Here is a 57,671-nt window from a genome sequence, read left to right as displayed (position 1 = left end):
TCCTGCAGCACATGAACACCGCCGAAATGCCCCTGTACGCCGCCTACCGCGACAGCAGCTATATTATTCATTATAACGGCGCCACCTGGGACCGCCTGCCACAACTGCCTTACCAACCGCAAACAGGTACGCTTACCACTCAAACCATGGGAACGGGCGCTACCATGCACCTGCGCAGTTTTCCCGGCGGACTGGCCAGCCAGGAGTTTTTCTCCAAAACGATCGGCTTCCCGGTGCTGCTGCCCCCGGCAGACTTTATCCTGTTCAATGCCTGGCGTATCTCTATCGATCAGGTACGCCTGGAATGGTCTACCCGCAAGGAAGTCAACAATGCCGTGTTTGAGATCGAACGCCGCTTTGATGGTGAAACAGACTTTACCACCATTGCCAGGGTACCCACCAGGGCGCCCGGCGGATACAGCAATTACCGCATCGATTACCCCTACCTGGATAATAACGACGCCGATGTCTGGACCTACTACCGTATAAAAGCCGTTTCACGCACCGGACAGGTTAGCTACACAGAGATCAGGGCCGTGCCGCCGCTGATCAAGATAGATGTCTATCCTAACCCGAACATGGGCCAGTTCCATGTACGTATCCGCGGCATCCGTACGCCGCTGGTGATGCAGCTGATGAACACCTGGGGACAGGTACTGCGCGAGTACGACGTACAAAATGATGCAGATGTAGAGATCCGCGAAGTGCCCGCCGCCATGTACTTCCTGGTATTGTATCATAAAGCAACCCAACAGGTAGCATACCGTTGTAAGGTGGAAGTGCTGGGACAACAATAATTTAAAAGTCTGAGGGTTTGACAGTTTAAAACGTTCGCGAACGTATAAATTTTCAAACCCTCAGGCTTTTAAACCCTCAAACTTTCAAACTTTCAAACATGTCCTGTTTTTTCATCTTTTTACTACATTTGTGTAAACATTAACGGTTTGAAGAAGATCATCATCACGATAGACGGTTATTCCTCCTGCGGAAAAAGCACACTGGCCAGGCAATTGGCCAGGGAGCTGGACTACATCTACATAGACAGCGGAGCAATGTACCGGGCCATCACCTTCTACTTCATTCAAAACCGTGTGGACTGGTCGGATACCGCAGCGGTAAAAGCTGCGCTGGAAAATATTCACCTGGAATTTGAGTATAACCCCGAAACGTCCCAGTCAGACATTTACCTCAACGGAGAAAATATCGAACATCTCATCCGCGAGATGCTCGTAGCAGAGAAAGTGAGCGAGGTAGCCGCCATCCGTGAAGTGCGTGAGTTTGCAGTAGCGCAGCAACAGAAAATGGGAGAGAAGAAAGGCATCGTGATGGACGGACGAGACATCGGTACCACGGTATTCCCCCATGCCGAACTGAAGATCTTCATGACCGCAGATACCGCTGTTCGCGTAGAACGCCGCTTCAGAGAACTCTATGCAAAGAACAAACACATTACCCTGCAGGAAGTAAAAGAAAATCTTGAACTGCGGGATTATATCGACTCCAACCGCGAGATCAGCCCCCTTCGCAGGGCAGATGATGCTATTATACTGGATAACAGTGAGTTAAGCATGGATGACCAGCTCAGGTTAGCCCTGCAATGGGTAGAGGATGTCATGATCGTACAACCCTCATAACCATTTCTTTCATAAATATTATTTCGGTTTTAGAGAAACGTTTTATACATTTGTTTTGATTCCGTGACCTACGGAAGCCTCAGATAGTTTACCACATCCTTTCGAATTTCCTTTATACATTTTTTTCCACCTTATCCGTATGTAAAAGCCATGCTTTGGTCTTATTGGTATTCAATAAGTGATAAAGATTTTGTGCAGACAGTAGAACATAGGCATAACGGGTATTTGTATATAGTCAGTACTTGATCATAATGTGTTGCTTTGGGAAAAATTTTACCCTGGCTGTATCCAAGAAGGACCTCTAAGCTATTAACCGTATATAGAGCATTTGTATATAAAATAAACGCCGGACAGGTTGCCAGGACGGCTGTTATAAACTTAATGTGGAATAGGATTGGGAAACCGGTCTTATTTCATGTTTTCAGTAGGTGTATTCGGTTAATAGGAAGAAGGGGCGAATTCTTTCGCCCTTTCGCTTTTTTTATGAATACCATCTTACAGGTCAGCAACCCGTAAGCATGATTAATTATTCATTCTTAATTATTAATTATTTAAATTGTGTTAGTTCTATTACCCTACTGATCCATGTTCAGCAAAGGTGTATGTATCTTATTTAGTTTAGCCGTTTGGGCAAGTGTAAACGTACTGGGGCAGGACTCATTGCTGGTACAACGTACGCTCGATTCTGCCAGAACATTGCCAAATGACACCAATAAAGTAAAATGGTTCATTGAAAGGGGGAGGGCAATGGCGCGTTTTTACGATGAGAGAAAAGAGGAGAATACCTTCCTGCAGGAAGCTATCAACCTTGGGCTGCGCCTGAAATATGCGCGGGGCCTTACGCATGCCTATAACGAAGTAGGCACCTCCAAGCGGAACAAATCTCAATATATACTTGCGGCGGATCTCCACGAGAAAGCGATAAAATATGCAGAGGAAACAAAAGATAACCGCCTGATCAGTAATGCCCTGAACAACGCCGGTGTAGATAACCGCCGGATGGACCAGCTGCAGAAAGCCTTCGAGCTCCATTTCAGGGCCCTCCACGCAGCAGAAAAGGCCAATGATGTTCGCAATATCTGTGTAGCAATCAATAGTATTGGTAATATCGAACTCTCCACCGGGAAATACACAGAGGCCCTCGGCCACTTTACCAAAGCCCTGTCGCTCGAAGAAAAGAATAAGAATGACCTCGGGGTGGCCATTAACCTGGCCAATATCGGCTACGCCTACCAGGGCCTAGGTAAAACAGACCTGGCCATCGAGTTCTACAAGCGCTCGCTGGAAGTGAACCGGAAGCTGAAGAACACCACGGGCATGGTGATATGCTACAACTCCCTGGGCGCCGCCTTCCAGGAAAAAAAGGACTATACACATGCCATGGATGCCCTGCAAAGAGCCCTGGCCATCAATGATAAAGTGGATGACAAGGTGCACTCCGCGGAAAGCTACCTGAATATTGGTAAATTGCTGAGTAAGGAACGCAAACACGAGGAAGCCCGCGCCTATTTTCAGAAGTCGATCGACCTGAGCCTTTTCTGGCGGTTCAAATCTATGTTGTATGAAGGCTATAAAGCCCTGGCTGCAGACTATAAAGCCAGCGGGGATTTTGAAAAGTCCCTGGCAGCATTGAATAAATCGCTGCTGTACAAGGATAGCATACTGGATGAGAACTCCGCCCTGGCCCTGGCCCAGACAAGGGCTATATATGAAGTAGACCGTAAAGACAACCAGATCAAATTACTGGAACATGATAAACAGATAAGCGAGCTGCGTACCAAACGTAACATTGTGTATACGCTTTCCACCGCAGGCTTTTTATTCATGCTGGCCATCGGCGGATTTTTCTATATCCGTCACCGTAACCTGGAGGCCAACAAACACACCCTGCAGCTGGAACTGCGTTCCCTGCGTGCGCAGATGAACCCGCATTTTATCTTTAACTCATTAAGTTCCATCCACCGCTTCATATGGAGCAACAACCAGGAGGAGGCCTCAGACTACCTAACCAAGTTCTCCCGGCTAATGCGTATGATCCTGGATAATACCCAGCATACCTTTATATCGCTGAACAAGGAAGTGGAATCACTACGCCTGTACCTCGACCTGGAACGGCTGCGCTGCAACGGGGTCTTTGACTACAACATCACCGTGGCAGATGAGATCAATGATGAAGAAGTGATGATCCCCCCAATGATCATCCAGCCCTACGTGGAAAATGCCATCTGGCATGGTCTGGTGCATAAATCAGGTAAAGGCCTGCTCTCCATCGATATGATGCTGAATGGCCGTACACTTGTATGCATAGTTACAGATAATGGTATCGGCCGTAAAAGGGCCATGGAAATAAAGGCTAAGAAAGGAGTGACCCACCGTTCAATGGGCATGCAGGTTACAGAAGGCCGTATAGATCTGATCAGGAAGATCAATAACAGCAGGGACACTAACGTAATAATTACAGATCTGGAAGACGGGGAAGGCAGGCCGGCTGGCACACAGGTAAAGCTTACCCTTCCCGTAGAGCTGATTTTTTAGTTTGAAAGTTTAAAAGTTTAATCGTTTAAAACGTTCGCGAACGTCTCAAACGCTCAAACACGTAAACTTTCAAACTTATTATACACAGACTTACAACTAAAACACTTGAACGCATGAGCGAAATCAAAGCTATCATTGTGGACGATGAGCAACACTGTATAGATGCCCTGCAAACCATGTTACAGAAGAAATGCCCGGAAGTAACAGTCATAGCAGGCGTTAACAGCGTAAGAGAGGCCAAAGCCCTTATCGACGAGGCACAGCCCGACCTGGTATTCCTGGACGTGGAAATGCCTTACCAGAATGGTTTTGAACTGCTGAAACTATTTGACAGGATATCCTTTGACGTGATATTCACTACAGCCTTTGAACAATATGCCTTAAAGGCCATTAAATTCAACGCACTAGACTACCTGCTGAAACCTTTCAGTATCCAGGAGCTGCAGGAGGCCGTACAGAAATGCCGTGATAGAAAAGCCGCCGGCCGCCCGAAAGAGAATAACATCTCGCCCCTCGATGTGTTCCTGGCCAATATGAAAACACTCCACCAAACCCACCGCAAAATAGCCCTGCCTACAATCAACGGTCTTGTGTTCATGCCTGTACAGAATATTGTACGCTGTGAGTCTACAGGCAACTATACCAAGATATTCTTTACAGATAAAAAGCACCTGCTGGTGTCCCGTCCCCTGAAGGAGTTTGAGGAGATGCTCTCCGATATGGATTTCTTCCGGGTGCACAACTCACACCTCATCAACCTGCAGCAGATGCAGTCCTATATACAGGGTGAGGGCGGCTTTGCGCTCATGACAGATGGCACGCAGGTAGAAGTATCAAGAAGAAGAAAAGCGGAGTTCCTTAAAAGGGCCATGCAATTCTAGTTATCCGGATTTATCCGTTTTTACGCCACTTATTTGAAAATCTCCGCCGGATAATAAATGTGAGTTGTGTAAGGTTTTTAGATCAGGTATTTTTGTTTCAGTAAGTCACACGATCACAATATAAAATTTATATAAACTCTTTTTTTCTCTGCATTACTAGCATTGAGTAGCCCCAAAGAAAAAAGGCACCTTACAGGTGTCTTTTTTAATTAGTATAATTTGCAACCGATGTCAATTTAAGGGCTTTCCCTTTCACCATCAATTTGTCCACGCTGCCGCCAGTTCATCCGCCTTATGCTCCAGCCCATAGAACCCAAGCAGTTTACGGATCACGCCTTCCACCAACGCATCCGGGCAGGAAGCCCCGCTGGTCAGCATAATGGTCACCGGCGTTTGATCCGGCAGGAAACGAAAGCTGTGCAGCTCCTGTTTGTGATGGAAATCCCAGTGCATGATCTCATTGGCAGAAACGATCTTTTCTTCGGATGAGATAAAGTAAGTAGGCAGTTTCTCTTCGCACAGCTCCACCAGGTGAGAGGTGTTGGAACTGTTATACCCGCCCACAACGATGGCCAGGTCGGCGTCTTCCTGTAAAAGGCCGTTCACCGCACTCTGGTTGTCATTGGTGGCATAGCATAAGGTATCACGGGTATCGGCAAAACGTTCTGCCGCATTGTCTTCCGTAGCAGCATATTTGCTGATGATCACGCTGCGGATGTAGTCGGCTATGGCCTGGGTTTCGGTGGCCAGCATGGTGGTCTGGTTCACTACACCCACCCTTTGCAGGTCGGTTTCCACGTTAAAACCGGGAGAGTACTGTCCTTTGAACAGCTCCGCGAATTCTGCGGCAGGCCGCTCACCGCTGATGAACGCTCCCAGGATCTTTGCCTGCTCCATGTCTTTTACCACCACAGTAGGCGTGTTATGCCGGCTATGAGAAAAAGTGGCCCGGGTTTCTTCATGCCCCGGTTTACCATGTACAATAACGGTATAGTCTTTCTGGCCTATCTGTTCGGCCTTATTCCATACCCGCTCCACAAAAGGACAGGTGGTATTGTATTGTAGAGGGGAAATGCCCAGTTCATTCAGCCGGGCTTCTATCTCCAGGGTAGTGCCAAAGGCAGGTATGATCACAATATCATCCGGCTGCAGGTCCTCCCAGGGCACCAGCTGTCTGCCGGCTGTATCCATAATGAATTGTACGCCTTTCTCCAGCAGGTCATTATTCACGTGCGGATTATGGATCATCTCACTGAGCAAAAAGATGCGCCTGCCGGGGTTCTCTTCAACGGTCCTGAAAGCGATCTCAATGGCGTTCTCCACACCGTAGCAAAACCCGAAGTGCCGGGCCAGTAATATCTTTAACGCCCCAAAATCAAGCGCGGTGGGCTTAAAATTCTTCTTCATCCTGTCCTGCTGCTTGCGCTTGTTTTTAATGGCGGTAATGAGTGGGCTGCGGTATATAATGGGAACGTTAAATGTCTTCATGCTGCAAATTTAGTCATTACTTGCAAGTTGTTGTTTGTTACTTGTCAGTTGCCTGTTAGTTGCCGGTCACCGGAAAATCCCCCCTGACCCTATCCGCACCCAGGCTAAAAGCTAACAGCCAGCAGCTAACAGCTACTCCTTACTGTGCTTATCCAGCCAGGCCCGTTCTTCCGGGCTCAGGCTGCCGATGCCTTTTTCGTTGATCTTGTCCAGCAGCTGGTCCAGTTTAAGCTGACGGTTTTCATCCTGGGCTTTCTTCACCACTTTCAGGGGTGATTTTTTAGGTTTGAACGCGCGCTTCTGACGAGGTTTGGCGGTATTTGCACCAGACAGGGCGTCAAACACCCACATCAGGGGTTGGCAAAGGTCTGTACCGTTCTTCAGGAGACGGATGTATATGAATCCCAGTGCGGCTCCGCCTATATGGGCAATGATACCGCCTATGTTTCCCTGGGGGATGGAAATCAGGTCAAGCACTATAATGGCCATCGCAAGCCATTTCAGCCGGACGCTGCCCAGCAGCAACAGCCCTATTTCGTAGTTGGGCATCAGGGTGGCGCTGCCCACCAGCAGGCACATAACGGCGGCAGAAGCGCCCAGCAAAGGCAGATTCACCGCAGCGGGGAACAGCAGGTTAAAGCTCAGCATATACAGTACGCCGCCCATCAGGCCGCCCAGCAGATAGAGCGGCAGGATCCGCTTATTGCCCAGGAAATCCCGGAAAAGATTGCCAAACCAATACAGGTTCAGCATATTGAAGAATATGTGAAAAATGTTAATGTGTGCAAACATGTAGGTGAATAATCCCCAGGGTTTTCTCAGCAATACCTCCAGGTTGCTGTGTAACACCAATTGGTCTGAGACAAACGTAAAAGCTACAGCTCCCGCCCTGCTGAAATAAGCGATCAGGCGTAAAAGGCCTAAGACCACAAAAATGGCTATATTCCAGAAAAGCAGGTGGTTAACTGTGTTTCCTTGTCTCAGCCAGTACCGAATATCCGATTGAAAAGAGGTTCCGTTCATAACTGAAAATTACTATTTAACGGGCAAATGAGTTGGCCAAAAATTTTCACTAAATTAAGGGTTCCGCCCCTTTTTTTACGTATCTTTGCCGTCCCGTTAAAGGGTAGTGGCCCGTCCCGGTCTTAATCGGTAGGCTAACGCCCTGGGAAATTAAATTAAATGGAGGAACCAAATTTTGGCAGAAAACAACATTACTAACGAACAAAACGCTGAACAACAGGCTCCGCAGGCAGCACCTGCCGCGGCAGAAACAGCGACACCAAATGCTCCTGTTGCCGTTACCGCTCACGATGACTTCGATTGGAGCGTAGACAAACGTAACGTATCTTCTTACAGCAAAGAAGAAAAAGTAAAGTACGACCAGACGTACGAGAGCACCTTTAAGGTGATCGAGGAGAATGGCCTGATCAACGGTACAGTGGTTGGTTTAACCAAAACCGATGCCGTGATCAACATCGGCTTCAAATCCGACGGTCTGATCTCCCTCAACGAATTCCGCGACCTGCCCGGCGTTAAAGTGGGCGACGAAGTGGAAGTACTCGTTGTAGAAAAAGAAGACCGCGACGGTAACCTGCACCTGAGCCGCAAACAGGCGCGCCAGCAACGTGCATGGGAAAAGATCGTGGAAGTTTACAAAACAGGCGAAGTGGTTACTGGTATCGTTACCAGCAAAACCAAAGGCGGCCTGATCGTAGATGTTTACGGTATGGAAACATTCCTGCCCGGTTCCCAGATCGATGTGAAACCGGTAACAGACTACGACCAGTTTGTAGGCAAAACCATGGAGTTCAAGGTGGTGAAAGTGAACGAAGCCATCCGCAACGCCGTAGTTTCCCACAAAGCACTCATCGAAAGCGATATCGAACAACAGAGAGTGGATATCATCTCCAAACTGGAAAAAGGCCAGGTATTGGAAGGTACCATCAAGAACATCACCGACTTTGGCGCGTTTATCGACCTGGGCGGCCTCGATGGTCTGTTATACATCACCGATATCAGCTGGGGACGTATATCTCACCCGAGCGAAATACTCCAGATGGATCAGAAGATCAATGTGGTGGTACTCGACTTCGACGACGAGAAAAAACGTATCAGCCTCGGTTACAAACAACTGACCCCGCATCCGTGGGATACTTTACCCGCTCACATCACCGAAGGTGCTAAAGTGAAAGGTAAAGTGGTGAACATCGAAGATTACGGCGCGTTCCTCGAAATCCTGCCCGGCGTAGAAGGCCTGGTACACGTTTCCGAGATCTCCTGGGCTTCTACTCCTATCAATGCAAAAGAATTCTTCAAATTAGGCGAAGAATACGAAGCAGTAGTAGTTACCCTGAGCAAAGATGAGCGTAAGATGAGCCTGTCCATCAAACAACTCACCGAAGATCCCTGGGCTACTATCGAAACCAAATTCCCGCTCGACAGCCGTCACAAAGGTATCGTGAAGAACATCACTCCTTATGGCGTATTCGTAGAGCTGGAAACAGGTATCGGCGGTATGATCCACATCTCCGACCTGAGCTGGATCAAACGCTTTAACCACCCCAGTGAGTACACTAAAGTAGGTAACGAAATAGAAGTAGTTATCCTGGGTATCGATAAAGACAACCGCAAGCTGAGCCTTGGTCACAAACAGATCGAGGAAGATCCCTGGAACACTTTCGAAACTATATTCCCCATCGGTTCGCTGCATGAAGGAACTGTAGTGAAGAAAGATGAGAAAGGCGCTACCGTTCAGCTGCAATATGGCCTGGAAGCTTACGCTCCTGCACGCCACCTCAGAACTGAAGATGAGAAACCCATCAACGTGGAAGATGTGAAAGAATTCATGATCATCGAATTCGACCGCAGCGAAAAACGTATCCTGGTATCTCATACAAGGGTTTGGGAACAGGCTAAAGCAGAAGAAAAAGAAGCCGTTGCCAAAGAAAAGAGAGCAGATGCTGACAAAACCCGTAAGGCAGTGAAGAACATCCAGAGCAAAGTAGAAAAAGCTACTCTGGGCGACCTTGGCGCACTGGCCGAACTGAGGGAAAAGCTGAAGCAATCTGAAGGCGGCGAGAAGAAAGAAGGCGACCAGCAGTAATCTGAAGCTTCAAACGCTCATATAAAATCCCTTCCCGTTTACGGGAAGGGATTTTTTTTTGCCCCATGTTGCCACCTGATCACCCGCCCTATGACAGCAGAGGTTAGTTTTTTGCAGGCTTATTATTACATTCAGCCCCCACAGGACCGTTGACATCAACATACCTTAAGCAACAACAGCATGATACTGAAACACTATTTCCACGTAAGTATCCTCTTACTATTACTATGCTCGCAATTGGGCTTTGCCCAGCCCGTTACCCTGCAGGACCTCCGCTGCGAAGCAAAGCAGTCGCCCGTTGGTATAGACCGCGCACATCCCGTCTTTAGCTGGAAACTGGCTTCCACCGCAAAGAACGTGGTGCAGACAAGTTACCGCATCCTCGTAGCCAGCTCCCCGCAGCTGCTGAACTCCACTCCCGATCTCTGGAACTCCGGGAAGATCGCCTCAGCCAACAGCGTTTTTATTCCTTATAGGGGCAAACCCCTGAAAAGCGCTGCCACGGTCTACTGGAAGGTGGAAGTCGAAACCAACAAAGGCCCGGTAGCCCCCCTGGGCGATCACTTTATCACCGGTATCCTCCATCAGCAGGAATGGTCATCGGCCCAATGGATAGGCTATGAAGCCCTGCCGGATACGATGGTTGTGTACCCCGGTGTGCACGGCAGCGGCAATAAGCTGGGGGATAAAGCGCTGAAGCGTTCCCTGTCGCCCTACCTGCGCAAATCTTTCCCGATAGAGAAAAGGGTGCAACAGGCCCTGGTATTTGTCAGCGGCCTGGGGCACTATGAACTGTACCTCAATGGTAAAAAGGTGGGCAATGATTTCCTGGCGCCCGGCTGGACCACCTACTCCAAAACCTGCTTGTACAATACATTTGATATCACCGAACAGCTGCAGCAGCAGGAGAATGTCATTGGCGCCATCGTTGGCAATGGCTTTCTCAATATCAACCGCGAGCGTTACCGTAAACTCGTGATCGCACAAGGTTACCCCATGCTGCGGCTTAAACTGCTCATCCGGTATACCGACGGTTCTTCCGGTGAGATCGTGACAGACAACTCCTGGAAAACAGCGCCCTCACCGGTTGTTTTCAACAGCATATATGGCGGGGAAGATTATAACGCCAACCTGGAACAAAGCGGGTGGTGCCAGGCAGGCTTTAATGATGCAGCCTGGCGTCCGGCACTGCAGGTACAAAGCCCCGGCGGTGAAATGCATGCCCAGATGGCTTATCCGCTACAGGTAATGGATTCCTTCGCGGTGAAAACAGCGGCTATTTCCAAAACAGGAAAATATGTGGCAGACTTCGGTCAGAATGCTTCCGGCATCATCCGCCTGAAGGTAAAAGGCCTCAAAGGCGCAACGGTACGCATCACGCCCGCCGAATTGCTGGACGACAACGGAGAGCCCTACCAGAAGGCCAGCGGCTCCCCTTATTATTTTTCGTATACACTTAAAGGTGATGGGGTGGAAGAATGGACGCCCCGCTTTACTTATTATGGCTTCCGCTATGCCATGGTAGAAGGCGCCGTGCCGGTGAACGATTTCAAGCCCGGCGACTCAGCCCGGTTACAGGACATTACCTTCCTGCATACCCGCAACAGCGCACCTGCCGCCGGTAGTTTTGAATGTTCAGATACACTGTTCAACAGGATACATAGCCTGATCAATTGGGCTATCCGCAGCAATATGGCAAGCGTATCCACCGATTGTCCCCACCGTGAAAAGCTCGGCTGGCTGGAGCAAACCTACCTGCTGCGCGCCTGTGTAGGTTATAACTACGATATCCTGCACCTCTACAATAAAACAGTGGATGATATGATCGCCGCACAGACTCCCGATGGCCTGGTGCCGGATATTGCCCCGGAATACGTAGTGTTCGACGGCGGCTTCCGCGACTCGCCTGAGTGGGGCAGCGCCAGTATACAGATACCCTGGTTTCTCTACACCTGGTATGGCGACAAACAGGTATTGAACAGGGCTTATAATATGATGCAGCGCTACCTGACATACCTCCGCCAGCGCTCAAATGGTCATATACTGGATTATGGCCTGGGCGACTGGTTCGATATGGGGCCCGGCCGTCCAGGCTATGCACAGCTTACTCCGCTCTCACTAACGGCTACGGCTATCTATTTCCAGGACGCTGACGTGATGGCAAAAATAGCGCATGCCTTAGGCAAAACCGCTGACGAACGGCACTATACGCTGCTGGCCGACAGTATAAAACTGGCTTTTAATAACAGGTTCTTCAACCCCGCCACCGGCGTGTATGCCACCGGCAGCCAAACAGCCTACGCCATGCCCCTGTACACGGGCCTTGCAGATAAACAATACCGGGATAAAGTGATCAGCAATCTCGCAGATTCCATCCGCAGCGGTAACTTCAAACTTACTGCCGGGGATATCGGCTATCATTACCTGGTGAATGTGCTGAGCAATAACGGACAATCGCAATTGTTATATGATATGAACAACCGCGATGATGTGCCGGGTTACGCTTTCCAGCTGAAGCACGGCGCTACGGCGCTGACAGAATCCTGGCCGGCGCTTCGTTTTGTGTCTAACAACCACATGATGCTGGGGCACCTGATGGAATGGTTATATAACGGCCTCGCAGGCATCCGCCAGGCGGATAATGATATCGGCTTTTCTACATTGGAGATTGCGCCGCAACCTGTAGACGGCATAGATTGGGTAAAGGCAGGTTTTGAAACCCCGCATGGCAGGGTGGAGGTGCACTGGCGTAAAAAAGGTAAGCAGTTCACACTGGATCTGAGGCTGCCTGCCAACACAAAGGCCAGGGTAGTGCTGCCGGGCAGCAACAAGGTCATAAATGCAGGCTCCGGTGAGCACCATTTTACCGCATCGCGCTGATGGGAACAGGTGCAGATCGCCGGCATAAAATCCGGGCCATAACCGTAGTGAAGGTGTGTGAGTGTTACAGCAGCAGTTTCAGCCGCTCGTCATTGAACGCTCTCAGCGAGTCCAGTTGAAGGTCTGCCAGCGCATAGCGTTTATCGCTGCGTTTATGCGCTTCCGGTACTACCACCACTTTCATGCGGGCAGCCTTGGCGGCGACCATACCGGTAACAGAATCTTCAAAGGCCAGGCAATGCAGCGGATCGGCATTCAGCGCTTTGGCGCAGGCCAGGTATACCGCGGGGTGGGGTTTACCGTGTGATTCAAATTCGGCGGAGCAGACAGCGTGAAAATAAGGACTGATATCCAGGTGATCCAGGGCAGATTTGATCAAACGCATAGGAGAGGAGGAGGCCAGTCCGATCTTCCAGTCCTTTCCACGGAAATATTCCAGTATATAATGCAAACCGTCCATGGCGTTGCCCTGGGCCAGTATTTTGGCGGTTACCGCGTCAATGATCTCTGTGGTGACCTGCTCCTTGCTTTTACCGTTCCACTTGAAATAGTTATGCCAGTAGTCCACCACTTCTACCGTACGCAGCCCCGTGGTCAGGGAGCTGAGCTCCGAACTGAGCTCCACGCCTACTGTAGCGAATACCTCCCGCATAGCGATCCCCCAAAGTGGTTCAGAATCAATCAATAGGCCATCCATGTCAAAAATCACCGTGTTCATCATAGTACTTGTCTGTTTGCGCCGCAAAGTTACGCTTAAAAGTCGGTAGTCGCTAGCCGCCCGTTGTTAGGAGTATGCTAATATTCAGATCGGTGTGATCATCAGCGCTTATAAAATCCAACAATTATAACGGCATCTCCGCAAAAAGCAGGTTGATCCCCCTTCCAATCTGGCCTACTTTTGCGATATTACAATTGCAATACAATGGAAACACAGGAAAAAATGAACTATGAGCGGATAGCCACGGCTATCGGATACCTGTCTGAGCATTTCTTGGAACAGCCAGACCTGGACGAGGTAGCGGCGCAGGTGCACCTGAGCCCTTTCCATTTTCAGCGCCTGTTCAGCGCCTGGGCAGGTGTCAGCCCCAAGAAGTTCCTGCAGTATTTAACTACCTCCTACCTGAAAAACAGGCTGGCTGAAAGTGCCAACCTGATAGAAGCAGCAGAATGGGCGGGCTTATCCAGCCAGTCCCGCGTGTACGATCTGTTCGTGAACATAGAGGCCGTCACCCCCCACGAGTTCCGCAATGCAGGCGCGGGGCTTACCATACAGTACGGCTACCATGATACGCCTTTCGGCAAATGTTTTATTGCCGTTACCTCCCGTGGCGTCTGCGGACTCAGCTTCGTAGAAGCAGGGGAGGAGCAGGCCGCGCTGGAGCATTTCAGACAACGCTGGGCGTTTGCAACCATCGTACCCGGACAGGAAGCTACGGCTGCCTATATTCAGCAGATCTTTCCCGAAGGATCTTTACCCGCCGGTAAGCTGCACCTCCTGGTGCAGGGCACTAATTTCCAGGTAAAGGTATGGCAGGCCCTCCTGCAGATCCCGCCCGGAGCCGTGTCCACCTATCGGCAGATAGCCCGCAGCATTGGACACCCCAACGCCTCGCGCGCCGTAGGTACCGCCATCGGTAACAACCCGGTAGCCTGGCTGATACCCTGCCACCGCGTGATCCGCCAGGAAGGCATCCCCGGTGAGTACCACTGGGGCGCCGTCCGCAAAAAAGCCATCATCGGCTGGGAAATGGCCAAACAGGAGCTGAAGGAAACCGCTTAAGCACCGTCCGTCGTCATTGCGAGGCGCCCCGGGCCCCCGGGGTAACCGCGACGAAGCAATCCTCTATATCCCCCATAACTCCCAGTTATCACTCATAATTAATAGTTATCGCTCCCCTCCCTCATTTCCCCCAAAAAAGTTTTGAAATCCTGTCTTCCCACGCTATCTTTGTAATAGTCCACTAATACTATAGGAATATAGGATGTTAAGGAGGCGAGCTGTATATCATGTACGACCAACATTATTGAATCTCAATAATATATACAAGCCCTCCACATCAGGGGGGCTTTTGATTTTTAACAAAATTTACCACCACCGTAAATAGATCAGCATGCAAAGCTTCAGAACAGAACTGGAAAATCCCGTTGTTGAAAAAGACATCATAGAACTGGAAAAAAAGATCCGTTTGTTCCGTGAGGGCCAGATACCGGAAGAAAAATTCCGTAGCCTGCGCCTGGCCAGGGGTATTTACGGACAACGCCAACCCGGCGTACAGATGGTCCGCATCAAGCTGCCCTATGGTAAAATGACGCTGCAGCAATGGCATCGCATCACCGAAGTGTCTGACGAATATGCTACCGGCAACCTCCACCTTACCACCCGCCAGGATATCCAGATCCACTACGTGAGCCTGGAAAGAACGCCCGAACTGTGGACCAAGCTGGATATGGATGATATCACCATACGAGAAGCCTGTGGCAATACCGTTCGCAATATCACCGCTTCTGATAAGGCAGGCATTGATCCCGATGAGCCCTTTGATGTAGTGCCCTATGCAGACGCTGCTTTCCGCTATTTCCTGCGTAACCCTATCTGCCAGGATATGGGCCGTAAGTTCAAGATTGCTTTCTCTTCCAGCGATAAAGACACTGCCTGGGCATTTATGCACGACGTTGGCGTAATACCCAAAGTACGCGAGGTGGATGGTAAAACCGTAAGGGGCTTTAAAGTAATGGTAGGCGGCGGTCTTGGCGCCCAGCCTTACCTGGCGCACACTGCCTTTGAGTTCCTGGAAGAAGATCAGCTGATACCTTACATAGAGAATGTGCTCCGCGTATTTGATCGCTACGGCGAAAGGGCCAGCCGTCATAAAGCACGCCTCAAATTCCTGATCCAGAAAATAGGTTTCGAAGCGTTTGAAAAACTGGTAAAGGAAGAACACAAAGCGCTGAAGTCTAAAACATTTGTGGTAGATACCACCGTTCAGCCGGTAGAGCTGCCCGATCCCAACCCCGTGCTGCCTGCTTACACAATAAAGGATGCAAAAAAATATGAAGCCTGGAAAACCACCAATGTATTCCGCCAGAAACAACAGGAATACTTTGCGGCTTACGTACGCGTTCCCCTGGGCGACATCAGCAGCGTAATCTCCCGTCAGCTAATCGCAGCGCTGAAACCTGTTATTGCCAACGATGTGCGCGTAACCGCCAACCAGGGACTGCTGCTGAAATACATTCAGCCGGCTCACCTGCCTTATGTGTACAGTGTACTGGAAACAGCCGGCTTTGCAGAACCTGGTTTTGACAGCATCGCAGATATCACCGCCTGCCCGGGTACAGATACCTGTAACCTGGGGATCAGCAGCAGCACCGGTATCGCTGCAAAACTGGAGGAAGTGATCGCAGAAGAATTTCCTGACCTGGTATATAATAAAGACATCAAAATAAAGATCAGTGGCTGTATGAACTCCTGCGGTCAGCATGGTATCGCGGCCATCGGCTTCCATGGCAGCTCCATGAAGAGCGCCGGTAAAACATTGCCTGCCCTGCAGGTATTACTGGGCGGTGGTATTGTTGGTAACGGTGTTGGCCGTGTAGCCGACAAAGTGATCAAAGTGCCCAGCAAACGTGGTCCTGATGTCCTGCGTACCCTGCTGCACGACTACGAAACCAACGCACTGGAAAATGAACTGTTCAACGATTATTACGACCGCCAGGGTGAACGTTATTTCTATGATCTGCTGAAACCACTCACAGATCTGGCTACCCTGCGCGATGAAGATTTCATAGACTGGGGCAAGGATGAGAACTATGCTACCGCCATTGGCGTGGGCGAGTGCGCTGGCGTTGTGATAGACCTGGTAGCCACCCTGCTCTTTGAAGCAGAAGAAAAACTGGCCTGGGCTGCGGAAGCGCTGAACGCCAGCATGTATGCAGACGGTATCTATCATGTGTACTCTTCTTTTGTACAAGGCGCAAAAGCACTGCTGCTGAGCGAAGGCGTTAGCTGTAACACCCAGCACGGTATTATCAATGATTTCGACAAGCATTTTGTAGCAACCGGCAAACTGCCGGTAGCAGGCGGTTTCAAAGCCCTGGTATTACAGATCAATGAGCACGAGCCTACTGAAAGCTTTGCCAAACAATATTTCCAGCAGGCAGAAACATTCTATAAACAGGCACAGGAATACAGGCAGTCCATCGCTGCTGCAGCGCAGGTAAATGGGTGATCGTCCACTTAAAAAATTGAACTAATTATGCAGAATATAGTCCCGAAATTAACCCTGGTGGGAGCAGGTCCCGGTGATCCGGAGCTGATAACAGTGAAGGGCCTGAAAGCCATCCGGCAGGCCAGGGTAATATTGTACGATGCCCTTGCCAATAACGAACTGCTGGATCATGCGCCCGCAGATTGCCTGAAACGTTTTGTGGGTAAACGCTGCGGTATGCATGTATACAGCCAGGACGAGATCAACCGCATGATCGTGAAATATGCCCTTACCTACGGCAGCGTGGTAAGGCTGAAGGGTGGCGACTCTTTTGTTTTTGGCCGCGGCCAGGAAGAGGTTACCTTTGCCCAGCAGTTCGGGATAGAGACCGAGGTAGTACCCGGTATCTCCAGCGCAGTGGCAGTACCCGGCATCAATAACATCCCCGTTACTGCACGTAACGTAAGCGAAGGTTTCTGGGTGATCACCGGTCACACACAAACCGGCGCCCTGTCACGCGATCTTGAATTTGCCATCCAGGCCAACACAACGGTGGTGATCCTCATGGGTATGAGCAAGCTGGCTGAAATAGCAGGTATCTACACCGCCATGGGCAAGGGAGATATACCGGCCGCCATTATCCAGAACGGTTCCCTGCCTACCCAGAAATTAGGCATCGGCACCGCCGGAGACCTGGTGCAGATCGCAGAAAGGGAAGAGCTGCGCAACCCCGCCATCATCGTGGTAGGAGAGGTGGTACGCTTCCACGAAGCGTTCAAGGCCATGCAGGAAAAGCTGGCAGACGAGCTTAAATTAGCGGTATAATGGAAGAAAATCATTTATTCCCCGTATTCTTCAAGCTGAACCGTTTACACGTACTGGTAGTAGGCGGCGGCAATGTCGGTCACGAAAAAGTGAACGCTATGCTGCAGAACTGCCCGGACGCCAACATCACCGTAGTGGCCACCTGGTTCCTGGAAGCGCTGGAAGCACTGGCCCAAAAACATCATAGCATCACCCTGGTACAGAAGGAATTCTCCTGCGGCGACCTGCTGGGTAAAGACCTGGTGATAGCCGCCACCAACCTCCCTGAGCTGAACCGTAGCGTGTGGGAACACGCCAAATGCAGTAAAGTGCTGATCAATGTGGCAGATACCCCGGAACTGTGCGACTTCTACCTGGGTTCCATCGTACAGAAGGGAAACCTCAAGATTGCCATCTCCACCAACGGCAAATCACCCACCATTGCCAAGCGCCTCAAACAGGTGCTGCAGGAAAGCATCCCCGATACGCTGGACGAAGTACTGCACAAGCTGCAGGCCATCCGCGACAAACTCAAAGGCGATTTCTCCGAAAAAGTGAAACAGTTAAATGAGATTACCGAGGTACTGGTACAGGAAAAGAACAAAACCTAAGCCTTCCATTCCTTAAAATTACATTATAAATAATTCTATATAATTAAATCCGGAGCAATCCGGATTTTTCATTTTGAGGCGTTTTTTTATTAAAATGCTTACTGTTAATGGTTTATCCAAAAATACTCTTATTCTTATGTTGTATTACTATTAAAAATATATAAATAAATATCGGTTCAGTAGATGAAATATTCAGTTTGTCTTCGTAATTTTATATCAGAAACGAAGAAATGAGCTAAATAACGACACTGTTTACTGAAGAATACCATTATTATCAACCAAAGTCACCATCTTTATCGACAAAGCCGCTTTTCAGGGTTACAACGCCAATGAATAATGCCAAAGTCAAAACCAGCCAGCGGAGCAGAACCATCCTTTAAATAACCCGGCAACGGTTATCGGTTCTGCTCCACTTAAGTGAAGATCTTATATTTTACAGATATATAAAGAAACCAGCGGTCATAGGCGGGGGAGCATTGAATATCCGGGCAGCGAAGGCCATGAAAAGAAACTTGCCTTGATATTTACCTGCCGCCTTATGCCGCGCCAACCTGCAAAACGGCGTTTATACCCCGCCGTGAGCCCATCAATAAGGATTCCCGCTTCCCTATAGTTTACCTTCTACCGGGCCCGAAAGGGGCGCCGGTAAAGGTGTTTTATCGTATCTTTGTTATGAATTATGGATGAATCTACCTTAAGTACAAATTACATCGAAAGGACCGTTACCTATGTCAAACAGGAGTTAATTAACGCTGAAGGTGGGCACGATTGGTGGCATATTCATCGCGTATGGCAACTGGCCAGGCACATCGGCGCCAAAGAGCAGGTGGATATGCTGGTAGTAGAACTGGGAGCCCTGTTACATGATATTGCTGACTCCAAGTTCCATAACGGAGACGAAAGTATCGGCCCGCAAAAGGCTGGTAACTTTCTGCAAAGTATAGGAACCCCCGAACCCGTAACCCGGCACGTTGTAAATATCATTCAGCACATTTCCTTTAAAGGAGGTAACCACCGGCAGGAGTTTTTTTCGCCCGAGCTGGCTGTTGTCCAGGATGCCGACCGCCTGGATGCCCTCGGCGCTATCGGTATTGCCCGTACCTTCAACTACGGCGGCTTTAAGAACCGCCCCCTGTACGATCCCACCATCCAGCCCAACCTGCAAATGACCAAAGAGCAGTACAAGCACAGCCTGGGCCCCACCATCAACCATTTTTACGAAAAACTGCTGCTGCTGAAAGACCGCATGAATACCACCACCGGGAAGATCATGGCGGAAGAACGCCACCAGTTCATGGAACAGTTCCTGCGCCAGTTCTATGCAGAATGGGACGGTAAGGCCTAAGCCCTTGGTAAAAAGCGTATAAGTTATTTTCCGGCTGTCTCGAAGAACAGCGCTTTTAGTTCTCCGGCGTCCTCCGGTTTCATTTTACCGCTCAGGATCAGGCGAAGCTGCCTTCTTCTCAGGGCGCCGTCATATAATTTCCTCTCTTCTTCCGTATCGGGGATGATCGCCGGCACCGGGCGGGAGTTTCCATTGGGATCTAAGGCCACAAAGGTCATAAAGGCCTCGTTCGATTTATAACGGTACTGCTGCACCGGGTCTTCTCCCCACACCCGCATATGTACCTCCATGGAGGTGGTAAAGGCGCGGCTCACCCTGGCCTCTATATGTACCACGTTGCCCAGCTTGATCGGGGTTTCAAATGAGATATTATCCACAGACGCCGTTACCACAGGGGCGCTGCAGTGCTTCATACAGGCAAGCGCGGCGGCTATGTCCATCCAGTACATCAGCCGGCCCCCCATTAAATTGCCAAAAGTATTGGTGTCGTTGGGCAGCACCAGCTCCGTCATCCGGATCACCGAGTCTTGCGCATGTTTAGGCGTCAGTGTCATTGTTTTTTTTAAATTTTTTGTCCATTGCCGGTAGTCCACGCTCCATAGCTATGTCCCGCACAGGTTGGTATACCCTCTTACCGGTAAACGGCCATGGACTATGGACTATCGGCTATGGACTAGTCCGATTTTCCGCCGCGAAGATACTTATTTTCCAGAGGGGAATTCACACGATTCCGGATAATAAATCAAAGGAATAAAACCCCGTTTGCGGGTTGGTAAAAATTTTGTGTTAACTTTGCATGACCTTCGGAAGTAATTCTACATGATGACAGGAACAGGTTACACCAAACATCCGGCGCTTCCCTTTTAGGTCATGTATCTTTTCAGAACTTAGTTTTTATGGCAAAATATATCTTCGTTACGGGAGGTGTTACTTCCTCATTGGGTAAAGGAATTATAGCCGCCTCGCTGGCTAAACTATTGCAGGCACGCGGCTTGAGAGTGACAATTCAGAAATTTGATCCATATATTAACGTGGATCCCGGTACATTGAACCCTTATGAGCACGGGGAATGTTACGTAACCGAAGATGGCGCAGAAACCGATCTGGACCTTGGTCACTATGAGCGTTTCCTCAATACGCCTACTTCACAGGCCAACAACGTGACCACCGGCCGCATTTACCAGACAGTTATTAATAAAGAAAGGGAAGGTGCCTACCTGGGTAAGACCGTCCAGGTCATCCCCCACATCACCGATGAGATCAAACGCCGCATCCTGCTGCTCGGGAAAGACGGTAAGTACGATATTGTGATCACCGAGCTGGGTGGCACCGTGGGCGATATCGAATCCCTTCCTTATATAGAGGCGGTACGTCAGCTGCAATGGGAACTGGGAGAGGAAGACTGCCTGGTGGTACACCTCACCCTGATACCGTACCTGCGCGCTGCCAAAGAGTTGAAAACCAAACCCACACAGCACTCCGTAAGGCTCCTGAGCGAAAACGGCGTGCATCCCGATATCATCGTCTGCCGTACGGAAGAACCCATGTACCGCGACCTGAAGAAAAAGATCGCCCTCTTCTGTAATGTACAGGTAGACGCCGTGATCGAGGCAAACGACGTAAGCACCATCTATGAAGTGCCCCTGGAAATGATGCGCGAGAAACTGGATGTGATCTGCCTGCGTAAACTGAACCTGCCCATCGAGAAAGAGCCCGAGCTCGCCAGATGGCGCGAGTTCCTCGATAAGCTGAAATATCCCAAATCAAAAGTAACCATCGGCCTGATCGGCAAATATGTGGAATTACAGGACGCCTACAAATCCATCCTGGAATCTTTCATCCACGCCGGCGCGGTGAATGAGTGCAAAGTAGTAGTACAAAACCTTCACTCTGAACATATTACTCCTGAGAACGTGGCAGAAAAGCTGAAGAACCTGGACGGCCTCCTGGTAGCCCCCGGTTTTGGCCACCGCGGTATAGAAGGCAAGATCACGGCTATCCAGTATGCCCGTGAGAACAGCCTGCCTTTCTTCGGTATCTGCCTGGGTATGCAGATGGCCGTGGTAGAATACGCACGTCACGTCATGAACTGGGCCGACGCCCATTCTACCGAAATGAACCCGGAAACCGCCCACCCGGTGATCGGTCTCATGGAAGAACAGAAAAAGATCACCGCCAAAGGCGGCACCATGCGCCTGGGCGCCTATACCTGCGAGCTGCAACCCGGTTCCAGGGCCGCTGAAATATATGGCTCCACCGTCATCAGCGAAAGGCACCGCCACCGCTACGAGTTCAACAGCCAGTTCCAGACCGATTTCGAGCACGCAGGCCTGGTACTCTCCGGCCGCAACCCGGAAAGCACCCTGGTGGAAATGATCGAACTCCCTGAGCATCCGTTCTTTGTGGGCTGCCAGTTCCATCCCGAGCTGAAAAGCACCGTGGAAAGGCCTGCCCCCCTGTTCGTACACTTCATCGCTGCCGCCAAACAATATGCAGAGAGCAAGAACGGGAAAGTAAAAGCCGAAGAAAAGAAGATCGTACACCACGATTAAGCTGCCAGCTGTCAGCTATTGGCTTTTAGCATAATTAATCAGGAATTAATTTATTAGCTAAAGGCCAACAGCTAAAAGCTAATAGCTGTTTCCATAACATAACATATTGAGCTGCTAGCTGTTAGCTATTGGCTTTTAGCAGGATTGGCCCGCGGTTTATTAACTAAAGGCTGACAGCTAAAAGCTGATAGCTAATTTCTTTTCACTACCTTTGCTGCCTAAATTTTAATTCATTTCATGGACAGAAATTCGGTCATTGGTTTTATCCTGTTAGGTGTTTTGCTGGTGGGGTATATTATCTTCAACCAGAAACAGCAGGTAAAATCCCTGAGAGAAAAAGCCCGGCAGGATTCCATAGCTAACCTTAATAAGCCGAAAATACTTACTGATACCGCGGGCACTGCCGCTGCGGCGCCAGACTCCGCCCAGCTGGCCGGCGAATATGGCGCCTTTGCCGCCGCCGCCACCGGTACCCCTCAGCAAACCGTACTGGAGAACGAACTGGTTAAGATTACCTTTACCAATAAAGGCGGTCAGCCCGAAACAGTACAGCTGAAAGATTTTAAAACCTCCGACGGCGACCCGCTGATCCTGGTGAACGGTTCCTTTAACCGCCTCTCCCTTCAGCTGCCGGTAAATAATCATACCTTAAATACCGCTGACCTGTTCTTTACCGCTTCACCGGTACAGCGCCAGGCAGATGGCAGCCAGACCCTTACCTACCGCGTAGCCGTTACGCCCGAAGAATACCTGGAGCTGGTCTACACCCTGAAACCGGGTAACTATACCGTAGATTATACCATCCATGGCGTAGGACTGGAAAACGTGCTGCCTGCTTCGCAGAAAACCCTCACCCTGCAGTGGAACTGGGAACAGCACAAGCAGGAGCTGGATATGGAGAACGAACGCATGAACAACCAGGTGCACTACCAGTTCACCGATGGTAAACGCGATTACTTCACCCTGCAGCGCACCAGCCAGGAAAAACTGGAAGGTCAGCAACAGTGGCTCAGCGTAAAACAGCAGTTCTTCAATATTTCCTTCATTGCCCGCAAAACGCCTTTTGCAGGGGCAGAAGTGAATACCAAAGTGCCGCAGAGCGGTAATATCGTAGGCCAAACATTTACCACCATAGAAATCCCGTACAGCCGTGCACACGATTTCAGCTTCCCGATAGAGATCTATTACGGCCCTAACCACTATAAAACGCTGAAGTCCTTCGATATCGGCCTGGAAAATATCATCCCCCTCGGCTCAGGTATCTTTGCCTTCGTAAAGTATGTGAACAAGTGGATCATCATCCCCGTGTTCAACTTCCTGAGCGGCTTTATTGGCAACTACGGAATCATCATTATACTGCTCACCGTATTTATCCGTCTTATCATAGCGCCTTTCACTTACCAGAGCTATGTATCTCAGGCTAAGATGAAAGTGCTGAAACCGGAGCTGGACGAACTGCGCAAAAAACATGGCGACGACCAGCAGGCTTTCGGTATGGAACAGATGAAGCTCTTCAAGAGCGCAGGTGTGAATCCTTTGGGCGGATGTTTGCCTGCCCTGCTGCAGCTGCCTATCCTGGTAGCCATGTATAGCTTCTTCCCGTCCTCCATTGAGCTGAGGCAGGAAAGCTTCCTGTGGGCAAAAGACCTCTCTACCTACGATTCTATCCTGAACCTGCCCTTCACCGTGCCGTTCTATGGTAATCACATCAGCCTTTTCACCCTGCTGATGACGGCTACCAGCTTGATCCTGGCCTTCTACAACCGTGGTATGGCCGATCAGAGCAACCCGGTGATGAAATATATGCCCTACATCTTCCCGATCATGCTGCTGGGCATCTTTAACCGTACAGCCGCCGCCCTTACCTTCTATTACTTCCTGTCTAACGTGATCAGTATCGCCTTACAGTGGGTGTTACAGACATTTGTGATCAACCACGACAAGATCCACGCTCAGATCCAGGAGAACAAGAAGAAGCCGGTGTCAAAATCCAAATGGCAGGAGCGCCTGGAAGACATGCAGAAACGCCAGCAGGAAATGCAGCAACGCTCTTCAGGAAAGAAGAAATAAAAAGTAAAGCATCGATAATAAAAAAAGGACGCGGAGATCATCTCCGCGTCCTTTTTTTATTAATGCTTTTATTATTGTTTAATTGTCCTTTTTGGGAGGTGGGTTATAAGTGGCTTTCGGTGTAGGCTGTTCCTGCTTATGATCTTTCTTTTCGTTCTCTTTCTCCTTTTCTTTATGTTCTTCCTTCTTCGGTTCCGGAGCCGCTTCTTCGCCATACTGCGTTACATCAATATAATCGCTGGCGCTGCCGGATCCTACATCTTCCGCTTCTGCCCCGGGTTGTACGTTAGAATCGTAGTTCAGGTAAATATCATTATGCAGGGTAGCGGGAATGGGGAACTGCGACTTGCTGTCAATCTTCAGTGTTTTATCTGCATATACTTTCTGCATGAAATAAGCCCATATCGGCAGTCCGGTGTTGGCGCCCTGACCAACGGCGGTGGTGTTAAAGCGCAGGAAGTTGTTTTCACAACCTACCCAGGCGCCTGCCAGCAGCTGGGGGGTATAGCCCAGGAACCAGCCATCGGTATTGTCGTTGGTGGTACCGGTCTTACCTGCCATCTCGCCTTCCATCTTATAACGGAAACGCATACGCGCACCCGTACCGCCGGGACCCACCACGCCCTCCATCATCTTCACCATCGTATAGGCTTCATTTTCGCTGATCACCTCCCGTTTTTCAGGGGCAAATGTCTGCAGTATGTTACCGTTACGGTCTTCTATACGCGTAATGTAAATAGGTTTGGAGATAAAGCCCCTGCCCGGGAACATGGTATAAGCCTGCAGCATTTCATACAGGGATATTTCCGGTGTACCCAGCGCAATGGAAGGGTACGGCGGGATCTCACTGGTAAAGCCGATCTTATTTTTGGCAAAATCAGCAAATGCCTTGGCGCCCAGCTGTTTGATCAAATAGGCAGATACCAGGTTCAGTGAACGGGCCAGCGCCCCTGCCATGGTAATGGTGCCGCCTACGCTACCCTCAGAGTTGCGGGTCAGTGTCCAGTCGCCAATGGTGATAGGCTCATTGGGCAACATGGTATTGGGCGACATACCGTTCATGATGGCAAAGCAATACAGGAAGGGCTTAAAGGTAGAACCCACCTGCCTGCGGGTTTTGGCTACGTGGTCGTTCTTGAAATAACGGAAATCCGGACCGCCTACCCAGGCTTTTACTTCACCGCTCTCAGGGTCCATAGCCATAAAGCCGGCCTGTAAAACGGCGCGCATATATTTAATGGAGTCCAGCGGTGTCATCACAGTGTCTATCTCGTTCAGGGCCGGGTCCATCAGGCTTCTCCAGGCAAACACCTTCATTTTGGTGGGCGTTTTGAATGCCTTTTGTATCTCTGCATCAGAAGCTTCATCTTCTTTCATGCTCCTGTAGCGTTCAGATTCTTTTACATAACGGTCCAGGTATTTCTGCCAGGGCTTCCAGGCGCTGCCGGTTTTGATGTTGTTCTGGGCGGAGAATACCTTTTGCAGGTCTTTCAGGTGTTTGGACACTGCTTCTTCTGCATACAGCTGCATACGGGGATTGATCGTGGTATAGATCTTTAATCCGTCGCGGTACAGGTTATATTCAGATCCATCGGCCTTTTTATGGTCCTTGCACCATGCTTTCAGCTCATCGCGCAGCACTTCGCGGAAATAAGGAGCCGGTCCTTTATTGTGATCTATCTTGTTATAACGCAGTACAATGGGCTTGCTCTTGGCGCTGGTGGCTTCCGCAGCCGTGATGTAGCCGTTCTTCTCCATCTGCTCTATCACCGTATTACGGCGGGACAGGGAGGCGGCGGGATTGCGGCGCGGGTTGAACACGGTATTACCTTTCAGCATACCCACCAGGGTGGCCGCTTCTTCTATGGAAAGATGGGCGGCATCTTTGCTGAAAAAGGTACGCGCGCCATTTTCAATACCATATACGTTATCGCCAAAGGCTACGGTGTTCAGGTACAGCGTGATGATCTCCTGCTTGGTGAAATTCCGTTCCAGCCGCACAGCGATCAGCCATTCCTGCAGCTTCTGGAAAGCACGTTTCACCGGGTTGGTGGCGCGCAGGTTGCCGGTGTTATCCTGCTGCAGGTTCAGGGCCAGCTGCTGGGTAATGGTGCTGGATCCGCGTTTTTTACCCACCATCAGGTAAAAGGGGATGGCAATGGTACTGCGGGCATCAATACCGGAGTGTTTATAGAACCGCTCGTCTTCCGTAGCGATCAGGGCGTTGATCACATTTTTGGAAATCTCGTTATAATCAGAGCTGGAACGGTCTACAGAATAGTACTTCCCTAGTATGGTGCCGTCTTCTGCGATCACTTCAGAGGCAAGGGATGCTCTCGGGTTTTCCAGTTCTTCCATGGAAGGCATATTGCCAATGATCCGGAAGTTAATCAGTAACACTAATAGCAAAAAGAACCCCAATCCACCCAAAACCACTATCCACAGTATTTTTACGGATCGTTTCATCAGATAATATTATAAATAAATTAAGTGCAACAATCAGGCAAAACTATGAAAATTTGCCAGGATTTGGCCCCAATTTAACAGGGCCTTAGGAATGTTTGATTACGGATTAGTTAATTACAAATTATAAATTGAACTAAAGTCAGCGTTCCTTATAAAGTATAGAACGCTAATTTCGTACCAAGTCCCCCCGGTGCTTTATTACTTCCTTTCCGTCTGCCAGGCGGCTGTTCAAATGGGCTTACTGCGTAATATAGTTCTTGTCAAAAAATTCCCGGTATCCCTGCAGGTCCTTGGTGCTGTTCAGCAAAATGAAGTTGTCCCTGGATATAACGAACATACTATAATCTGTTGGGCGGATACGTGGAATAATATCAGTAGGCGCCGCTTCCCTTATTTCATCAAAATAGTCCAGGGCCTTGTTCTCATCCGGGAACAGGCGGAACACCAGCATTACCTCCGTGGGCGACAGCACAAAGCTGCCCACCTCTATCTTGTCTGCCGCATGTTTGCTGGCGTTGTAACGGGTAAACTGTTCCAGGCCTTCATCCAGCAGGGCTTTTGACACTTTCTGGAAAGACAGCACCACAAAATGCGGGTTGGTGGCGCTCAGCTTATACGGCGTTACGGGTTTGGGTGGCGGGGGAGGGGCCGTTACCGTCATGGGTGGCGGCGGTGTGGCGGTTACATTGCCGGCGATAACGGGTGCTGCGCCGGGCGCCGCGGTTTTCAGCGTGGCAGAGTCCAGCTGCGGCTTGGGCGTTTGCCAGGGGTAGCGGATGGAAACATCCTCATCCACCATGGTGCCGCCGGAATCCCTTTTCTGTATCTGCAGCTGTGCCAGGTAAGCCACCAGGTCTTTTTTTCGGTTCAGGGCGTCCAGCAGGGCCTGGGCCTGGGCATGGATGCCTTCATCGCCGGGGTATTTATTCATCACTGCCTCCACAGCCCTTTTACCCAGGAACAGGGAGTCTGTCAGTGCATCGGTAGTATCTGTTTTTACAATGATCATGGCCTCCAGCATATCAAATTTGGGGGCCAAGTAGTTGAAGCCGAAAGTAGAATCTGCCTGGCGTTTACGCTCCAGCGCCAGTTCGTAATTACCTGTTCGGTAGGCGGTGTAGGCAGCGTCGTAAGCCGTGGAGATCTGTTTTTTACGATCAGCATCCACGTCCTGCAGGGCGCCGAACTTAATGATATTGGCAAAGTTGGTGTTGCCGTACTGGGTCAGCACCATATTTTTATACCGGTCTGCCTGCGCTGTATGGTCTTTCAGGCTGCTATGCCATACGTAAAGGGAGTACAGCACTTCCGGTTTACGCGGATGGTCGGGGAATTTCAGCAGCAGGCTGTCATACGCATCAATGGCCAGCTGGGTATCGTCCAGTTTATCGTGGTATAGTTTACCGAGATCAAACCAGGCGTCCATCTGCACGGTCCTGGATTGCTCCAGTTTTTCGGGCGTCAGCGGAAGATCTGCGCCCAGGCTCTGCGCCGTTACGCTGTCCGGCGGAACGGTTTTGGCGCCTGCCACCTCGCCGGTCAGCAGCGAGTCGCTTACCTGGTCGGTCAGCGGCTGGTTATTGGCCAGGTTGATGGTGTTCTGCTGACTTCTGCGCCAGTTATCGGCAGCCTGGCGGTTGCCCCAGCGGCGTTTGAACTCTGAATAACCGGATGCCTTGCTGGCATTATTATAGAAATACCAGTCGCCCTGATCGTTGGTATTGGCGCCGTTGCGGGGGCCGTTACCGCCGAAGGGGTTGTTCATGGCCAGTGCGTTATTAAAACTGTTATTATCCTCTTCCTGTCCTGCCAGCGCTTTGGCCGCTTTCCTGCGGTCTTCTTCTGCCGCTTTCCGGATGTTGGCGGCCATCTGCTCCAGGAAGGCCTGGCGGGAGGTCTCGGGCATGGCGGCTATCCACTGCAGGCTGTCTTCCCGCTGAATGGCGGTTACCCGGTCTGCCACATCGCCCAGCACGGCTTTGCGTACATTTACCAGGTTTGCATCCGCAAATTCAGGGGGCATTACGGCGGCGGTGCTGTCATAAAAATTCCGGGCCAGCTGGTATTTACGCTGGCTGTAATATATATCGGCCACCGCTTTAAAGGAAAGCGCTTTCTGTACCGGGTTGTCGCTGGGTTGTTTCAGTGATTGCTGCAGGAAACCCAGGGCGGCCTCCTGGTTGGAGGGCGCGCTAAGGGTAGCCATGGTATAATAGATAGCGTCGCGGTAGGGGATGAAACGTTCTTTCTTCAGCATGGAGCGTAATGCGGCCAGGCTCTGTTCCAGTGTGCCGTTTCCGCCCTGCACGTTCAGCTGGGCTATCTGGATGCGCGCCTGGAAATCCATCATGGGATCGGGTTTCTGGCGGATCACCTTCCTGAACATGGCCATGGCAGAATCAGCTTTTGCCTGGCGGGCGTACAGCTGGCCCAGTATGAAAGACATCCTGGCGCGGGATTCCCGGTTATCGCTCTCCTTAATGGCTTCGCGCAGCGGGTTGATGGTCTCTGCATAACGGCCCTGCTTATAATGGCTGTAGGCCCGTACCTCTGCCAGGTCGCCATCCAGGCGCCGCGGAAAGTTAGGGTCAGCGTCCAGCAGGTTAAGCAGGCCCTGCACCTGGTCATATTCTTTCTGTTCCAGCAGCGTTCTGGCACTCCACAGGAATGCATCGTTACGCGCCTTTTTATGTTTCACCTTGCCAAAGATGCCTTTTCTTTTCTCTTTGGTGGCCACGGAGATCTGGTCATTTTCGTTGGAGCCTATCACGGTGGTATAGTCCGTCTTTTTCTTGGGGGCAAAAGCGATGTTCATGAACTGGAAGGTTTTCTGCGCATTCTCCCAGTCGCTTTTGTAAAAGTAGGCGCGGCCTATCAGCAGGTAGCAGTCATCTATCCATTTGCCGCGGGGGTCATGTATCTGGATACCCACAGAAGCCTTGATGATCACAGAATCCAGGTCGTTCTTGTTAAGGCCCAGGTCCTGCAGGCTGTAAGGGTAAAAGGGCAGCAGGTCGTTGTAATTATCCAGGCCCTGCCTGGCAACATTCTTTACAACATTGTCCAGCTTCATCTTGGCGTTATAGTAATAATTATAACGGGTAACCAGGTTCTGCATCAGTCGCCGGTTCCAGGTAAATTTTTTCTCCGCCATCTTTTCAGAGGGAGGCCTTCTGTCCTGTACTTTGGGGACTACCTGGGTTTTAACAGGCGTTCTTCGCTGAACGCTGCCCGAATCTTTGCTCTGGGCGGATACCGCTAAAGGACCAGTACTGAGTAACAAGAAACTTACAGCGCGGGGAAGTAGATATAGTAATAATGACCGATAGCGATTCATGGATGCCGGGTGTATAGGCTACTATTATAACTCTTTATGTTAAAAAATATTTTAAAGATAGGACTATTTTTTTACGAAAGGGGGAAGAGAGAAATTCCTTTTTACACCTGCTATTTATAATATAATTGTTTAATTTTAGCCGGATTAAATACCATATGGCTAAGCGTAACAAAAAAAAGGGGAGAGATCTTGGGAGAATACATCATAAATACCGCCTGGTTATAATGAATGATGATACCTATGAAGAAGTCACATCATTTAAACTGTCGAGGATGAGCGTGTACGTAGCGTTGAGTACGCTGTTCGTACTGCTGGTCACCATTTCGGTAGCTACTGTGGTATTCACGCCTTTACGCTATTATATACCTGGCTATGGCGATCTTAAGCAGCGCCGGGAATTCATCAAACTGAAAGTACGTACCGATTCGCTGGAGAATGCAATTATTGCCCGCGACCAGTACCTGAATAATATCAAACAGGTCATAAACGGAGACTTCACCGGTAAAGTAGACACCACCATGCTGAAAGTCCCTAAAGTTGATAACAGTACCTATTAATTAAATCGATAATATTTAATTATTTTTATTTAACTTCATCCTATTAATTGAAAAGCCAAAACACTTGAAAACCTATGTTTAACAACAACCGTAACTCAAAGAGCGAAAGCAAGGCGATACTGCCTTCTTCAAATGTGAATATCATTGGCAGCGGCACCTCTATCCAGGGTGATATTGTTTGCGAAGGTGATATCCGAATCGATGGTCAGGTAAATGGCCTGGTATCCACAAAAGCCAAGATCGTGGTAGGTCCGGAAGGAGAGATCACCGGCGACCTGGTATGCCAGAGTGCAGACATCCTGGGAAAAGTAACAGGTATTATTAAGGTAGACGAGCTCCTGTTCCTGAAAGGCAGCGCCTTTGTGAAAGGGGATGTTTACACCGCTCATTTTGAAATGGAGCCTACTGCCAAGTTCAACGGTCGTTGCTACATGGAAGCAGACGATAACGAGGGGGTGAAAGACAAACATGAAAAGTCCTTCTTCAAAGAAGAAGCCACTACAGGAGAAGAAGCCTGACGGCAACAAGCTCCTGTTACGGTATGCGGGCCTGGCCTTCCAGATGATGGCCACACTGGGCCTGGCCATATTCGTTGGTTATAAGATAGACCAGCGGACAGGATGGCCATTCCCTGTATTCATGATCATTTTTTCTTTACTGGGTTTAACACTACTTTTGTGGCAAATTATAAAAGACACCCGGCGGAATGAATGACCGTTTTTTTATCAGACTGATTATTATCTTCTCCATCCTGAATGGAGCGTTCATATTTCTAAAACCCCGTTTACTGGACGCAGGCATGCATTATGCTGTGCTACTGGCTGGTAACGTGGTGCTCGCAGGTATAACGGGGTTATCCTATTTCATGAGCCGTAAGGGACTGGCGGCCGCGAATAATCATGTTTTTATCCGGATGGTATATGCATCCACGTTCAGCAAGCTTTTCCTATGCCTGATCGGGATCACCGTCTACGTCCTCATCAAACGCCCCGACGTGAGCAGGGCTACCATTTTTACATTAATGTTCTTGTACCTGGTCTATACCGTGTTCGAAACATTGAGCCTGTACAAGTTGCTTAAAAGAAAAACGTGAACCGGTTGTGAAGCAGGAAGCGCCTTTACATGCATTAGCAGCCTACCTGCCTGATGGCACTTTTGAGCAGGTAATGGCCTACATTGTTGAGTATAAAGTGCATCTCACCCTTACCCGGGAGCGCCAGAGCATCCTGGGCGACTATCGCCACCCTGACCGCAAGGGCGGCCACCGCATCAGTGTGAACGGCAACCTGAATAAATACGCTTTCCTCATCACCCTCCTCCATGAAATAGCCCACCTCGTTACTTTTATTCATTATGGCAACCGGGTAGCCTCTCATGGTAAAGAGTGGAAAGGCGAGTTCTCCAAAATATTAAAGCAGTTCGTAGGCAAAGGCTTCCTGCCCCCGGACGTGGAAGATGTCGTACGCCAGAGCATCCAAAACCCGGCCGCCAGCTCCTGTGCAGATGATAACCTGATGCGCACCCTTAAACGGTACGACAAACGTAAAGAAAATCATTTCTTCGTTGAGCAGATCCCCCTGCACCAGCTTTTCCGCACCAAAGACGGCCGCATCTTCAGAAAAGGAGAGAAAATACGTAAACGCTACCGCTGTGAAGAAGTAGCCACCAACCGTATCTATCTTTTCAGCCCGATATATGAAGTGGAGCTGGCCAGTTGAAATTGTCCGAGGTTTGTTATTCTGTCACCACCCTGGCCTCGGCAATCCGTTTTTCGTAGGCCATTTCCCGTAGCGTTATCTTTTGTTTGCGGTGTATCTCAAAGGCATGCTCGTGCTCCTGCAGCAGATCGTCATAGGGCCCCCGGGGAGAGATCAGCTTTACAAATACCGGTGCGCATTCTATGGCAATGAACAGCAGGATAATGAACCAGTTGGCCCAGCGTATGGGCGTGCTGCGGTCTGTAAGGCGGCCCAGCGCATCCAGGCGGGAGGCCAGTCCGTCCAGCCGGCTGCGGCCCGCTGCAGGCAGGTCGGCCTTCATGGACGAGTCAATGGATTGCAGTTCCCGGCGGTGCTGGCTGATGAGCTGCTGGTTTTGTTCAGAAGTGGCGCGCAGCTCTTCGGCTGCCCGGTCGGCATCTGCTTTCTTGGCCTTGTAGATAGGGCCCAGGTTCCGCCTCATGGAGCCGCCGGTACCATCTGCCTCCTGCTGGGCAATCAGGGCCAGGGTATCCCGCCGGGCGGCCTGCTCCTGTATACCGGCATTCAGCCTGGCAATGGCGGTATTCAGTTCGTTGATACGGGTTTGGTAGCGTTCTTTAACTTTGTCTTCCTGCGTTTTGTACATTTGCTGTTCCATCGTCACCAGCTCGGCTTTGATCTCCTTGTTGAACACCTGCAGTTCCAGCGGTTTGGATATTACGATGGCGATGAGCACCGCCAGCACCAGGCGGGGGGTAGCCATCCCGGCCTCCTGCAGTAAGCGATCCCGCTTTTTCATGCTGGATACAATATAACGGTCCAGGTTAAAGATCATCGGGCCCCAGATCAGCCCGAACAGCAGCGCGGCCCACAGCTCATTAAAAACCGTCCACAGCGCATAGCCGCCCGATATGGCGGCCAGCAGGCCGGTAAAGAAAATAGTGCCCCCGATACCGCCGTATTTGTTGGTTTCCGTTGGCGCCCGCTTTAATAAAGGCACATGCGCCCCCGAGCAGAATAAAAAGAAAGATCGTAAACGTTGCATTACTCAGACTTTGATGTAGAAAATAAGTCTGCTCCCCACAGAAGCAGGGTATATATGAAGGATGGACAACGAAGGTACAATATTCGATGCATTCAGCAGTAAAACCCTATCCGGATCCGGTAAATCTCCGGGGATATAGTAGCCATATAGTAGCCATATAGTAGCGATATTGTAGCTCTTTAAGGGGTACGATATCGATATGTTATCTATACAATATCCCCGGGTGTATCCCGGGAATGAGCGGGGGTACATGGAAGGAATGCCTGTATTTACACGAACAGCAGCCGGGGAAGGCCTGTCTATAATAACAAAGGGCGTATCAAAAAGTTTGATACGCCCTCCGCATATATCTTATGCTGACAGCTTGTTTACGCGCTTACTGCCTTGTTCACCAGTGCAGCGGCTTCGCTCAGCAGGATGGCAGACTGTACTTTCAGGCCGCTTTCCTCGATCAGCTTTTTAGCTTCTTCTGCGTTGGTACCCTGCAGGCGGACGATGATCGGTACGTTGATGTTGCCGATAGACTGGTAAGCATCGATCACGCCCTGGGCTACACGGTCGCAACGAACAATACCGCCAAAGATATTGATCAGGATAGCCTTTACTTTCGGATCTTTCAGGATGATGCGGAAACCGGCTTCTACGGTCTGGGCATTGGCAGTACCGCCTACGTCCAGGAAGTTGGCAGGCTCGCCGCCGCTCAGTTTGATCATATCCATGGTTGCCATGGCCAGGCCGGCGCCGTTCACCATACAGCCCACGTTACCGTCCAGTTTAACAAAGTTCAGGTTGTATTTGCCTGCTTCTACCTCTGTAGGATCTTCTTCGGTGATGTCGCGCAGCGCTTCCAGGTCAGGGTGGCGCATCAGGGCGTTATCATCGAGGATCATCTTACAGTCTACTGCAATGATCTTTTCGTCAGAAGTTTTGAACAGGGGGTTGATCTCCACCTGGCTGGCATCCAGTCCAACGTATGCATTATACAGGTTGGTCACAAATTTCACCATGTTCTTGAACGCTTCACCGCTCAGGCCAAAGTTGAAAGCGATCTTCCTGGCCTGGAAGGGCTGCAGCGGTCCGCCGGGGAATACCCACTCCTTGAATATCTTGTCAGGGGTTTTGTGTGCCACTTCTTCAATGTCCATACCGCCCTCTGTGGAGTAGATGATCACATTCTGGCCCTTGGCACGATCCAGCAGGATAGACAGGTACAATTCCTTGACAGGGTTGGGGCCGGGATAGTATACATCCTGTGCCACCAGCACTTTATTTACAAGCTTACCGGCAGGACCTGTTTGTATGGTCACCAGCACACCGCCTAATATATTACCGGCAATGGTCTTTACGTCTTCTGCATTCTTGCCTACCTTTACGCCGTTCTGCTCCGTACCGCGGATCTTTCCCTTACCGCGGCCACCCGCATGGATCTGGGCTTTCACCACCGCAAATTCATTACCGAACTGCACTTTCAGCTGTTTGTACGCTTCAGCGGCAGCTTCGGGAGTATCCACCGGAATTCCTTCCTGTACCGGTACGTTATATTTTTTTAACAGTTCTTTCGCCTGGTATTCATGTAAATTCATCAGTCAAAAAATTTGACCGCTAAAATAGGTCATTAATGTTTAAATATAAAACCACAGGGTTTGTGAATTTAAAAATAACTTTGCGCGAACAAAAAACAGTTGCCGGTTGTCAGTTGCAGGTTGTCAGTGATTTGTATGAAAGTTGCTATGCGCAAAGATCACTGACAATGAGGTACTAATAACTAACAACTTTTTCTATCAATGAGCGACTTATTAAAGAAAATAGCGGATGCCACTGATTACATCAGCAGCCGTTCCGGCATCCGGCCGGTGGCAGGCATCATACTGGGCAGCGGTTTAGGCGGCCTGGTAAGCGATATTGCTGACCGCACAGAGATCCCTTATGGGGATATTCCCCATTTCCCGGTGTCTACGGTAGAGGGGCATCATGGCCGGCTGATATTGGGCACCATGAAGGGCCGCCCTGTGGTGGCGATGGCAGGACGCTTTCACTACTATGAAGGCTTCTCCATGCAGCAGGTGACCTTTCCCATCCGGGTGATGAAGGCACTGGGCATTGAAACCCTGCTCATTTCAAATGCAGCCGGGGGGATGAACGCCGCTTTCAGCGTGGGCGACCTGATGATCATCCGCGACCATATCAATTTACAGCCCGAGCACCCCCTGCGCGGGCCCAATGATGACAGGCTGGGGCCCCGCTTCCCGGATATGAGCGAGCCCTATTCCAAAGCCCTCATAGCGAAGGCAGGGGAAATTGCCGCTGCCGCCAATATAGCCGTGCATACTGGCGTATATGTAGGCGTACAGGGACCTACCTTTGAAACCCGGGCGGAATACAAATTCATGCACATCATCGGCGGCGACGCCGTAGGCATGAGCACCGTGCCCGAAGTGATCGTAGCCGTTCATGCGGGGTTAAAAGTATTTGCCATGAGCGTGATAACGGACATCGGCATACGGGAAGAGGAAAATGTGATCACCCACGAAGAAGTGCTGCAGGCCGCCAGCGCAGCTGAACCTAAATTAACACATATTTTCAGGGAATTGATAGAAAGCATTTAGCATTTAGCTATTGGCTTTTAGCGGTACATGCACTAAAGGCCGGTAGCTAGCCGCTAAAAGCCAATAGCTAATAGCAGTATGAATCAAATGAGGCATTTTTTCATCATGCTGGGTGTGCTGGTAATGATTGGCAGCCAGGCCATGGCGCAGTTCAATACAGGCAGTTTCGGTAACTTTGGCGGTGGTGGCGGCCGTTTGCAGCGGGATACCTCGCAGCGCAACCTCGGGCCAGATACCATCACCCTTAAATATTATTACCAGGGAGACCCGGTAGAGCATCACCTGGATTCTTCCGTAGCTGATTTCTATAATAACTACCTGCGCATTCCTGCCAACTATACCACCCTGGGTAATACCGGCTCGGCCGCCCGCAATATTATTTTTAGTCCGCGTATGCAGGCTGGCTTTGATGAAGGTTTTCATGCCTACGATATTTATACCTTCAACCATGAGAATGCCCGTTACTATAATACCACCCGCCCGTATTCAGAACTGCAATACCTGATAGGGCCCAAGCAGGAGCAGGTGATCGGGGTATCGCATACCCAGAACCGTAATGAGAACTTCAACTTTTCTTTTGATTATCGCAAGATCAATGCGCCCGGCTATTTCCGTACCCAGAACACCAACCATGACAGTTACCGGGTAACCGCTAACTACCAGAGTAAAAATAAACGCGCCCATACCTATTTCAGCTATTATTACAATAAGCTCAACGGGGGCGAGAACGGCGGCCTGCGGAGGCCCGAGCAGCTCAATAACAGCGACTACAGCGAGAGAAGGACCCTGGATGTGAACCTGGGCAATACAGATGTGCCTACCTACGCATTCTTCGGTACCACCATCGCCGTAAAATCTCAGTACGCCATGCGCGGCATACAGCTGATGCAGCAGTATGACTGGGGCAAAGGCGATACCGTTAAAGTGAACGATACCACCCAGTACTACAAGTTCGATCCGGTGTTCAGGGTACAATATACCTTCCGCTCACAGGCAAACAGCTTCGGTTTTGTGGATAATGACCCGGATACCTTCTATTACACCCGGCATTATGATATTGTTTACCGTGGGGCAGGCGATACCATCCGGGCCAATCAGCGCTGGCGCACCCTCTCCAACGACCTGTCACTGGTACAGTTTCCCGTAAGGGGCAACCTGGCCCACTTTATTTCTGTGGGCGCCCGCTTTGATCATACCCAGGGCGATTTACTGGATGATGCCCGCCTGCAGTTCAATAACCTGGCCCTGCACGGAGAGTACCGCAATAAAACGAAGAATGATCTCTGGGACTTTTCTGCCAAAGGCGAGTTCTATGTGCTGGGCCGCAACATCGGGGATTATAGCGTGAGCGGTATGCTGAGCCGCTACCTGAACCCAACCCTGGGCAACGTCAGCCTGATGTTCCGCAATGTGAACCGGGAGCCCTCTTTTGTATACCGGTTCTTCAGCTACAGCCGCGACAGCTGGTATAATACCGACCTGGCAAAAGAAAATATTACCCAGCTGCAGTTTGCGGCAGATAATAAACAGCTGCGGTACAACCTGGTAGCTAATTACTATATCTACAGCAATTACACCTATTTCAGCGACTACATGCACAGTGCCCAGTCTACCGGCATTTTTAACGTGCTGGAGGTCATTTTCAGCAAGCATTTCAAGGTAAAGCACTGGAACTGGTATGCGGACATCGCTTTTCAGCAGGTGCATGGTAACGGCCCGGTGAATGTGCCCACCTTCTGGACACGTCACCGTATTGCCTACGAGAACCGCATATTCAATAACCTGAACCTGATGGTGGGCCTGGAAGGAAAGTACAATACCGATTACTATGCGGACGACTATTCTCCACTTCCCGGCCAGTTTGTGTATCAGCGTACACAACGGATAGCCTATAACCTGCCCGATGTGACCGGTTTCCTGCATTTCCGTATTAAATCGCTTTCTTCCTACATACGGGCAGAAAATCTCAATACCTTCCTGAAAACCAATAACTACCTGGCACCGCTCTACCCCAATAACAGTTTTGGCCTGCGGGTAGGTTTCAGGTGGTGGTTTGTGAATTAAAAAAAGTTTATAGTTGTTATCTGTTAGTTGTTAATACGTTCGCGAAGCTTACTTCCCTCGTGTCACTACTGGCTGAGCCTGAATGGTTCATGATGCTTTTTTCGCTTGTTATCTACGCCGAATGGCGTAACTTTTGTTTAGATTTTTGTAAGAAGTGGTTAAAGCAAAATTCTATAACATGAAGGCATTTACGATTAAGCTGAACGCAAACAGGTACGATGTTCAGCTGCTGAATGGACATACACAACGCTACAGGGTGAACGTAAACGGAATGGACGTTTACTACGAGCCTGACCTGGATGGTTACCTGCGCCCCGAGGTAGCCGGCGGTATGGGCATGAATATATCCCTACTACTGGATTTGGCGGACCGGATACAGGAGTGCGCCAAGCCAGCGCAGCTGGCGTGAATTAATAATTAATAATTAAGGAAGTGTCCCTGCCATACGCCTGCATAACAGGCAGTATTAATTATTAATTGTTAATGCTTAATTTTACAGATGAGTTTTGAATTGCACATCAGGAACATGGTTTGTCCGCGCTGTGTTAAAACGGTGAGGACGGTGTTGGAAAGGGAGGGTGCATCTGTGGTGGATGTGCAGCTCGGTAAGGCGGTGCTGGCGCGCCAGCCGGATACAGCACGGCTGGAGGTGATCGCAAATGCTTTGCAGCAGGAAGGTCTGCCCCTGGTAGACGATAAAAAGCAGCAGCTGGCAGAGGCTGTCAAGAACATTATTGTGACCGCCATTCATCATTCTCCACTGAATGAAATGAAGGAGAATTTTTCTACCCTGCTGGCCAGCCGTCTGCAGAAAGATTATCATTACCTGAGTACCCTGTTCTCTGAATTGGAGCAGATCACGATTGAGCAATATATCATCCGGCAGAAAATTGAAAGGGTAAAGGAACTGCTTGTTTACGATGAGCTGAACCTGAGCGAAATTGCCTGGCAGTTAGGCTATAGCAGCGTAGCACATTTGTCTGGCCAGTTTAAGAAAGTGACCGGCCTTACACCCAGCCAGTTCAAACAGTTAAAAGAGCACAAACGCCGCCCCCTTGACACCATTTAATTGGACACTAACCCGGTTATTATGAAGCACGCATTAACAGGCCTGTTACGGCTCATACAATCACTGTTCACCAAGAGGAACTGTTGCCGTTAGGCAATTAATAATGAATAATGAATAATGAATAATTAAGAATTGTGAAGGTGTGCTCCAGGTGGTGATTAATTAGTAGCACAGTATTTGCAAAACACTGTATTATTCAGCAAGCGTACAGGTATTAAATGAGTCGTAAGTTTATCACCCAACATGTATGGTTATTGGCAGGAGTATGTCTGATGATGGCCTGCAGGCATAAGAAGCCGCCCAGGCAGCAGGTGATCGTAAAGAATGTAAAAGAGCTGCACGAAGCTATCCCGGAGAATATAGCGGAACGTTTGACGTATATGTCGGATAATAACGGCATGATGGAGGATAGTGTGCCTGCTGCTTCCGCAGCGTTGCAGTTCTTTTACGGACAGCAGAAAAATGAGCCGCAATGGTCTGAAAAGGGTGTTGCCGGCAGCAATGCCGATACGATGCTTTACCTGGTGCAGCATGCCATGGATGCGGGTTTGCTGCCGGAGCGCTATCACGGCGGAGCGCTGACCGCTGCCATGTACCAGATCAAAACAGACAGCAATGCCCGTAAAGACGCGGCCCTCTGGGCAAAAGTAGATGTGATGCTGTCTGACGCTTTCATGAAAATGGCTTCTCACCTGCATTTTGGCCTGGCCCCAAGGGATAGTATTACCCTTCGTACAGACTCCGTGTTCACTGATATTACACTGGCAAATATGCTGCAACAGGCCTTGCAGCAAAAGAACATACGGGCAACCCTGCAGCAGCTGGAGCCGCCGCACCGCGCTTACCATACCCTCAGGCAGCAATTGCTGGCTTTCCGTGAAAAATACCAGGGGCTCCGGTGGGATACCATCCCCGATAGCTACACGGATACCCCGGCATTTAAACAGCAGTTGCTGAACAGGTTAGTACAGGGCGCCTATGTAGATACCAGCGGCAGGGCCGGTGATACCAGCCTTTTGAAAGACGGTATCAAGGCCTTTCAGCGGGAGTTTAACCTGTACCCCGATGGCGTGGCTGGTAAAAAGACCCGCCAGATGCTGAACCGCAGCCTGTACGATTGGCAGGTGCAGATAGCCCTCAACCTGGAACGCTGGCGTAAAATGCCGGATTCCCTGCCCAACCGCTTTATACTGGTGAATGTACCCGCCTACCAGCTGACCGTGGTAGACAGCGGGGAAGTGGTATTACGTTCGCGCGTGATCGTTGGGGCGCCCGGTACGCGTACGCCCTTACTCAATTCCAGGATGGCCAATTTCATGATGTTCCCCTACTGGCGGGTACCCTACAGTATTGTGTTCAGGGAAATGCTGCCCGCTATCAGGAAGAATATCAATTACCTGGCAGACAAGAACCTGGAGGTGATAGACCGCCACGGCAATGCCGTAGATCCCTATACGATAGACTGGACTAAACTGAACAAGGAACATTTTCCGTATGTGCTGCGGCAGATGGATGGAGTAGATAATTCGCTTGGCATAATGAAGTTCAACTTCGTGAATAAATACAGTGTATACCTGCACGATACCAATAACCGCAGCCTGTTCAAAAATAATTACCGGGCCCTCAGCCACGGCTGTGTGAGGGTACAGGAGTGGGATAGCCTGGCCATGTACCTCATACAGGATGATACCCTGCGTCATACACGCGACAGCGTGCGACGCTGGCTGGCGATGCAGGAAAAGAAACAGGTAAATTTCTCCCGCCGCGTTCCTATTTACATCCGTTATTTTTCAGCTGATGTGCAGGATGAACGCCTGCTGTTCTACGAAGATATTTATGGAGAGGACAGGCGGCTGCGCAAACTAATAGGATACTAAACGTTTGAGCGTTTGAAGGCGTCCGGGTAGGGGAGATGCTTTTCAGACCTTCAGTTCCCCTGAAAAAAGGAGCGTTTGAAAGTTGAAAGGACCAACTGTTTCAGTTGGACACCTTCAGACTTTCAAACGCTCAAACTTTTAAACTACTTATTTATTTTTTGAGTTTTGCTTTCAGGGCATTGTCCAGTTCCTGCAGGAATTCTTCTGTGTACAGGAAGTGTTTGCCGTGTTCCACTTTGTTGCCGTGGATACATACGGCCAGGTCTTTGGTCATTTTACCGCTTTCCACTACTTCCACGCACACCTGTTCCAGGGCCTGGCAGAAGTTGATCAGCTCCTGGTTATTGTCTAGGCGTCCGCGGAACTCAAGGCCACGGGTCCAGGCAAAGATGGAAGCGATCGGGTTGGTAGAGGTAGGCTTGCCAGCCTGGTGATCGCGGTAGTGACGGGTAACGGTACCGTGAGCAGCTTCTGCTTCCATTACCTTACCGTCTGGCGTGATCAGGGTGGAGGTCATCAGGCCCAGGGAGCCGAAACCTTGTGCTACGGTATCAGATTGTACGTCGCCATCGTAGTTCTTACAGGCCCATACAAAGTTACCGTTCCATTTCAGGGCGCTGGCCACCATGTCATCGATCAGGCGATGCTCATACACCAGCTTGTGTTTGTCAAACTCGGCTTTGAACTCGTTCTGGTAAATTTCTTCAAAGATGTCTTTGAAGCGGCCATCATATTTTTTCAGGATGGTGTTCTTGGTGCTCAGGTACAGCGGCCATTTCTTCATGAGGGCCTGGTTAAAGCAGGCGCGTGCGAAGCCTTTGATAGACTCGTCTGTATTGTACATAGCCAGGGCAACACCGTCTCCTTTGAAGTTGTATACTTCGTGCTGGATCGTTTCGCCGTTCTCACCTTCAAAAGTGATGGTCAGTTTGCCTTTGCCTTTGGTTACAAAGTCGGTAGCGCGGTACTGGTCGCCAAATGCGTGACGGCCTATACAGATAGGAGCGGTCCAGTTGGGCACCAGGCGCGGAACGTTGGCAGTAACGATGGGCTCACGGAATACGGTACCATCCAGGATGTTGCGGATAGTGCCGTTGGGCGACTTCCACATCTGTTTCAGGTTGAATTCCTTTACACGGGCTTCATCGGGGGTGATGGTAGCGCATTTGATACCTACGCCGATCTCTCTGATCGCGTTGGCGGCATCTACCGTTACCTGGTCGTTGGTAGCATCGCGGTGCTCAATGCCCAGGTCGTAGTATTTGATATCAACATCCAGGTAGGGGAGTATCAGCTTGTCTTTAATGAATTTCCAGATGATCCGTGTCATCTCATCTCCGTCCAGTTCCACAACCGGATTAGCGACTTTGATCTTTTCTGCCATTTCAGGTGAGTTTTTTAGATTTTAATAAGGTTATCTACAACTATTCAAGCAAGTAAAACCTAAATATAAATTCCAAAATCCAAAATCCAAATTCCAAAAGCACTTTGTTTTCCAGCCGTTTACTTCAGGTAAGTGCTTTCATGCGTGGTGTTTGGATGTTGGATGTTGGAATTTGGAATTTGGATTTTCTACAGTTGTTTGATGATTTCGTCTGCAAATTCGCTGGTTGATACCAGGGTGGCATCATCCATCAGCTTATAGAAATCTATGGTCACCCGTTTGCGCATAATGGCAGTGCTCAGGCCATGCACGATAATATCGGCAGCTTCTTTCCAGCCCATGTATTCCAGCATCATCACGCCGCTCAGTATTACGGAAGAAGGGTTCATAGAATTGGTATTGGCAAAGCGGGGCGCTGTGCCGTGGGTAGCTTCGAAAACAGCGTGCCCGGTGCTGTAGTTAATGTTACCGCCCGGGGCAATGCCTATACCGCCTACTGCTGCAGCGGCAGCATCGGAGATGTAGTCGCCGTTCAGGTTCAGGGTGGCTACCACGCTGAACTCCTGGGGAGCCAGCAGTATCTGTTGGAGGAAGTTGTCTGCAATTACGTCTTTGATCAGGATCTTCTTATGCGCCAGGGCAATGTTCATTTCCTGGTTGGCGGCCTCTTCGCCCTTGTCTTTTTTGGTGGCTTCCCATTCTTCCCAGGTATATACCTGGTCGCCGAACTCCTGTTTGGCCAGGGCATAGCCCCAGTTTTTGAAGCCCCCTTCGGTAAACTTCATGATGTTGCCTTTATGTACCAGGGTTACGGAGGGCAGTTTATGCTCAACGGCGTAGCGGATAGCTGAACGGATCAGCCTTTCAGAACCTTCCTTGGATACCGGTTTGATACCCAGGGAGGAGGTTTCGGGGAAGCGTATCTTTTTCACGCCCAGCTCATTCTGCAGGAAGTGCAGCAGTTTCTGCGCTTCGGGCGTACCGTACATATATTCAATACCGGCATAGATATCTTCTGTGTTCTCGCGGAATATCACCATATTCACGTGCTCGGGATGCCTGAGGGGAGAGGGCACTTTGTTGAACCAGCGTACCGGCCTTACACAGGCGTACAGGTCCAGTTCCTGGCGCATGGCCACGTTCAGTGAGCGGATGCCGCCGCCTACCGGGGTGGTGAGAGGCCCTTTGATAGATACCAGGTATTCTTTCAGGGCTGCCAGGGTGGCTGCCGGCAACCATTCTCCGGTTTGCTGGAAGGCTTTTTCGCCTGCCAGTACCTCTTTCCATTCAATCCTGCGTGCACCGCCATAAGCTTTTTCCACAGCGGCGTCGAATACCCGTACGCTGGCCCGCCAGATGTCGGGTCCTATACCGTCGCCTTCAATGAAAGGAATAATAGCATGGTCGGGAACTTTTAACTGCCCATTGGTCATTAAGATCTTTTCTGCCGGCATAATACAATTACTTTATGTGATGTAATCGAGCGCAAAGGTAAAGCATTCTGATTTTTTTCGCCGGTCTTTTCCCGCCGTTTACCGGAACCCGGGTAATTTTAACCTAAATGGAGTTGAAGGGGGAGCGTTCACAGCATAGTTTTGTATCACAATTCTAAATATAATGGAAGATCAGAATACTATACAAAGACGGCGTAAGGGCACCTGGGGAGGATTGATACTCATAGTGATAGGCACATTTCTCTTTTTGCACAACCTGCACCTGGATGTACCCCGGTGGATCTTCTCGTGGAAGATGATACTGGTGGCGCTGGGCGTGCTGTTAGGCATCCGGCATAAGTTCAGGGGAGGACCCTGGCTGGTGATGATACTGGTAGGTGGTATTTTCCTGATGGAGGACATTATGCCTATGGAGCTCAATATCCGGCGGTATGGCTGGCCGCTGGTGCTGGTGGTGATAGGCATCTATATGCTGCTCAAACGACCTTACAGCCGGCGCTGGGAAGGCAGGGATGACAGGTGGTCCCGGGGCAGGCTCCCCGCCAGGCGGGCGCAGGGATGGAACGCCGGCTCTTACAACGAAAGCGTTCAGGGCCCCAACGGGGGCGACTACCTCAGCTGTACGGCCATTTTCGGCGGCGATAACCGGGTGGTATTGTCCAAAAATTTCCAGGGAGGCGATGTGACGGCCATCTTTGGCGGCTCTGAAGTAAACTTTACCCAGGCCGACTTCAACGGCAGAGTGGTGATAGAGACCACGGCTATTTTTGGCGGTATTGAACTGGTGGTACCGGCTAACTGGGAGGTAAAACTGGAGGTAAATACCATCTTTGGCGGCGTGGAAGAAAAACGCCCGCCGGAACTCATGACCCAGGACCCGGGGAAAGTACTGGTACTGAAAGGCCTCTGTATATTCGGCGGCATTGACATAAAAAGTTATTGATAAACCTGTATTCAAAGAAGACAAAGCCCCGTGCGGCTTCTTTAAACCCTTAAAATTAAGATTGTATGCGTTGGTATGTAGCAAAAATAGTTTACCAGATCATTTGCGGAACAGGCAACCATATGCCCCAGTTTGATGAACAGCTGCGGCTGATCAGTGCGGAGAGTAAACAGGAAGCAGCGCAAAAGGCGCGTGAAATTGGTCAGCAGGAACAATATGCCTTCAGGAACCAGCGCCAGGAACTGGTAGAATGGAAATTTATCAATGTACCGGAACTGCTCACCCTCGATCAGTTGTCTGACGGTATGGAGCTGTACTCCCGCATAGAAGAACCGGCCGACGCTACGGCGTATGTAGCGTGGCTGCAGATGAAGTCTACACAGTTGCAGGAGCAGCAGACGATTGAGATTTGAATTAAGAATTAACAATTAATAATTAAGAATTGCGGTGTGAGTGGTACATGAGATGATGGCAATACACTATTTGAAGTAAATCGTAATGGCTCAAAGACCTCTGGCAGATAAGTATTTCCGTTGGGTGATGGTGGTAACCACCTACATTGCAGTGCTGGTGTATGGTGTGCTGCTGATACAATGGTTTCACCTTAGCCCGGTTACAGCCTGGGTGGATAGTGCGGTGCATATTCTGCTGCTGTCGGCTAAGGTGAGCATCATCACGCAGAACCTGGCTTATTACCGTCCGGCTAAGGGGAAGTACATCTTTGTACTTTCTTATAGTACGGTGCTGTCTGCCATATGGCTGGCCATCACTTACTGGCTGCTGAGATTAATCTTTCCGCAGGAGCGCGGCTATACTGAATGGCTGAACGAAGCTATGCCGGTACATTTTATTGTGGCCTGGCTGGTGATCACTGCCATGGGGGTTAAAGCCCTGGTATGGTATGATATGGCCGAGCAGAAAGAAGAAGGACAACGCCGGGAAGCCGCTGAAAGACTGTCAAGGGAAGCAGAGCTGTATAAACTCCGGCAGCAGCTGCAGCCGCATTTTCTCTTCAACAGCCTGAACTCTATCAATGCGCTGATCGCCATTCGTCCGCAGCAGGCGCGTGAGATGGTGCTGAAGCTGTCTGATTTTTTGCGCGGTACACTCAAAAGGGAAGACCAGCACTGGATACCGCTGCCCGAAGAACTGCAATACCTGCAATGGTACCTGGATATTGAAAAGGTGCGCTTTGGCCACCGCCTTTCTACCGAGGTAAAGTCCACACCTGAATCAGAACTGTTGCAGATGCCGCCCATGCTTTTGCAGCCCGTTGTGGAAAATGCCATTAAGTTTGGCCTGTACGACACAACTGATGCGATCACCATCACCATAGCAGCCTGGCAGCAGGATGATATGCTGTACGTGCAGGTAAAGAACCCGTACGACAGCGCATTACAGCAGCCTAACAGGGGCACGGGCTTTGGCCTCAGCTCCATCCGCCGCAGGCTGTACCTCCTGTTTGCCCGTCATGATCTGCTGGAAACCAGCAGTGACCAACACATTTTTACTACCTTAATTAAAGTGCCTCAGACGTATGATAAAAGCCATAATAATTGATGACGAGCCGCTGGCCCGGGAAGTCGTGAAAGAATACCTGCAGTCCTTTCCACAGGTACAGGTACTGCAGGAGTGTAACGACGGCTTCGAAGGACTCAAAGCTGTTCAGCAGCATCAGCCCGATATCCTGTTCCTCGATGTCCAGATGCCTAAGATCAATGGCTTCGAGATGCTGGAACTGGTGGAGGAACTGCCGGCCGTTATATTCACCACCGCTTTTGAAGAGCATGCGATCCGCGCCTTTGAAGTGAATGCAGTGGATTACCTGCTGAAGCCTTTCTCAAAAGATCGTTTTGAAAAAGCCCTTCAGAAATGGCTGGCCAGCCGTGCGGCTGCTACCACCGCTGCGCCCCCGCAAACAAGCCAGCTGCTGGAAACAGCCGCTGCTTCCATACCCACACAAAGCAACCGCATTGTGGTAAAGATCAATGGCAAGATCAAGATCATTCCCGTGCAGGAGGTACATTACCTGGAAGCGGCAGATGATTATGTAAAGATCATTACCCAGGAGGGCGCTTTCCTCAAGAACAAAACCATGGCCTTCTTTGAGCAAACGCTGGACCCTCAGCAGTTTGCCCGCGTACATCGTTCATATATATTGAACGTGAACCAGGTAACACGTATAGAGCCTTATGAAAAAGAGAACCACCTGGCCATTCTGAGAACCGGCGCCAAAGTGCCCGTGAGCAAAACGGGTTATCCCAGGTTGAAAACAGCTTTGGGGTTGTAGAGCCTGAAGTATCCTATGAACATTATGCTGCTGGTGACGGATATGGAAAAGATACGGGCAGCAACCTGGAAACAGGCCATTTAATCTGTATATAAACGGGCTGTCTCAATTTCCTGGGGCAGCCCTCGTTTTATTTGACATTTATTATTATTTTAAGCCTTCCGCAGGCTTATCCTGCTTACCACGTCATCATGAAGAAAAATATTTTCATGGCCGCTATCATCACTGCCGGCCTGCTATCGAACACGATCACTTATGCACAGGGTTTCCTCAGAGCTTCCGGAACCCGTATTGTCAACGAGAAAAATGAGAATGTCCTGCTCAGGGGAATGGGCCTCGGCGGATGGATGCTGCAGGAGGGCTACATGCTGCGTGTTAACGGACCGGGACAGCAGCACAGGATCCGCGAACGGATACAGGAGCTGACAGACCCTGAAACAACACAGGCCTTTTACGATGCCTGGCTGGCTAACCACACACGTAAACAGGATATTGATTCGCTGAAAGCCTGGGGCTTCAATTCAGTGCGGTTGCCGATGCATTACAACCTGTACACGCTGCCGGTGGAAAAGGAACCGGTAGCCGGGCAAAACACCTGGCTGGAAAAAGGGTTTGCGCTTACAGACAGTTTGCTGGCCTGGTGTAAGGCGAATGATATGTACCTCATCCTGGATCTGCATGCGGCACCGGGCGGACAAGGCAATGACCTGAACATCAGCGACCGCGATACTGCACAGCCGTCGCTGTGGGACAGCCGCGCGCAGCAGGAGAAGACCATCGCCCTCTGGCGCAAGCTGGCAGACCGTTACAAGGATGAGCCCTGGATTGGCGCTTACGATATTCTGAATGAACCTAACTGGGGATTTGATGATCCTGTCAATGACAAGAACGGCACAAAGGAAAAAACGAATGCGCCGCTGAAAAAGCTGATGCAGGAGATCACGGCCGCCATCCGCGAAGTGGATAAAAAACATATCATCATCATCGAAGGCAACGGCTGGGGTAATAATTACAACGGCATACTGCCGCCCTGGGACAATAACATGGTGCTGAGCTATCACAAGTACTGGAACTTCAATGATGAGGCGTCTATCCGGCATATCCTCAAAGCCAGAACGGAGTATAATATACCGGTGTGGCTGGGAGAAACCGGTGAGAACTCCAATGTCTGGTTCACAGCTGCCATCCGCCTGCTGGAAAGCAATAACATCGGCTGGTCATGGTGGCCGCTGAAAAAGCTGGGTAACAACAACCCGCTGCAGATACCTGTGAACCCACAGTATCAGCAGATAATAGATTTCTGGGCAGGCAAAGGGCCCAAACCCTCCAAAGAAGATGCTGCCAAAGGTGTGATGCAGCTGGCAGCTGATACTAAAACGGAACGCAACATTTTTCACCGTGATGTAGTGGATGCCATGATCCGTCAGCCGTTTCAGCCTGCAGCGCTGCCTTACCAGGCGAATATCATTGCAGGCAACACTACGCTGGCTGCAGTGGATTATGACCTGGGCCCCAATGGCGTAGCCTATTATGATAAAGACAGCGCCAATTACCGCGTGTCAGATCCGAAGCTACAGGGCGGTAACCGCGGCCGTGTATACCGCAATGATGGTGTGGATATCAGGGACGAAGATGGGTATATTGTCAGCAATTTTGAGGGCGGCGAGTGGCTGCAGTATACGCTGCAGGTGCGGCAGGAAGGGAATTATACCATTTCCCTGCAGCCGGGTACAGATAAAGCTGGCATATGGCTGGATGGAAAAAAGATAAGCGGAAAAACGAAGCTTAAAAAGGGCAGGCACATATTGCGTGTGCAGGTGGATGAGGGAGAGATCAGTCTGAAATCAATCAGTTTCACTAAGGAATAAAAGCAAAAAGGGGCCGTCGGTAGATCGGCCCCTTTTTTTATGGCAAGTATATGGGCTAGTTCAGTGAGTCTGCGTGCTGCTGTACAAATGCCCGGAAGGCTTCTTTTGTCCAGCTGATATAGTCTTCCAGGTTTATACCCAGTTTTTCGTCGCGTTGTATTTCCTTCACATCACGAACATCCCAATATCCTTTCGCAAGCGATTGGATATTAACTTCCGTTTCCTGCCTGGCAGGACTGTAATCTTCGGGATAACTTAAATAGTTACCAATAGCTAATTCCTGGATGTTGTTCTTAACATATTCTTTACTATTCTTAGACATGGCTAAATAACATTTGGTTCGCCATGTATAGTTCAAACATTGTTCCGGTTTGGCACGGGTGCGGAGTATATTAAGAAAGCTTTATACTAATGTTTTGTTAAAAGCGTGCTGCTAAAGCCCGCTGAATAAGCGTTCCAGCTTTTCTTTCTTCAGTATTTTCTGGGCCTGCTCTCCGGTAGCGATGAGCTGTTTACCTGTTCTGGCCTCAAAGCTGCAGATAATTTCATGGCCCTGCAGTTGCCTGATGGTAGCTGTAAACGTAACGCTGCTGCCTATTTTAGCCGGTGCGCGGTGTTGTACACTGATCATGGTGCCAATACCTTCTTCATCGGCTTCTTTCATGTCCAGAACAAACAGGCGGCAGCACCATTCTGCATCTCTTGCCAGCGCAAAGGTGCTATATACCGGGTGTACCATATTGTTGTCAAAGGCGGCGCAGTCTTCTTCCCGCACTACGCGGGTAAAATGCCGCTGATCGCCTGGTTGAAAAGTATGTTGCATGGCAATAAAGCAGTTTTATTGTACCACCAGCACCGGCACTTTTACCTGGTGCCTTACTTCATTGGCGGTAGCCCCGAATATCCAGTCTTTAATACCCCTGTGACCATGACCGCCCATTACAAGGAAATCAATTTTTTCTTCCTTCACAATGCGAACAATTTCCTTGGCAGGATGCCGGTAACCCAGTATGCCCCTGGCCCTGATATTATGCTGTCGCAGCAGTGCGAGATAGGTATCCAGCTGCTCCTGGTCTTTGCGGGTTTCAAGGTCATCTGAATCTTTTCCGAAGTATTTGGCGGAAGCACTTTCTACTACGTGTATCAGCAGGTATTCCGTTTGTTCATTACCGTAGGCCACGGCGTTGGTGATCACTTTTTCATCGTGCCTGCTGAAGTCCAGCGCCATGGCGATGCGGAAGTATTCCGGTTTTTCCATGGTGCCCAGTGACAGCTGCGAAGGGTGGATGCGCACGCTAGCCGTTTGCCGGTATTTATTCAGCAGGGGGTATACCACGGTGATGATCAGCAGGACAAGAAAGCCGATGCCGCCGGCAATAATGAGGGCGTCTATCCAGCCATTGCCATCGCGGCTGATATAATCGAATGCGCCGGTGAACACCATACGGAGGTTGAGGTATACCAGTATAGCGGTGATCAGCCAGCTGACGAGCTTTGTAAATGGTTTAACGGCATATGACCCCATGGTGTTCTTATCGCTCACAAAATGGATGAGGGGAATGATGGCAAAGCCCAGTTGCAGGCTGAGCAGCACCTGGCTGAAAACAAGCAGTTCGCCTACTTTATCATCGCCTGCCAGGAGGATGGTGAGCAGCGCCGGAACAATGGCCAGCAGGCGGGTAAGCAGGCGGCGCAGCCATGGGTTGATACGCAGCTGGAGGTAACCTTCCATCACGATCTGCCCCGCGAGGGTGCCGGTCACCGTGGAGCTCTGTCCCGCGGCAATCAGCGCTACGGCAAAGAGGACAGGCGCTACTTTACTGCCCAGCAGTTGTTCCAGCAGCTGGTGGGCGTCCTGTATTTCGGCAATGTCGGTGCGGCCGGTTTTAAAGAACACGGTGGCCGCCAGTATGAGTATGGCTGCGTTCACAAAGAAGGCCAGGTTGAGCGCAACGGTGCTGTCTATAAAGTTGAGCTTGAGCGCCTGCCTGATGCCCTTGTCGTCGCGTTGTATCTTGCGCGTTTGCACCAGGGCGGAATGCAGGTACAGGTTATGCGGCATAACGGTAGCGCCGATGATGCCGATGGCGATGTACAGCGCTGTATTATCCGGGATCACCGGCACAAAACCGGTCACCACTTCAGACATCACGGGCCTGGCCATCACCAGTTCTGCCAGGAAGGAAATACCTACGATGGCTACCAGGCTGATGATGAAAGCTTCCATTTTGCGGATGCCATAGCGCTGTAATATCAGCAGCAGAAAAGTATCCAGCACGGTGATGCTTACGCCATAGGCCAGTGGCAGCCCGGTGAGCAGCTGTATACCGATGGCCATGCCCAGCACTTCTGCCAGATCGCAGGCGGCGATGGCAATTTCTGCCAGCACATAAAGCAGGAAATTGATAGTAGGAGGGTAGGTTTCGCGGTTTGCCTGAGCGAGGTCGCGGCCACGGACAATGCCCAGGCGGGCGCTCAGGCTTTGCAGCAGCAGGGCCATGAGGTTGCTCATCAGCAGCACCCATAGCAGTTTGTAACCGTATTGGCTGCCCCCCGCGAGGTCTGTGGCCCAGTTGCCGGGATCCATATAGCCTACGCTCACCAGGTAGGCAGGCCCGAAAAAGGATAATAATTTTTTCCAGCGCGAACGTGCGGTTGTGTCTATACTCTGATGTACTTCACTCAGCGATGTAGCAGTATGGTCCATATACGTATGAGCTTACACCGGTCTTACCATGATGTTTTTGCTTACCTGTTCACTGATGGTAAAAGCCGGTTGATTCCTGATCTTTATTTCAATTGAGTTATCAAATTCGTAACGCTCTATTATTTCCAGCTGGGTACCCAGGCGGATGCCTTTGGCGGTAAGGAATTCCAGCAGGGCGGTGGATTTATCGGATACGGCTGTTACCTCCAGGCGTTTGGTGCGCGCCTGATCCAGCGATACCTGTGTGCGTTGCTTTCCCATTTTGCCCTGGGCATCGGGAATGGGGTCGCCATGGGGGTCGATGACCGGGTTGCCGAGGAATTCACTGAGGCGGTTGGTCAGTTTCTCGCTTCTTACATGTTCCAGTTCTTCCGCCAGTTCGTGCACCTCTTCCCAGCTGAAATCCAGTTTCTCTACCAGGAAGCATTCCCACAGGCGATGCCGCCGTATAATATGCAGCGCGGCTTTTTTACCTTCGGCGGTAAGGCTGATACCCTGGTATTTCTCATAATCTATCAGTTTCTTTTCTTTCAGCTTCTTGGCCATGTCTGTAACGGAAGCGGGCTTGGTATCCAGCTCATAGGCCAGTCCTGTTGTGGTCACGCCATCCGTTGTTTCTTCCAGCTTGTAAATAGATTTGATGTAATTCTCCTCAGCTACCGATAAATTCATAAGGTCTAAAATAAAATTTAGACAAATCTAACTTAGAAATTCCAAATACCAAATACCAAATTCCAAAATGAAGAAGTTGGCATATAGTTGGTATTTTGAAAAAGATGGCATGTGTAAGTTTAAATCTGGTATTTGGAACTTGGAATTTGGTATTTGGAATTTAGTATCTGGTATCCGGAACTTGGAATTTTTTAACTTATATATCAAAATTTTCTTTAACTTTTGGGCGGTTAAATTGTAAAATGCGCATGAACAGGTTGTTAGCATTATTACTGGCAGTGGTTATGCTGGCAGGTTGTAAGTCTAAGGAAAAGCAAACGAAGGGCGACCGTCCGCTCACATTTGCAGATTTCAGCGCCTTATTTCCCGAACAGCAGGTTCCTTACCGGCTGCAGGCGGACTCCCTGGGGCAGCAACGCCCTACGGATTCGCTGGCACTGAAAAAGGACCTATTGCGGCAATTCCTCAGCGATTCCCTGGGTGTGGCAGATTTTCCCAAAGCTGCGGCGGTCCGCTTTTTTCCGCTGGCACACCTGGCGTCAGATAACCTGCATTATTTTGTAGTACTGGCGGCAGATAAAACGAATATAGCCGCCTATCTCTGCCTGGTGAGCCCCAAGGGGCAATACCTGAACCAAATGCTGGTAGCCAGGAAGAATACGGGCAGTAAGGAAAACATCAGCTTTACGCTGGACAACCGCTTCCTGGTGAAGATCAGTACGGAGAAGGAGCTGAGCCCATCGCGCAGCTCCCTGAAAGAAGATTTCTATACCGCCGCTGCCGACGGAAAACTGACCCTGATCATGACCAATTCAAACGGGCCTGTCACACCCGGGCAGATCTTCAATCCCATTGATACCCTGCCGCGTAAACATAAATATTCTGCAGACTACAGCTCCGGCGATATGAGCATTGTATCCATCCGCGACGGGCAGGATCCTAAAACATTCCAGTTCTTTATCACCTTCTCTAAAGATAATGGCAGCTGTAAAGGCGAATTAGCCGGTGTGGGGCATTTTACCGGTCCTAACAGAGGTGAGTACAAGGATAAGGAAAGCTCCTGCGGCATCGCCTTCCAGTTCTCTTCCAGCCGGGTAAACATACATGAAACAGGCGGCTGCGGCGCCTACCGGGGAATACGGTGTTTTTTTGAGGGGAGTTTTAATAAGAAGAGACCTCAAAAAAATTGAGAATTAAGAATGAATAATCAATAATAAGTGAGCTGTGCGATAAGCTTGTTCCTTATGTCTTTCTACTATCAATTATTCATTCTTAATTATTAATCATTAATTATTGCTGCGGGAAAGCCGCATCTGCCTTTACCTCCTGGATCTGTTGGGTGTGGCGGTTGCTGTGGGTAGCAACAAGTATCAGGATCTGGTAGGCATCCATAGGGGAGCCCATGGGCATGTCTGCCACGTGGTTGCGAACATCATCGTTAGTGTTCTTGACGTAGTCGATGATCTTGTCGCGTTGTTCGGTGAAGGCCTGGATGGCTTCGGCAGTGGTGGAGAAAGAGCCTTTAGGCTGTATCTGCTCAGGCGCTTTGGCTTTTTTGCTGCGGTCGGCAATCATCTGGGTAAGGACTTCATCTGTTACTTTGATCTCTTTTCTTTTTTCGGGGTTAGCGGGTTGCGCCATGGCTTGTTGCTCCATACCAAAAAGTCCTTTTTCCGATACGGTAATGTGTTCCAGGCAGTCTGCCACAGACCAGCGGTCGGGCGCGGGTTTGAACTTCATCTGGGCATCGCTCAGGCCGTTTACCTCTTTGAGGAGATTTGCTTTTGTGTCTTCGAATTGTTTGACAATAGCGGCCCTTTCTTCCTGGGTCATGCCCTGGCCTTTAACGGCAAAAACAGCCAGTACGATCGCTACAAGTAAGAGAACTGTTCTTTTCATGGTGGTAAATTTTTAGAAACTGTGGGGTAAAGTTTGGCATAATTTACACCATTTCCCTGTGATGAGGGATATAATATCAATCAAGATGTGTTGACAGCAGATCCATAAAGGAGGCGCGGCTGATGAAGCGGGCGCCGAGGGAGGCCAGGTGCTCGGTATGTACCTGGCAGTCTATTAAAGCCAGGCCGCTGGCCTGCTCCGATTGTACAAAAGTGATAAAGGCCGCTTTGGAGGCATTGCTGACATGCGAGAACATGGATTCGCCAAAGAACACCCGGCCCATCCGCACGCCATAGAGACCGCCTACCAGCTGATCATCCAGCCAGCATTCTACAGAGGTGGCGTAGCCTTCCCGGTGCAGCCGCGTATAGGCTTCCTGCATGGGGTCTGTGATCCAGGTGCCGTCCTGTCCGCGGCGGTAGGTACAGCGGCAATGTCCTATTACGGCCTCGAAGTCCTGGTTCACGGTGATGCGGAACACCTGTTTTTTCAATACCTGTTTCATGCTGGCAGACACCTTCAGCTCTTCCGGGAAGAGCACAAAGCGGGGATCGGGGCTCCACCACAGTACGGGCGGTTTGCTATACCAGGGGAATATGCCGGACCGGTAGGCCAGTATCAGCCGGTCTATGGAAAGATCGCCTCCTGTGGCCAGCAGCCCGTCGGGCTCAGCCAGATGTACGGGGGGGAATTTGAGGTGTTGTGTAAGAGAAAATATCATTTTAACCTTCCACTGCTTCTTCAATAGTTGCGCTGATGCCCCTGTCAAGGAGCGCTTCGCACATGGGGCGCAGTTTAGTGTATTCGCCGTGTTTTACGGCGTATTTGCCATTGTAATGTATAAAAAGGGCGCATTGTTCTGCCTGTTCGGGGCTATGATCGCAAACCTCTATCAGCGATTGTATCACCCAGTCAAAGGTGTTAACATCATCATTCCACACAATAAGGCTGAACGGGAACTGCTCGTCTTCCGCAACTAGTATATCTTCCCATTCTTTAGTAACAGTGCCTGTTTCTGTACGCTGACTCATGATAATTTACATGGCTTTTTCGCAAAATTACAGTTAAAATCGGGAAAAGGTAGTAGTTGGCCTATAAACAATATTATGAGTTCGCTATTAATCATTAACGATTAATTATTAATTTGTAAGTTGCACCTGAACGTCTATGGAGGAGCTGAAAATTGAAAGTTTATGTATGTTTTGAAAGGCACAGTTTTATTATTGGATATTAGTCTGCCGTTAAAGGATCCTATCCCTATTTTTTCGCTGGTATTGTTCATTATCCTGCTGGCTCCCATTATTCTCCGCAAGTTCCGCATACCCAGTATTATTGGCCTTATACTGGCCGGTATGGCTATTGGCGACCATGGGTTTAAGATCATAGAAAAAGGCAGCATCGACCTTTTTGGTAAGGCAGGTTTATTATACATCATGTTCCTCGCAGGCCTGGAGCTGGATATGGCTGAATTCCGTAAGAACCGGTATCGCAGCCTGGTATTTGGCGCGTTCACTTTTTTCATACCGTTATTGTTGGGCTATATAGTATGCACCTATCTGTTGCACTTCAATTTTATGGCAGCACTGCTGGTGTCCAGTATGTTTGCCACGCATACCCTGGTAGCTTATCCGCTGGCCAGCCGCCTGGGCATTACCAAGAATGAGGCGGTAACAGTAACCGTGGGCGGTACCATTATAACGGATACAGCGGTGCTGTTGATCCTGGCTGCGATCACCGGCGCTGCATCCGGTCACCTGGATACTTATTTCTGGATCCGCCTGGGTGTATCGCTCGTTGTTTTCGCAGCGATCATCCTGTGGATATTCCCGATGATAGGGCGCTGGTTCTTTAAAAAGATCAAGGATGATAAAACGTCCCACTTCATCTTTGTACTGGCGCTGGTATTCCTGGCTGGTTTCCTGGCGGAACTGGCGGGTGTGGAGAGTATTATCGGGGCCTTCCTGGCAGGGTTGGCGCTAAACCAGCTGATACCGCATACCTCTGCTTTAATGAACCGTATTGCTTTTGTAGGCAATGCGCTGTTCATACCCTTCTTTTTGATCAGTGTAGGAATGCTGGTAGACCTCCGGGTGCTTTTAAAAGGACCTGAAGCGCTGATCATTGCCGCATCGTTAACGGCTATGGCCCTGCTGAGCAAATGGCTGGCCGCTTTCTTTACCCAGGTTTCCTTTCGCTACACTGTTCCGCAGCGCAACGTGATATTTGGTCTCAGCAGTGCACACGCTGCAGCCACGATCGCCGTTATACTGATCGGTTATAACATGGGTATCATCAATGAAAATGTATTGAATGGTACGGTGCTGCTGATACTGGTTACCTGCCTGGTAGGCTCTTTTGTTACAGAGAATGCAGGCCGCAGGGTAGCCATCCAGGAAGCGGAGCGTAAGCCTGAACCAGACAGTGAGCCGGAGCGTATATTGGTACCCGTATCCAATTCCGCGCGTTTGGAAGCCCTCCTTGATCTGGCGTTAATGATCAAGGATCCGCATGCGGATACGCCGGTGTATCCGTTGGCCGTAGTACAGGATGATGAAGAGGCGAAAGAAAAGATCCACCTCACCAATAAGATGATGGAAGCAGCGATTATACATGCCGCTGCTACCGAAAGTCATATTAAAGCCATCACCCGGGTTGACCTGAACGTGGCAGACGGTATTACCCGTGCGGCCAAAGAGCTGATGATCTCAGATGTGATCCTTGGCTGGACCGACAAGACCAGCACTACCGACCGCTTATTCGGTTCTATCTTCGGCACCACGCTGGATAACGTGCTGCGAAGTGTATGGGAGACCATCTATGTATGCGATTTTCATCATCCCATGAACACTGCTAAAAAGCTGGTGCTGGCGCTGCCGCGCAATACGGAATACGAAAAAGGTTTCCTGCACTACCTGCAAAAGATGCTGATGCTGGCCAAACAGATAGGCGCCCGTCCGCAGATCTATTGCCAGGAAAAAACGAAAGCAGCGGTGGAGGCATTTATCCAGTATGCCAAAATAAGCATGGAGGTGACCTTTAAACCCTTTGCAGACCTGGAGAATTTTCAGGCATTTTCCCGGGAGGTCAGCCGGGACGACCTGGTGGCTGTAGTTTCCGCCCGTAAAGGCACGTTGTCTTACAGTCCTTATATGGACCATATTCCTGCCAGGCTAAGCAGGTATTTCCGCGATAACAATATCATACTGATCTTCCCCGAACAAACGGAGATGGAGTACCTGGAAGCAGGGGTGCAGCCTGAAGACCTTACCCTTACTCCGATACAGGAGCAACTGGCTAACCTGAACAAGCTGGGTAAGGCAGTGAAGCGTATCCTGAAAGGCAAAAAATAGCAGCAGAAGAAGTGAAAAAAATTTGGTGAAATAAAAATAGTTTTTACCTTTGCAATCCCGTCAGACAAAAGGTCGCGGCGACAAAGAAAATGGGAGTTTAGCTCAGTTGGTTCAGCGCACTCCGACACAAGTCGGAGGGGTCGCGGTTCAGGAAGAGTGCTCCTAAAAGTTAAGTTCTAAATTTATTATGGGAGTTTAGCTCAGTTGGTTCAGCGCACTCCGACACAAGTCGGAGGGGTCGCGGTTCAGGAAGAGTGCTCCTAAAAGTT

Annotated in this window: 47 protein-coding genes (1 of these 47 running past the window's edge); 30 read left to right on the top strand and 17 right to left on the bottom strand. The window is 50.0% G+C overall.

Going from position 1 to position 57,671, the window contains the following annotated elements; translation table 11 throughout:
* From Q0577_RS21830 to Q0577_RS21815, 4 genes are all read left to right on the top strand, one after another.
* Nucleotides 1–797, top strand: partial view of a T9SS type A sorting domain-containing protein gene (locus Q0577_RS21830; RefSeq protein WP_298740134.1) — the 3' portion only. The gene continues 814 nt to the left of window position 1, outside the view; only the last 797 of its 1,611 coding nucleotides appear in the window; its start codon lies off the left edge, out of view; it ends in the stop codon at nt 795–797.
* Nucleotides 798–944: 147 nt separating this feature from the next.
* Complete coding sequence (gene cmk / locus Q0577_RS21825) at nt 945–1,634, top strand: (d)CMP kinase (protein WP_298740133.1); 690 nt, start codon at nt 945–947, stop codon at nt 1,632–1,634.
* Nucleotides 1,635–2,219: 585 nt separating this feature from the next.
* Nucleotides 2,220–4,169: a tetratricopeptide repeat protein gene (locus Q0577_RS21820; RefSeq protein ID WP_298740132.1), complete on the top strand. Its 1,950-nt coding sequence runs from the start codon at nt 2,220–2,222 to the stop codon at nt 4,167–4,169.
* 113 nt (nt 4,170–4,282) lie between these two features.
* On the top strand, nt 4,283–5,050 hold the full coding sequence (locus Q0577_RS21815) for a LytTR family DNA-binding domain-containing protein (protein ID WP_298740131.1): 768 nt from the start codon (nt 4,283–4,285) through the stop codon (nt 5,048–5,050).
* 258 nt (nt 5,051–5,308) lie between these two features.
* Here the strand turns inward: Q0577_RS21815 and Q0577_RS21810 are convergent, their stop codons facing one another.
* Both Q0577_RS21810 and Q0577_RS21805 read right to left on the bottom strand, forming a co-directional pair.
* A complete protein-coding gene (locus Q0577_RS21810) occupies nt 5,309–6,538 on the bottom strand; it encodes a 4-hydroxy-3-methylbut-2-enyl diphosphate reductase (protein ID WP_298740129.1) in 1,230 nt (409 codons plus the stop codon).
* 132 nt (nt 6,539–6,670) lie between these two features.
* The gene (locus Q0577_RS21805) at nt 6,671–7,561 is read right to left on the bottom strand and encodes a rhomboid family intramembrane serine protease (protein WP_298740128.1); all 891 of its coding nucleotides are present in this window, start codon (nt 7,559–7,561) and stop codon (nt 6,671–6,673) included.
* A gap of 175 nt (nt 7,562–7,736) precedes the next feature.
* Here Q0577_RS21805 and rpsA point away from each other — a divergent pair, with 175 nt between their 5' ends.
* Both rpsA and Q0577_RS21795 read left to right on the top strand, forming a co-directional pair.
* Entirely contained in the window at nt 7,737–9,644 is a 1,908-nt protein-coding gene (gene rpsA, locus Q0577_RS21800) for a 30S ribosomal protein S1 (protein ID WP_298740127.1), read from the top strand.
* A 180-nt stretch (nt 9,645–9,824) separates the two neighbouring features.
* Nucleotides 9,825–12,524, top strand: a complete 2,700-nt coding sequence (locus tag Q0577_RS21795) for a glycoside hydrolase family 78 protein (protein WP_298740126.1) — start codon at nt 9,825–9,827, stop codon at nt 12,522–12,524.
* Between the two features lie 64 nt (nt 12,525–12,588).
* Here Q0577_RS21795 and hxpB read toward each other — a convergent pair whose 3' ends face one another.
* Nucleotides 12,589–13,245: a hexitol phosphatase HxpB gene (hxpB, locus tag Q0577_RS21790; protein WP_298740124.1), complete on the bottom strand. Its 657-nt coding sequence runs from the start codon at nt 13,243–13,245 to the stop codon at nt 12,589–12,591.
* A gap of 201 nt (nt 13,246–13,446) precedes the next feature.
* Between hxpB and Q0577_RS21785 the strand changes: the two genes are divergently transcribed.
* The 5 genes from Q0577_RS21785 to Q0577_RS21765 all read left to right on the top strand — a co-directional run bounded on the left by Q0577_RS21785 (nt 13,447) and on the right by Q0577_RS21765 (nt 19,492).
* Nucleotides 13,447–14,304: a methylated-DNA--[protein]-cysteine S-methyltransferase gene (locus tag Q0577_RS21785; protein ID WP_298740123.1), complete on the top strand. Its 858-nt coding sequence runs from the start codon at nt 13,447–13,449 to the stop codon at nt 14,302–14,304.
* Between the two features lie 331 nt (nt 14,305–14,635).
* Nucleotides 14,636–16,753: a nitrite reductase gene (locus Q0577_RS21780; protein WP_298740122.1), complete on the top strand. Its 2,118-nt coding sequence runs from the start codon at nt 14,636–14,638 to the stop codon at nt 16,751–16,753.
* 27 nt (nt 16,754–16,780) lie between these two features.
* Nucleotides 16,781–17,557: a uroporphyrinogen-III C-methyltransferase gene (gene cobA / locus Q0577_RS21775; RefSeq protein WP_298740121.1), complete on the top strand. Its 777-nt coding sequence runs from the start codon at nt 16,781–16,783 to the stop codon at nt 17,555–17,557.
* Complete coding sequence (locus Q0577_RS21770) at nt 17,557–18,147, top strand: bifunctional precorrin-2 dehydrogenase/sirohydrochlorin ferrochelatase (protein ID WP_298740119.1); 591 nt, start codon at nt 17,557–17,559, stop codon at nt 18,145–18,147. The genes cobA and Q0577_RS21770 overlap by 1 nt, the downstream gene beginning before the upstream one ends.
* A gap of 679 nt (nt 18,148–18,826) precedes the next feature.
* On the top strand, nt 18,827–19,492 hold the full coding sequence (locus Q0577_RS21765; RefSeq protein WP_298740118.1) for an HD domain-containing protein: 666 nt from the start codon (nt 18,827–18,829) through the stop codon (nt 19,490–19,492).
* Nucleotides 19,493–19,515: 23 nt separating this feature from the next.
* Here the strand turns inward: Q0577_RS21765 and Q0577_RS21760 are convergent, their stop codons facing one another.
* Nucleotides 19,516–20,046: an acyl-CoA thioesterase gene (locus Q0577_RS21760; protein ID WP_298740117.1), complete on the bottom strand. Its 531-nt coding sequence runs from the start codon at nt 20,044–20,046 to the stop codon at nt 19,516–19,518.
* Nucleotides 20,047–20,388: 342 nt separating this feature from the next.
* On the opposite strand from Q0577_RS21760, the gene Q0577_RS21755 reads away from it, so the two are divergent.
* Complete coding sequence (locus Q0577_RS21755; protein ID WP_298740115.1) at nt 20,389–22,044, top strand: CTP synthase; 1,656 nt, start codon at nt 20,389–20,391, stop codon at nt 22,042–22,044.
* A 237-nt stretch (nt 22,045–22,281) separates the two neighbouring features.
* Nucleotides 22,282–24,114 (top strand): membrane protein insertase YidC, encoded by a 1,833-nt coding sequence (gene yidC / locus Q0577_RS21750; protein WP_298740114.1) that lies wholly within the window; start codon nt 22,282–22,284, stop codon nt 24,112–24,114.
* A gap of 78 nt (nt 24,115–24,192) precedes the next feature.
* On the opposite strand, the gene Q0577_RS21745 is transcribed toward yidC, so the two are convergent.
* Both Q0577_RS21745 and Q0577_RS21740 read right to left on the bottom strand, forming a co-directional pair.
* Nucleotides 24,193–26,580 carry a transglycosylase domain-containing protein gene (locus Q0577_RS21745; RefSeq protein WP_298740112.1) on the bottom strand — a complete coding sequence of 796 codons (2,388 nt, stop codon included), beginning with the start codon at nt 26,578–26,580 and terminating at the stop codon, nt 24,193–24,195.
* Nucleotides 26,581–26,818: 238 nt separating this feature from the next.
* On the bottom strand, nt 26,819–29,863 hold the full coding sequence (locus Q0577_RS21740; RefSeq protein WP_298740111.1) for a tetratricopeptide repeat protein: 3,045 nt from the start codon (nt 29,861–29,863) through the stop codon (nt 26,819–26,821).
* A 326-nt stretch (nt 29,864–30,189) separates the two neighbouring features.
* Here Q0577_RS21740 and Q0577_RS21735 point away from each other — a divergent pair, with 326 nt between their 5' ends.
* The 5 genes from Q0577_RS21735 (at nt 30,190) to Q0577_RS21715 (ending at nt 32,192) form a co-directional block, all read left to right on the top strand.
* The gene (locus Q0577_RS21735; protein ID WP_298740110.1) at nt 30,190–30,474 is read left to right on the top strand and encodes a hypothetical protein; all 285 of its coding nucleotides are present in this window, start codon (nt 30,190–30,192) and stop codon (nt 30,472–30,474) included.
* A 74-nt stretch (nt 30,475–30,548) separates the two neighbouring features.
* Nucleotides 30,549–30,992: a polymer-forming cytoskeletal protein gene (locus Q0577_RS21730; RefSeq protein ID WP_298740109.1), complete on the top strand. Its 444-nt coding sequence runs from the start codon at nt 30,549–30,551 to the stop codon at nt 30,990–30,992.
* Nucleotides 30,943–31,188 carry an AtpZ/AtpI family protein gene (locus Q0577_RS21725; protein ID WP_298740108.1) on the top strand — a complete coding sequence of 82 codons (246 nt, stop codon included), beginning with the start codon at nt 30,943–30,945 and terminating at the stop codon, nt 31,186–31,188. The genes Q0577_RS21730 and Q0577_RS21725 overlap by 50 nt, the downstream gene beginning before the upstream one ends.
* A complete protein-coding gene (locus Q0577_RS21720) occupies nt 31,181–31,567 on the top strand; it encodes a hypothetical protein (protein ID WP_298740107.1) in 387 nt (128 codons plus the stop codon). The genes Q0577_RS21725 and Q0577_RS21720 overlap by 8 nt, the downstream gene beginning before the upstream one ends.
* Nucleotides 31,568–31,574: 7 nt before the next feature.
* Nucleotides 31,575–32,192 carry a SprT-like domain-containing protein gene (locus tag Q0577_RS21715; RefSeq protein WP_298740106.1) on the top strand — a complete coding sequence of 206 codons (618 nt, stop codon included), beginning with the start codon at nt 31,575–31,577 and terminating at the stop codon, nt 32,190–32,192.
* 16 nt (nt 32,193–32,208) lie between these two features.
* Here the strand turns inward: Q0577_RS21715 and Q0577_RS21710 are convergent, their stop codons facing one another.
* On the bottom strand, nt 32,209–33,219 hold the full coding sequence (locus Q0577_RS21710; protein ID WP_298740105.1) for a DUF4407 domain-containing protein: 1,011 nt from the start codon (nt 33,217–33,219) through the stop codon (nt 32,209–32,211).
* A gap of 368 nt (nt 33,220–33,587) precedes the next feature.
* Entirely contained in the window at nt 33,588–34,802 is a 1,215-nt protein-coding gene (sucC, locus tag Q0577_RS21705; protein WP_298740103.1) for an ADP-forming succinate--CoA ligase subunit beta, read from the bottom strand.
* 201 nt (nt 34,803–35,003) lie between these two features.
* Here sucC and Q0577_RS21700 point away from each other — a divergent pair, with 201 nt between their 5' ends.
* The 5 genes from Q0577_RS21700 to Q0577_RS21680 all read left to right on the top strand — a co-directional run bounded on the left by Q0577_RS21700 (nt 35,004) and on the right by Q0577_RS21680 (nt 40,835).
* Nucleotides 35,004–35,825: a purine-nucleoside phosphorylase gene (locus Q0577_RS21700; protein WP_298740101.1), complete on the top strand. Its 822-nt coding sequence runs from the start codon at nt 35,004–35,006 to the stop codon at nt 35,823–35,825.
* A gap of 87 nt (nt 35,826–35,912) precedes the next feature.
* Nucleotides 35,913–37,889, top strand: a complete 1,977-nt coding sequence (locus tag Q0577_RS21695) for a putative porin (RefSeq protein WP_298740099.1) — start codon at nt 35,913–35,915, stop codon at nt 37,887–37,889.
* Between the two features lie 178 nt (nt 37,890–38,067).
* The gene (locus Q0577_RS21690) at nt 38,068–38,298 is read left to right on the top strand and encodes a hypothetical protein (protein WP_298740097.1); all 231 of its coding nucleotides are present in this window, start codon (nt 38,068–38,070) and stop codon (nt 38,296–38,298) included.
* Between the two features lie 90 nt (nt 38,299–38,388).
* A complete protein-coding gene (locus tag Q0577_RS21685; protein ID WP_298740094.1) occupies nt 38,389–38,958 on the top strand; it encodes a helix-turn-helix domain-containing protein in 570 nt (189 codons plus the stop codon).
* Between the two features lie 218 nt (nt 38,959–39,176).
* Complete coding sequence (locus tag Q0577_RS21680) at nt 39,177–40,835, top strand: L,D-transpeptidase family protein (protein ID WP_298740093.1); 1,659 nt, start codon at nt 39,177–39,179, stop codon at nt 40,833–40,835.
* A gap of 151 nt (nt 40,836–40,986) precedes the next feature.
* Here Q0577_RS21680 and Q0577_RS21675 read toward each other — a convergent pair whose 3' ends face one another.
* Entirely contained in the window at nt 40,987–42,219 is a 1,233-nt protein-coding gene (locus tag Q0577_RS21675) for an NADP-dependent isocitrate dehydrogenase (RefSeq protein ID WP_298740091.1), read from the bottom strand.
* A 188-nt stretch (nt 42,220–42,407) separates the two neighbouring features.
* Nucleotides 42,408–43,673: an NADP-dependent isocitrate dehydrogenase gene (gene icd, locus Q0577_RS21670; RefSeq protein ID WP_298740089.1), complete on the bottom strand. Its 1,266-nt coding sequence runs from the start codon at nt 43,671–43,673 to the stop codon at nt 42,408–42,410.
* 163 nt (nt 43,674–43,836) lie between these two features.
* On the opposite strand from icd, the gene Q0577_RS21665 reads away from it, so the two are divergent.
* The 5 genes from Q0577_RS21665 (at nt 43,837) to Q0577_RS21645 (ending at nt 48,774) form a co-directional block, all read left to right on the top strand.
* Nucleotides 43,837–44,616 carry a DUF5668 domain-containing protein gene (locus Q0577_RS21665; protein ID WP_298740087.1) on the top strand — a complete coding sequence of 260 codons (780 nt, stop codon included), beginning with the start codon at nt 43,837–43,839 and terminating at the stop codon, nt 44,614–44,616.
* Between the two features lie 65 nt (nt 44,617–44,681).
* Nucleotides 44,682–45,029 (top strand): DUF4288 domain-containing protein, encoded by a 348-nt coding sequence (locus Q0577_RS21660; RefSeq protein ID WP_298740085.1) that lies wholly within the window; start codon nt 44,682–44,684, stop codon nt 45,027–45,029.
* Nucleotides 45,030–45,114: 85 nt separating this feature from the next.
* Nucleotides 45,115–46,176: a histidine kinase gene (locus Q0577_RS21655; protein ID WP_298740083.1), complete on the top strand. Its 1,062-nt coding sequence runs from the start codon at nt 45,115–45,117 to the stop codon at nt 46,174–46,176.
* Nucleotides 46,154–46,906, top strand: coding sequence for a LytTR family transcriptional regulator DNA-binding domain-containing protein (locus Q0577_RS21650; protein WP_298740081.1), 753 nt, complete (start codon nt 46,154–46,156; stop codon nt 46,904–46,906). The genes Q0577_RS21655 and Q0577_RS21650 overlap by 23 nt, the downstream gene beginning before the upstream one ends.
* Nucleotides 46,907–47,097: 191 nt before the next feature.
* A complete protein-coding gene (locus Q0577_RS21645) occupies nt 47,098–48,774 on the top strand; it encodes a cellulase family glycosylhydrolase (RefSeq protein WP_298740080.1) in 1,677 nt (558 codons plus the stop codon).
* A gap of 55 nt (nt 48,775–48,829) precedes the next feature.
* Here the strand turns inward: Q0577_RS21645 and Q0577_RS21640 are convergent, their stop codons facing one another.
* The 4 genes from Q0577_RS21640 to Q0577_RS21625 all read right to left on the bottom strand — a co-directional run bounded on the left by Q0577_RS21640 (nt 48,830) and on the right by Q0577_RS21625 (nt 52,153).
* Nucleotides 48,830–49,096 carry a hypothetical protein gene (locus Q0577_RS21640; RefSeq protein WP_298740078.1) on the bottom strand — a complete coding sequence of 89 codons (267 nt, stop codon included), beginning with the start codon at nt 49,094–49,096 and terminating at the stop codon, nt 48,830–48,832.
* Between the two features lie 111 nt (nt 49,097–49,207).
* A complete protein-coding gene (locus tag Q0577_RS21635; protein ID WP_298740076.1) occupies nt 49,208–49,597 on the bottom strand; it encodes a hypothetical protein in 390 nt (129 codons plus the stop codon).
* 15 nt (nt 49,598–49,612) lie between these two features.
* A complete protein-coding gene (locus tag Q0577_RS21630) occupies nt 49,613–51,481 on the bottom strand; it encodes an Nramp family divalent metal transporter (RefSeq protein ID WP_298740074.1) in 1,869 nt (622 codons plus the stop codon).
* A 12-nt stretch (nt 51,482–51,493) separates the two neighbouring features.
* The gene (locus tag Q0577_RS21625) at nt 51,494–52,153 is read right to left on the bottom strand and encodes a metal-dependent transcriptional regulator (protein WP_298740073.1); all 660 of its coding nucleotides are present in this window, start codon (nt 52,151–52,153) and stop codon (nt 51,494–51,496) included.
* Between the two features lie 248 nt (nt 52,154–52,401).
* Here Q0577_RS21625 and Q0577_RS21620 point away from each other — a divergent pair, with 248 nt between their 5' ends.
* On the top strand, nt 52,402–53,343 hold the full coding sequence (locus Q0577_RS21620) for a hypothetical protein (RefSeq protein WP_298740071.1): 942 nt from the start codon (nt 52,402–52,404) through the stop codon (nt 53,341–53,343).
* 100 nt (nt 53,344–53,443) lie between these two features.
* On the opposite strand, the gene Q0577_RS21615 is transcribed toward Q0577_RS21620, so the two are convergent.
* From Q0577_RS21615 to Q0577_RS21605, 3 genes are all read right to left on the bottom strand, one after another.
* Complete coding sequence (locus Q0577_RS21615) at nt 53,444–54,052, bottom strand: DinB family protein (protein WP_298740069.1); 609 nt, start codon at nt 54,050–54,052, stop codon at nt 53,444–53,446.
* Nucleotides 54,053–54,128: 76 nt separating this feature from the next.
* On the bottom strand, nt 54,129–54,773 hold the full coding sequence (aat, locus tag Q0577_RS21610) for a leucyl/phenylalanyl-tRNA--protein transferase (RefSeq protein ID WP_298740067.1): 645 nt from the start codon (nt 54,771–54,773) through the stop codon (nt 54,129–54,131).
* A gap of 1 nt (nt 54,774) precedes the next feature.
* Entirely contained in the window at nt 54,775–55,083 is a 309-nt protein-coding gene (locus tag Q0577_RS21605) for an ATP-dependent Clp protease adaptor ClpS (protein ID WP_298740066.1), read from the bottom strand.
* Nucleotides 55,084–55,245: 162 nt separating this feature from the next.
* Between Q0577_RS21605 and Q0577_RS21600 the strand changes: the two genes are divergently transcribed.
* Nucleotides 55,246–57,402, top strand: coding sequence for a cation:proton antiporter (locus Q0577_RS21600; RefSeq protein ID WP_298740064.1), 2,157 nt, complete (start codon nt 55,246–55,248; stop codon nt 57,400–57,402).
* Nucleotides 57,403–57,671 lie beyond the last annotated feature (269 nt).

It is taken from the genome of uncultured Chitinophaga sp., from assembly GCF_937898475.1.
GTDB lineage: Bacteria > Bacteroidota > Bacteroidia > Chitinophagales > Chitinophagaceae > Chitinophaga.
The sequence above is the reverse complement of the archived record's forward strand: the minus strand, read 5'-3'. Positions and strand labels throughout refer to the sequence as shown.

Excerpts from the sequence above, each read along its gene's own strand:
- Q0577_RS21820 (WP_298740132.1), top strand. The coding sequence starts at position 2,220 with ATGTTCAGCAAAGGTGTATGTATCTTATTTAGTTTAGCCGTTTGGGCA.
- Q0577_RS21815 (WP_298740131.1), top strand. The coding sequence starts at position 4,283 with ATGAGCGAAATCAAAGCTATCATTGTGGACGATGAGCAACACTGTATA.
- Q0577_RS21810 (WP_298740129.1), bottom strand. The coding sequence starts at position 6,538 with ATGAAGACATTTAACGTTCCCATTATATACCGCAGCCCACTCATTACC.
- Q0577_RS21805 (WP_298740128.1), bottom strand. The coding sequence starts at position 7,561 with ATGAACGGAACCTCTTTTCAATCGGATATTCGGTACTGGCTGAGACAA.
- Q0577_RS21795 (WP_298740126.1), top strand. The coding sequence starts at position 9,825 with ATGATACTGAAACACTATTTCCACGTAAGTATCCTCTTACTATTACTA.
- hxpB (WP_298740124.1), bottom strand. The coding sequence starts at position 13,245 with ATGATGAACACGGTGATTTTTGACATGGATGGCCTATTGATTGATTCT.
- Q0577_RS21785 (WP_298740123.1), top strand. The coding sequence starts at position 13,447 with ATGGAAACACAGGAAAAAATGAACTATGAGCGGATAGCCACGGCTATC.
- Q0577_RS21780 (WP_298740122.1), top strand. The coding sequence starts at position 14,636 with ATGCAAAGCTTCAGAACAGAACTGGAAAATCCCGTTGTTGAAAAAGAC.
- cobA (WP_298740121.1), top strand. The coding sequence starts at position 16,781 with ATGCAGAATATAGTCCCGAAATTAACCCTGGTGGGAGCAGGTCCCGGT.
- Q0577_RS21770 (WP_298740119.1), top strand. The coding sequence starts at position 17,557 with ATGGAAGAAAATCATTTATTCCCCGTATTCTTCAAGCTGAACCGTTTA.
- Q0577_RS21765 (WP_298740118.1), top strand. The coding sequence starts at position 18,827 with ATGGATGAATCTACCTTAAGTACAAATTACATCGAAAGGACCGTTACC.
- Q0577_RS21760 (WP_298740117.1), bottom strand. The coding sequence starts at position 20,046 with ATGACACTGACGCCTAAACATGCGCAAGACTCGGTGATCCGGATGACG.
- Q0577_RS21755 (WP_298740115.1), top strand. The coding sequence starts at position 20,389 with ATGGCAAAATATATCTTCGTTACGGGAGGTGTTACTTCCTCATTGGGT.
- yidC (WP_298740114.1), top strand. The coding sequence starts at position 22,282 with ATGGACAGAAATTCGGTCATTGGTTTTATCCTGTTAGGTGTTTTGCTG.
- Q0577_RS21745 (WP_298740112.1), bottom strand. The coding sequence starts at position 26,580 with ATGAAACGATCCGTAAAAATACTGTGGATAGTGGTTTTGGGTGGATTG.
- Q0577_RS21735 (WP_298740110.1), top strand. The coding sequence starts at position 30,190 with ATGAGCGTGTACGTAGCGTTGAGTACGCTGTTCGTACTGCTGGTCACC.
- Q0577_RS21730 (WP_298740109.1), top strand. The coding sequence starts at position 30,549 with ATGTTTAACAACAACCGTAACTCAAAGAGCGAAAGCAAGGCGATACTG.
- Q0577_RS21725 (WP_298740108.1), top strand. The coding sequence starts at position 30,943 with ATGAAAAGTCCTTCTTCAAAGAAGAAGCCACTACAGGAGAAGAAGCCT.
- Q0577_RS21720 (WP_298740107.1), top strand. The coding sequence starts at position 31,181 with ATGAATGACCGTTTTTTTATCAGACTGATTATTATCTTCTCCATCCTG.
- Q0577_RS21710 (WP_298740105.1), bottom strand. The coding sequence starts at position 33,219 with ATGCAACGTTTACGATCTTTCTTTTTATTCTGCTCGGGGGCGCATGTG.
- sucC (WP_298740103.1), bottom strand. The coding sequence starts at position 34,802 with ATGAATTTACATGAATACCAGGCGAAAGAACTGTTAAAAAAATATAAC.
- Q0577_RS21700 (WP_298740101.1), top strand. The coding sequence starts at position 35,004 with ATGAGCGACTTATTAAAGAAAATAGCGGATGCCACTGATTACATCAGC.
- Q0577_RS21695 (WP_298740099.1), top strand. The coding sequence starts at position 35,913 with ATGAGGCATTTTTTCATCATGCTGGGTGTGCTGGTAATGATTGGCAGC.
- Q0577_RS21690 (WP_298740097.1), top strand. The coding sequence starts at position 38,068 with ATGAAGGCATTTACGATTAAGCTGAACGCAAACAGGTACGATGTTCAG.
- Q0577_RS21685 (WP_298740094.1), top strand. The coding sequence starts at position 38,389 with ATGAGTTTTGAATTGCACATCAGGAACATGGTTTGTCCGCGCTGTGTT.
- Q0577_RS21680 (WP_298740093.1), top strand. The coding sequence starts at position 39,177 with ATGAGTCGTAAGTTTATCACCCAACATGTATGGTTATTGGCAGGAGTA.
- Q0577_RS21675 (WP_298740091.1), bottom strand. The coding sequence starts at position 42,219 with ATGGCAGAAAAGATCAAAGTCGCTAATCCGGTTGTGGAACTGGACGGA.
- icd (WP_298740089.1), bottom strand. The coding sequence starts at position 43,673 with ATGCCGGCAGAAAAGATCTTAATGACCAATGGGCAGTTAAAAGTTCCC.
- Q0577_RS21665 (WP_298740087.1), top strand. The coding sequence starts at position 43,837 with ATGGAAGATCAGAATACTATACAAAGACGGCGTAAGGGCACCTGGGGA.
- Q0577_RS21660 (WP_298740085.1), top strand. The coding sequence starts at position 44,682 with ATGCGTTGGTATGTAGCAAAAATAGTTTACCAGATCATTTGCGGAACA.
- Q0577_RS21655 (WP_298740083.1), top strand. The coding sequence starts at position 45,115 with ATGGCTCAAAGACCTCTGGCAGATAAGTATTTCCGTTGGGTGATGGTG.
- Q0577_RS21650 (WP_298740081.1), top strand. The coding sequence starts at position 46,154 with ATGATAAAAGCCATAATAATTGATGACGAGCCGCTGGCCCGGGAAGTC.
- Q0577_RS21645 (WP_298740080.1), top strand. The coding sequence starts at position 47,098 with ATGAAGAAAAATATTTTCATGGCCGCTATCATCACTGCCGGCCTGCTA.
- Q0577_RS21640 (WP_298740078.1), bottom strand. The coding sequence starts at position 49,096 with ATGTCTAAGAATAGTAAAGAATATGTTAAGAACAACATCCAGGAATTA.
- Q0577_RS21635 (WP_298740076.1), bottom strand. The coding sequence starts at position 49,597 with ATGCAACATACTTTTCAACCAGGCGATCAGCGGCATTTTACCCGCGTA.
- Q0577_RS21630 (WP_298740074.1), bottom strand. The coding sequence starts at position 51,481 with ATGGACCATACTGCTACATCGCTGAGTGAAGTACATCAGAGTATAGAC.
- Q0577_RS21625 (WP_298740073.1), bottom strand. The coding sequence starts at position 52,153 with ATGAATTTATCGGTAGCTGAGGAGAATTACATCAAATCTATTTACAAG.
- Q0577_RS21620 (WP_298740071.1), top strand. The coding sequence starts at position 52,402 with ATGAACAGGTTGTTAGCATTATTACTGGCAGTGGTTATGCTGGCAGGT.
- Q0577_RS21615 (WP_298740069.1), bottom strand. The coding sequence starts at position 54,052 with ATGAAAAGAACAGTTCTCTTACTTGTAGCGATCGTACTGGCTGTTTTT.
- aat (WP_298740067.1), bottom strand. The coding sequence starts at position 54,773 with ATGATATTTTCTCTTACACAACACCTCAAATTCCCCCCCGTACATCTG.
- Q0577_RS21605 (WP_298740066.1), bottom strand. The coding sequence starts at position 55,083 with ATGAGTCAGCGTACAGAAACAGGCACTGTTACTAAAGAATGGGAAGAT.
- Q0577_RS21600 (WP_298740064.1), top strand. The coding sequence starts at position 55,246 with ATGTATGTTTTGAAAGGCACAGTTTTATTATTGGATATTAGTCTGCCG.